Annotated in this window: 54 protein-coding genes (2 of these 54 cut by a window edge); 47 read left to right on the top strand and 7 right to left on the bottom strand. The window is 71.0% G+C overall.

Annotation, left to right across the window (positions count from 1 at the left end):
- The 8 genes from ACZ6BG_RS07750 to mutM all read left to right on the top strand — a co-directional run.
- Positions 1-928: the 3' end of a helicase-related protein gene (locus tag ACZ6BG_RS07750; protein ID WP_468998326.1), read on the top strand. The gene continues 2,339 nt to the left of window position 1, outside the view; only the last 928 of its 3,267 coding nucleotides appear in the window; its start codon lies off the left edge, out of view; it ends in the stop codon at positions 926-928.
- Between the two features lie 101 nt (positions 929-1,029).
- Positions 1,030-1,623 (top strand): 16S rRNA (guanine(966)-N(2))-methyltransferase RsmD, encoded by a 594-nt coding sequence (rsmD, locus tag ACZ6BG_RS07745; RefSeq protein WP_468451974.1) that lies wholly within the window; start codon positions 1,030-1,032, stop codon positions 1,621-1,623.
- 26 nt (positions 1,624-1,649) lie between these two features.
- A complete protein-coding gene (coaD, locus tag ACZ6BG_RS07740; protein WP_193560590.1) occupies positions 1,650-2,129 on the top strand; it encodes a pantetheine-phosphate adenylyltransferase in 480 nt (159 codons plus the stop codon).
- Between the two features lie 60 nt (positions 2,130-2,189).
- A complete protein-coding gene (locus ACZ6BG_RS07735; RefSeq protein WP_468998322.1) occupies positions 2,190-3,356 on the top strand; it encodes an ATP synthase subunit B family protein in 1,167 nt (388 codons plus the stop codon).
- A gap of 150 nt (positions 3,357-3,506) precedes the next feature.
- Positions 3,507-4,196: a YceD family protein gene (locus ACZ6BG_RS07730; protein WP_468451970.1), complete on the top strand. Its 690-nt coding sequence runs from the start codon at positions 3,507-3,509 to the stop codon at positions 4,194-4,196.
- A 2-nt stretch (positions 4,197-4,198) separates the two neighbouring features.
- A complete protein-coding gene (rpmF, locus tag ACZ6BG_RS07725; RefSeq protein ID WP_030361955.1) occupies positions 4,199-4,372 on the top strand; it encodes a 50S ribosomal protein L32 in 174 nt (57 codons plus the stop codon).
- 7 nt (positions 4,373-4,379) lie between these two features.
- On the top strand, positions 4,380-5,204 hold the full coding sequence (gene rnc / locus ACZ6BG_RS07720; protein WP_468451968.1) for a ribonuclease III: 825 nt from the start codon (positions 4,380-4,382) through the stop codon (positions 5,202-5,204).
- Positions 5,205-5,299: 95 nt separating this feature from the next.
- Entirely contained in the window at positions 5,300-6,181 is an 882-nt protein-coding gene (mutM, locus tag ACZ6BG_RS07715; RefSeq protein WP_468998314.1) for a bifunctional DNA-formamidopyrimidine glycosylase/DNA-(apurinic or apyrimidinic site) lyase, read from the top strand.
- A 4-nt stretch (positions 6,182-6,185) separates the two neighbouring features.
- On the opposite strand, the gene ACZ6BG_RS07710 is transcribed toward mutM, so the two are convergent.
- A complete protein-coding gene (locus ACZ6BG_RS07710) occupies positions 6,186-6,596 on the bottom strand; it encodes a winged helix-turn-helix transcriptional regulator (protein WP_468998311.1) in 411 nt (136 codons plus the stop codon).
- Positions 6,597-6,738: 142 nt separating this feature from the next.
- Here ACZ6BG_RS07710 and ACZ6BG_RS07705 point away from each other — a divergent pair, with 142 nt between their 5' ends.
- Positions 6,739-7,329, top strand: a complete 591-nt coding sequence (locus ACZ6BG_RS07705) for a flavodoxin family protein (RefSeq protein WP_468998309.1) — start codon at positions 6,739-6,741, stop codon at positions 7,327-7,329.
- A gap of 163 nt (positions 7,330-7,492) precedes the next feature.
- Here the strand turns inward: ACZ6BG_RS07705 and ACZ6BG_RS07700 are convergent, their stop codons facing one another.
- On the bottom strand, positions 7,493-8,356 hold the full coding sequence (locus tag ACZ6BG_RS07700) for a CAP domain-containing protein (RefSeq protein WP_468998305.1): 864 nt from the start codon (positions 8,354-8,356) through the stop codon (positions 7,493-7,495).
- A 527-nt stretch (positions 8,357-8,883) separates the two neighbouring features.
- On the opposite strand from ACZ6BG_RS07700, the gene ACZ6BG_RS07695 reads away from it, so the two are divergent.
- The 4 genes from ACZ6BG_RS07695 to ACZ6BG_RS07680 all read left to right on the top strand — a co-directional run bounded on the left by ACZ6BG_RS07695 (position 8,884) and on the right by ACZ6BG_RS07680 (position 15,501).
- Complete coding sequence (locus ACZ6BG_RS07695; protein WP_030361961.1) at positions 8,884-9,165, top strand: acylphosphatase; 282 nt, start codon at positions 8,884-8,886, stop codon at positions 9,163-9,165.
- A gap of 373 nt (positions 9,166-9,538) precedes the next feature.
- Entirely contained in the window at positions 9,539-9,742 is a 204-nt protein-coding gene (locus ACZ6BG_RS07690) for a hypothetical protein (RefSeq protein ID WP_190119874.1), read from the top strand.
- Positions 9,743-10,086: 344 nt separating this feature from the next.
- A complete protein-coding gene (locus tag ACZ6BG_RS07685; protein WP_468998297.1) occupies positions 10,087-13,842 on the top strand; it encodes an AAA family ATPase in 3,756 nt (1,251 codons plus the stop codon).
- 231 nt (positions 13,843-14,073) lie between these two features.
- Positions 14,074-15,501 (top strand): sugar porter family MFS transporter, encoded by a 1,428-nt coding sequence (locus ACZ6BG_RS07680; RefSeq protein WP_468998295.1) that lies wholly within the window; start codon positions 14,074-14,076, stop codon positions 15,499-15,501.
- A gap of 54 nt (positions 15,502-15,555) precedes the next feature.
- Here ACZ6BG_RS07680 and ACZ6BG_RS07675 read toward each other — a convergent pair whose 3' ends face one another.
- Together ACZ6BG_RS07675 and ACZ6BG_RS07670 are read right to left on the bottom strand one after the other, a co-directional pair.
- Positions 15,556-16,533 (bottom strand): LLM class flavin-dependent oxidoreductase, encoded by a 978-nt coding sequence (locus tag ACZ6BG_RS07675; RefSeq protein ID WP_468998293.1) that lies wholly within the window; start codon positions 16,531-16,533, stop codon positions 15,556-15,558.
- A 90-nt stretch (positions 16,534-16,623) separates the two neighbouring features.
- On the bottom strand, positions 16,624-18,084 hold the full coding sequence (locus ACZ6BG_RS07670; RefSeq protein WP_468998291.1) for a cytosine permease: 1,461 nt from the start codon (positions 18,082-18,084) through the stop codon (positions 16,624-16,626).
- Positions 18,085-18,299: 215 nt separating this feature from the next.
- On the opposite strand from ACZ6BG_RS07670, the gene ftsY reads away from it, so the two are divergent.
- Complete coding sequence (gene ftsY / locus ACZ6BG_RS07665) at positions 18,300-19,520, top strand: signal recognition particle-docking protein FtsY (RefSeq protein ID WP_468998289.1); 1,221 nt, start codon at positions 18,300-18,302, stop codon at positions 19,518-19,520.
- Between the two features lie 214 nt (positions 19,521-19,734).
- Here ftsY and ACZ6BG_RS07660 read toward each other — a convergent pair whose 3' ends face one another.
- Positions 19,735-20,430 carry a bifunctional DNA primase/polymerase gene (locus ACZ6BG_RS07660; RefSeq protein ID WP_469000124.1) on the bottom strand — a complete coding sequence of 232 codons (696 nt, stop codon included), beginning with the start codon at positions 20,428-20,430 and terminating at the stop codon, positions 19,735-19,737.
- 639 nt (positions 20,431-21,069) lie between these two features.
- Here ACZ6BG_RS07660 and nsdA point away from each other — a divergent pair.
- From nsdA to ACZ6BG_RS07625, 7 genes are all read left to right on the top strand, one after another.
- A complete protein-coding gene (gene nsdA, locus ACZ6BG_RS07655; RefSeq protein ID WP_468998287.1) occupies positions 21,070-22,545 on the top strand; it encodes a transcriptional repressor NsdA in 1,476 nt (491 codons plus the stop codon).
- Positions 22,546-22,875: 330 nt separating this feature from the next.
- Positions 22,876-24,240 (top strand): ammonium transporter, encoded by a 1,365-nt coding sequence (locus ACZ6BG_RS07650; RefSeq protein WP_468998285.1) that lies wholly within the window; start codon positions 22,876-22,878, stop codon positions 24,238-24,240.
- A complete protein-coding gene (locus ACZ6BG_RS07645; RefSeq protein ID WP_030361971.1) occupies positions 24,237-24,575 on the top strand; it encodes a P-II family nitrogen regulator in 339 nt (112 codons plus the stop codon). Before ACZ6BG_RS07650 ends, ACZ6BG_RS07645 begins: the two co-directional genes overlap by 4 nt.
- A gap of 57 nt (positions 24,576-24,632) precedes the next feature.
- Complete coding sequence (locus tag ACZ6BG_RS07640; RefSeq protein ID WP_469000122.1) at positions 24,633-27,206, top strand: [protein-PII] uridylyltransferase; 2,574 nt, start codon at positions 24,633-24,635, stop codon at positions 27,204-27,206.
- 208 nt (positions 27,207-27,414) lie between these two features.
- Positions 27,415-28,980 (top strand): signal recognition particle protein, encoded by a 1,566-nt coding sequence (gene ffh, locus ACZ6BG_RS07635; protein ID WP_468998281.1) that lies wholly within the window; start codon positions 27,415-27,417, stop codon positions 28,978-28,980.
- 164 nt (positions 28,981-29,144) lie between these two features.
- Entirely contained in the window at positions 29,145-31,076 is a 1,932-nt protein-coding gene (ftsH, locus tag ACZ6BG_RS07630) for an ATP-dependent zinc metalloprotease FtsH (protein WP_468998278.1), read from the top strand.
- A gap of 35 nt (positions 31,077-31,111) precedes the next feature.
- Positions 31,112-31,354, top strand: a complete 243-nt coding sequence (locus ACZ6BG_RS07625) for a hypothetical protein (RefSeq protein ID WP_468998274.1) — start codon at positions 31,112-31,114, stop codon at positions 31,352-31,354.
- 165 nt (positions 31,355-31,519) lie between these two features.
- Here ACZ6BG_RS07625 and ACZ6BG_RS07620 read toward each other — a convergent pair whose 3' ends face one another.
- Complete coding sequence (locus tag ACZ6BG_RS07620) at positions 31,520-32,380, bottom strand: class I SAM-dependent methyltransferase (protein WP_468998271.1); 861 nt, start codon at positions 32,378-32,380, stop codon at positions 31,520-31,522.
- Positions 32,381-32,594: 214 nt separating this feature from the next.
- Here ACZ6BG_RS07620 and proS point away from each other — a divergent pair, with 214 nt between their 5' ends.
- The 18 genes from proS to ACZ6BG_RS07530 all read left to right on the top strand — a co-directional run bounded on the left by proS (position 32,595) and on the right by ACZ6BG_RS07530 (position 47,949).
- The gene (proS, locus tag ACZ6BG_RS07615) at positions 32,595-34,010 is read left to right on the top strand and encodes a proline--tRNA ligase (RefSeq protein ID WP_468998269.1); all 1,416 of its coding nucleotides are present in this window, start codon (positions 32,595-32,597) and stop codon (positions 34,008-34,010) included.
- A 259-nt stretch (positions 34,011-34,269) separates the two neighbouring features.
- The gene (locus ACZ6BG_RS07610; protein ID WP_030361977.1) at positions 34,270-34,872 is read left to right on the top strand and encodes a hypothetical protein; all 603 of its coding nucleotides are present in this window, start codon (positions 34,270-34,272) and stop codon (positions 34,870-34,872) included.
- Positions 34,873-35,081: 209 nt separating this feature from the next.
- Positions 35,082-35,516 (top strand): 30S ribosomal protein S16, encoded by a 435-nt coding sequence (rpsP, locus tag ACZ6BG_RS07605; protein WP_030361978.1) that lies wholly within the window; start codon positions 35,082-35,084, stop codon positions 35,514-35,516.
- 2 nt (positions 35,517-35,518) lie between these two features.
- Complete coding sequence (locus ACZ6BG_RS07600) at positions 35,519-35,758, top strand: RNA-binding protein (RefSeq protein ID WP_030361979.1); 240 nt, start codon at positions 35,519-35,521, stop codon at positions 35,756-35,758.
- Positions 35,759-35,844: 86 nt separating this feature from the next.
- Positions 35,845-36,408 (top strand): ribosome maturation factor RimM, encoded by a 564-nt coding sequence (rimM, locus tag ACZ6BG_RS07595; protein ID WP_468998264.1) that lies wholly within the window; start codon positions 35,845-35,847, stop codon positions 36,406-36,408.
- Positions 36,408-37,229, top strand: a complete 822-nt coding sequence (gene trmD / locus ACZ6BG_RS07590) for a tRNA (guanosine(37)-N1)-methyltransferase TrmD (RefSeq protein WP_468998262.1) — start codon at positions 36,408-36,410, stop codon at positions 37,227-37,229. Before rimM ends, trmD begins: the two co-directional genes overlap by 1 nt.
- A gap of 131 nt (positions 37,230-37,360) precedes the next feature.
- Positions 37,361-37,711, top strand: coding sequence for a 50S ribosomal protein L19 (gene rplS, locus ACZ6BG_RS07585; protein ID WP_016638799.1), 351 nt, complete (start codon positions 37,361-37,363; stop codon positions 37,709-37,711).
- Between the two features lie 69 nt (positions 37,712-37,780).
- Complete coding sequence (gene lepB / locus ACZ6BG_RS07580) at positions 37,781-38,503, top strand: signal peptidase I (RefSeq protein ID WP_468998260.1); 723 nt, start codon at positions 37,781-37,783, stop codon at positions 38,501-38,503.
- Complete coding sequence (lepB, locus tag ACZ6BG_RS07575; protein ID WP_468998258.1) at positions 38,496-39,578, top strand: signal peptidase I; 1,083 nt, start codon at positions 38,496-38,498, stop codon at positions 39,576-39,578. Before lepB (ACZ6BG_RS07580) ends, lepB (ACZ6BG_RS07575) begins: the two co-directional genes overlap by 8 nt.
- Complete coding sequence (gene lepB / locus ACZ6BG_RS07570) at positions 39,562-40,470, top strand: signal peptidase I (RefSeq protein ID WP_468998255.1); 909 nt, start codon at positions 39,562-39,564, stop codon at positions 40,468-40,470. The genes lepB (ACZ6BG_RS07575) and lepB (ACZ6BG_RS07570) overlap by 17 nt, the downstream gene beginning before the upstream one ends.
- 124 nt (positions 40,471-40,594) lie before the next feature.
- The gene (gene lepB, locus ACZ6BG_RS07565; protein WP_468998252.1) at positions 40,595-41,377 is read left to right on the top strand and encodes a signal peptidase I; all 783 of its coding nucleotides are present in this window, start codon (positions 40,595-40,597) and stop codon (positions 41,375-41,377) included.
- 13 nt (positions 41,378-41,390) lie between these two features.
- A complete protein-coding gene (locus ACZ6BG_RS07560; RefSeq protein WP_469000120.1) occupies positions 41,391-41,909 on the top strand; it encodes an NUDIX hydrolase in 519 nt (172 codons plus the stop codon).
- Between the two features lie 55 nt (positions 41,910-41,964).
- Positions 41,965-42,273, top strand: coding sequence for a DUF2469 domain-containing protein (locus ACZ6BG_RS07555; protein ID WP_003965949.1), 309 nt, complete (start codon positions 41,965-41,967; stop codon positions 42,271-42,273).
- An 85-nt stretch (positions 42,274-42,358) separates the two neighbouring features.
- Entirely contained in the window at positions 42,359-42,751 is a 393-nt protein-coding gene (locus tag ACZ6BG_RS07550; RefSeq protein WP_469000118.1) for a YraN family protein, read from the top strand.
- Entirely contained in the window at positions 42,751-44,376 is a 1,626-nt protein-coding gene (locus ACZ6BG_RS07545; protein ID WP_468998251.1) for a YifB family Mg chelatase-like AAA ATPase, read from the top strand. The genes ACZ6BG_RS07550 and ACZ6BG_RS07545 overlap by 1 nt, the downstream gene beginning before the upstream one ends.
- Positions 44,377-44,693: 317 nt before the next feature.
- Positions 44,694-46,079, top strand: a complete 1,386-nt coding sequence (gene dprA / locus ACZ6BG_RS07540) for a DNA-processing protein DprA (RefSeq protein ID WP_468998248.1) — start codon at positions 44,694-44,696, stop codon at positions 46,077-46,079.
- A gap of 300 nt (positions 46,080-46,379) precedes the next feature.
- Complete coding sequence (whiG, locus tag ACZ6BG_RS07535; RefSeq protein WP_468451920.1) at positions 46,380-47,219, top strand: RNA polymerase sigma factor WhiG; 840 nt, start codon at positions 46,380-46,382, stop codon at positions 47,217-47,219.
- Between the two features lie 172 nt (positions 47,220-47,391).
- Positions 47,392-47,949, top strand: a complete 558-nt coding sequence (locus ACZ6BG_RS07530) for a TetR/AcrR family transcriptional regulator (RefSeq protein ID WP_385710627.1) — start codon at positions 47,392-47,394, stop codon at positions 47,947-47,949.
- A gap of 66 nt (positions 47,950-48,015) precedes the next feature.
- Here the strand turns inward: ACZ6BG_RS07530 and ACZ6BG_RS07525 are convergent, their stop codons facing one another.
- Entirely contained in the window at positions 48,016-48,366 is a 351-nt protein-coding gene (locus ACZ6BG_RS07525) for a peptidoglycan DD-metalloendopeptidase family protein (protein ID WP_468998244.1), read from the bottom strand.
- Positions 48,367-48,916: 550 nt separating this feature from the next.
- On the opposite strand from ACZ6BG_RS07525, the gene rpsB reads away from it, so the two are divergent.
- The 8 genes from rpsB to ACZ6BG_RS07485 form a co-directional block, all read left to right on the top strand.
- Positions 48,917-49,834 (top strand): 30S ribosomal protein S2, encoded by a 918-nt coding sequence (gene rpsB / locus ACZ6BG_RS07520; RefSeq protein ID WP_385710511.1) that lies wholly within the window; start codon positions 48,917-48,919, stop codon positions 49,832-49,834.
- Between the two features lie 154 nt (positions 49,835-49,988).
- Complete coding sequence (tsf, locus tag ACZ6BG_RS07515; RefSeq protein WP_468998239.1) at positions 49,989-50,825, top strand: translation elongation factor Ts; 837 nt, start codon at positions 49,989-49,991, stop codon at positions 50,823-50,825.
- Between the two features lie 228 nt (positions 50,826-51,053).
- Complete coding sequence (gene pyrH / locus ACZ6BG_RS07510; RefSeq protein WP_468451912.1) at positions 51,054-51,812, top strand: UMP kinase; 759 nt, start codon at positions 51,054-51,056, stop codon at positions 51,810-51,812.
- Between the two features lie 145 nt (positions 51,813-51,957).
- Positions 51,958-52,515, top strand: coding sequence for a ribosome recycling factor (gene frr / locus ACZ6BG_RS07505; protein WP_030361995.1), 558 nt, complete (start codon positions 51,958-51,960; stop codon positions 52,513-52,515).
- 47 nt (positions 52,516-52,562) lie between these two features.
- On the top strand, positions 52,563-53,699 hold the full coding sequence (locus tag ACZ6BG_RS07500; protein WP_468998236.1) for a phosphatidate cytidylyltransferase: 1,137 nt from the start codon (positions 52,563-52,565) through the stop codon (positions 53,697-53,699).
- A gap of 104 nt (positions 53,700-53,803) precedes the next feature.
- Positions 53,804-54,910, top strand: coding sequence for a dual-specificity RNA methyltransferase RlmN (gene rlmN / locus ACZ6BG_RS07495; RefSeq protein ID WP_468451908.1), 1,107 nt, complete (start codon positions 53,804-53,806; stop codon positions 54,908-54,910).
- A 258-nt stretch (positions 54,911-55,168) separates the two neighbouring features.
- A complete protein-coding gene (locus ACZ6BG_RS07490; RefSeq protein ID WP_468998234.1) occupies positions 55,169-56,251 on the top strand; it encodes a thiamine ABC transporter substrate-binding protein in 1,083 nt (360 codons plus the stop codon).
- Positions 56,227-57,671, top strand: partial view of an ABC transporter permease gene (locus ACZ6BG_RS07485; RefSeq protein WP_468998232.1) — the 5' portion only. Its footprint extends 301 nt past the window's final position; only the first 1,445 of its 1,746 coding nucleotides appear in the window; its start codon is at positions 56,227-56,229; the stop codon falls past the right edge of the window. The genes ACZ6BG_RS07490 and ACZ6BG_RS07485 overlap by 25 nt, the downstream gene beginning before the upstream one ends.

The raw sequence follows: 57,671 nt of genomic DNA, 5'->3' as shown, positions 1-57,671 counted from the left end.
CATTCCGCGCACGGTCGCGATGACGGTCTTCGGCGACCTGGAGACCTCCGTCCTGGACCAGCTGCCCGCGGGCCGCTCACCGATCTCCACCCACGTCGTCCCGTCCCAGGACAAGCCACACTTCCTCGCCCGCGCGTGGGAGCGCGTGCGCGAGGAAGTGGAGAACGGCCACCAGGCGTACGTGGTCTGTCCCCGCATCGGCGACCTGGACGATGAGGGCCCGGACGAGCCCAAGAAGGGCAAGCAGGGCAACAAGCAGGGCAAGACGGCCAAGAAGGAGTCCAAGGAGTCCCCGGCGGACGACGCCGAGAAGCGCCCCCCGCTCGCCGTTCTCGACGTCGCCGAGGAACTGGCCCACGGCCCCCTGCGCGGCCTCGGGGTCGAGGTCCTGCACGGTCGCATGCAGCCCGACGACAAGGACGCCGTGATGCGCCGCTTCGCCGCGGGCGAGACCCACGTCCTGGTCGCCACGACGGTGATCGAGGTCGGGGTGAACGTCCCGAACGCCACCGCCATGGTGATCATGGACGCCGACCGCTTCGGCGTCTCGCAGCTGCACCAGCTCCGCGGCCGCGTCGGCCGAGGCTCCGCGCCCGGCCTGTGCCTCCTGGTCACCGACATGCCGGAGGCGAGCCCCGCCCGCGCCCGCCTCAACGCCGTGGCGGCCACCCTCGACGGCTTCGAGCTCTCCCGCGTCGACCTGGAGCAGCGCCGCGAGGGCGATGTGCTCGGCCAGGCCCAGTCCGGCGTCCGCTCCTCGCTGCGCATGCTCGCCGTCATCGACGACGAGGAGATCATCGCCGCGGCCCGCGAGGAGGCGACCGCCGTGGTCTCCCGCGACCCCGACCTGGAGCACCTGCCCGAGCTGCGCACCGCCCTGGACGCGCTCCTGGACGCGGAACGCGAGCAGTACTTGGACAAGGGCTGACAAGGCCTGACAAGGGCTGACGCGCCCGCACGGCATATCGTGAGGGCAGGCCCCACCCCAAGGACAAGCCCCCACTCCCAGCCGAAGGACGCAGAGACCCAATGACCCGCGTGATCGCCGGCGTGGCCGGCGGACGCCGCCTCGCCGTCCCGCCGGGGAACGGCACCCGGCCCACATCGGACCGCGCCCGCGAGGGCCTGTTCTCCACCTGGCAGGCCTTCCAGGGCACCCTCGACGGCGCCCGCGTCCTCGACCTGTACGCGGGCTCCGGCGCCGTCGGCCTGGAGGCCCTGTCCCGCGGTGCCGCGCACGCGCTGCTCGTCGAGGCCGACGCCCGCGCCGCGCGCACCATCCGCGAGAACATCAAGGCGCTGGGCCTGCCGGGAGCCGAGGCCAGGGCGGGCAAGGCCGCCCAGGTCATCCGTGAGTCAACCCCTGCCACCCCCTATGACCTGGTGTTTCTCGACCCCCCTTACGCCGTCGGAGACGACGATCTTCGGGAGATCCTGCTCACACTCCGCTCGGGAGGCTGGCTCACGGACGACGCGCTCGTCACCGTTGAACGCAGTACGAGGGGCGGAGAATTCGGCTGGCCGGACGGCTTCGAGGCACTGAGGTCCCGTCGCTACGGCGAGGGAACGTTTTGGTACGGTCGCGCCGCCTCTTCGTACCAAGAGCCAGAGATCGCGCCATGACCCGACCGGAGAGCGAGGGACTTCCGTTGCGCCGCGCCGTCTGTCCGGGGTCGTTCGACCCCATCACCAATGGACACCTCGACATCATCGCCCGCGCCTCCAAGCTGTATGACGTCGTGCACGTCGCGGTGATGATCAACAAGTCCAAGAAGGGCCTGTTCGAGATCGACGAGCGGATCGAGCTGATCCGCCAGGTCACCGCCGAGTTCGGCAACGTGGAAGTCGAGTCGTTCCAGGGCCTGTTGGTCGACTTCTGCAAGGAACGCGACATTCCGGCCATCGTCAAGGGCCTGCGCGCGGTCAGCGACTTCGACTACGAACTCCAGATGGCCCAGATGAACAACGGCCTCACCGGCGTCGAGACCCTGTTCGTGCCCACCAACCCCGCCTACAGCTTCCTGTCCTCCTCGCTGGTCAAGGAGGTCGCGTCCTGGGGTGGCGACATCGCGCACCTCGTTCCCCCGGTCGTGCTCGAAGGCCTCAACAAGCGCCTCGCCAAGGGCTGATCAGGGGCTACAGTCGTCCCGTCCGTCTCCCAACCAGCTGTAGAGAGTGGCGAGCCCGCGGTGGACGTGCAGAAGAAGATCGACCAGATCGTCGAGACGGTCGGCAGCGCCAAGTCCATGCCGATGTCCGCCTCGTGCGTGGTCAACCGCGCCGAGCTCCTGGCGCTGCTCGAAGAGGTGCGCCAGGCCCTGCCCGGCTCCCTCGCCCAGGCCCAGGAGCTGATCGGCGGCCGGGAGCAACTGGTCGAGCAGGCCCGCCAGGAGGCCGAGCGGATCATCGAGGGCGCGCACGCCGAGCGAGGTTCGCTGATCTCCGACACGGAGGTCGCGCGCCGCTCCCGGGCGGAGGCCGACCGCATCCTCGACGAGGCCCGGCAGGAGGCCACCGAGGTCCGCCAGGAAGCGGACGACTACGTGGACAGCAAGCTCGCCAACTTCGAGGTCGTCCTCACCAAGACCCTCGGCTCCGTCGGCCGCGGCCGCGAGAAGCTCCTCGGCACCGGCCCCGGCGTCGACGAGCAGGGCTACGAGGACGAGGACGCCCCCGAGCGCAGCCACGACCCGGAGACCCTGCGCCGCAACGCCGACGTGTACGTGGACGTGAAGCTCGGCGCCTTCGAGGCGGTCCTCGCCAAGACCCTGGAGGCCGTCGGCCGCGGCCGCCAGACCCTGCACGGCCGCGCCCCCGCCGACGAGCTGAGCGAGCTGGGCGAGGCCACGGCCAAGAAGCACAGCTCCGACGCGGACTATCTGGCGGACCTGGCCGAGACCCCCGACCGCCCCGCGCGCCAGTCCGCCCCGCAGGCCCCGCCCGTCACCCCGCCGATCCCGGCACAGCAGCCGTACGCCCCCGCGCCGCCCCAGCACGAGCCGGACCCGTACGCGTACCAGCAGGACCCGTACGGACAGCCCGCCCAGGACCAGTACGCGCAGGCCGCCCAGGACCCCTACGCCCAGGGCGGGGACCAGTACGGAGGCCAGGCGCCGTACGGGGGACAGGATCCGTACGCGTACCAGCAGGGGTACGGCCAGCAGGATCCGTACGCGTACCAGCAGGACCCCTACGCGTACCAGCGGCAGGGCTACGACCCGAACCAGCAGCAGGCCCCGCAGCCGCAGGGCTACGGCCAGCAGAGCCCCGCGCCCGCCGTGCTCGACGAGACCAGCCTCTTCGACACCACCATGATCAGCGCGGAGCAGCTGCGCCAGTACGAGCAGGGGCGCTAGGCGGGACCGGGCGCGGGCACCGGGGCCGGGCACCGGCCGATTGGGCCGAGAGCGAAAGGTCCAGTATCCTTGCTCTTCGGTCGCGTGTATGTCCGCGGTCCGAGCTGCCCGCTCACACCGCGTTCTCGCGGCCTCGGCGCGGTGGCCTCCTTGCCACACTCCCAGGATTCGAAAGCAGGAAAAGCCCTGAGCACGCGCCTCGACCACCGAAACCCGCTTGTGTTCGACACACACGAGCTGGGTCGGCGTCCGGGTGCCATGCAGAGGGTGACCCGCACCATCGACGCCCCCGGTTCGCCGGCTCCGTTCGGCGTCGAAGGGGTCATCGGAGTGCCGGACGGCGCCCCGGTCGAGCTGGACATCCGCCTGGAGTCGGTCATGGAAGGGGTGCTTGTCACAGGCACCGCCCGTGCATCGGCCAAGGGGGAGTGCGTAAGGTGTCTGGAGCCGGTCGAGCTCGCGCTCGAAGCGGACTTCCAGGAGATGTTCTCGTACCCTGACGCCGACGACCGGGGCCGCACCGCGGAACCGGCCGACGACGCCGAGGACGACGAGGACAGGCTTCTTCTCGAGGACGGCATGTTCGACCTCGAGCCCGTGCTGCGGGACGCGGTGGTGCTCGCACTGCCGATGCAGCCGGTGTGCCAGGACGACTGTGAGGGACTGTGCTCCGAATGCGGAGTGCGGCTCGCGGACGACCCGGACCACCACCATGACGCCGTCGACATCCGTTGGGCGGCTTTGCAAGGACTCGCTGGCACCATCCAGGACGGCGAGAAGGACGAGATGAGCGGCGACGCGCCTCGAACGGCGCACGTCGACGAGAAGCAGGAGAAGTAGCCGTGGCTGTTCCGAAGCGGAAGATGTCGCGCAGCAACACGCGCCACCGCCGGTCGCAGTGGAAGGCTGCGGTCCCCACCCTGGTTTCGTGTGAGCGTTGCCAGGAGCCCAAGCTGCAGCACATCGCGTGCCCCGCTTGTGGCACCTACAACAAGCGCCAGGTCCTCGAGGTCTGAGCGGCTGGTGAGAGGCGCTGTGTCTAGCCCAAAGAAGGCGGATGACGCCAAGATGCAGGCAGACAGCAACAACGCAGCCTCGTCCCACACGCTTCTGGAAGGGCGGCTCGGGTATCAGCTCGAGTCCGCCCTTCTGGTGCGTGCGCTCACCCACCGTTCGTACGCGTACGAGAACGGCGGTCTGCCCACCAACGAGCGCCTGGAGTTCCTCGGGGACTCCGTGCTCGGCCTGGTGGTCACGGACACGCTGTATCGCACCCACCCCGACCTGCCCGAAGGCCAGTTGGCCAAACTGCGGGCCGCGGTGGTCAACTCGCGTGCGCTGGCGGAGGTGGGCCGCGGGCTCGAACTCGGCTCCTTCATCCGGCTCGGCCGGGGCGAAGAGGGCACGGGGGGCCGGGACAAGGCGTCCATCCTCGCCGACACCCTGGAAGCGGTGATCGGCGCGGTCTATCTGGACCGGGGTCTGGAAGCGGCGAGCGAGCTGGTGCACCGGCTCTTCGACCCGCTGATCGAGAAGTCCTCGAACCTCGGCGCGGGCCTGGACTGGAAGACCAGCCTCCAGGAGCTCACCGCGACGGAGAACCTCGGCGTGCCCGAGTACCTCGTCTCGGAGAGCGGCCCGGACCACGAGAAGACCTTTACTGCTGCCGCCCGCGTCGGAGGCGTCTCGTACGGCACCGGCACCGGCCGCAGCAAAAAGGAAGCGGAGCAGCAGGCCGCGGAGTCCGCCTGGCGCGCCATTCGCGCGGCGGCGGACGAGCGGGCCAAGGCGGCGGAAGCCGATGCCACGCCGCCGGATTCGCCGTTCGGCGAAGCTGAATCCGCTTGAGCCGTACGGCAACTGTCCTCAGGGGCCGGACGGGCTGAACCCAGCCCGTCCGGCCCTTGAGGTACCCCCACCCCGCACCCGTCCGGAGGACCCCCGTGCCCGAACTGCCCGAGGTCGAGGTCGTACGGCGCGGTCTTGAGCGCTGGGTCGCCGGGCGGACCGTCGCCGACGTGGAGGTCCTGCACCCGCGCGCCGTCCGGCGGCACCTCGCGGGCGCCGAGGACTTCGCACTCGGCCTCAAGGGCCACCGCTTCGGCGCCCCCATGCGGCGCGGCAAGTACCTGTGGCTGCCGCTCGCGGACAGCGGCAGCTCCGTCCTCGCGCACCTGGGCATGAGCGGCCAGCTCCTGGTCAAGACCGAACAGGCCCCGGACGAGAAGCACTTGCGGATCCGGATGCGCTTCACGGACGAGATCGGCGGCGCCGCACCGGAGGCGGCCGGCACCGAGCTGCGCTTCGTCGACCAGCGGACCTTCGGCGGGCTCTCCCTGCACGAGAACACCCCGGACGGCCTGCCCGACGTCATCGCGCACATCGCCCGTGACCCGCTCGACCCGCTCTTCGACGACGAGGCCTTCCACCAGGGCCTGCGCCGCAGCCGCAGCACCATCAAGCGCGCGCTGCTCAACCAGTCCCTGATCAGCGGCGTCGGCAACATCTACGCCGACGAGGCGCTCTGGCGCACCCGGCTGCACTACGAACGCCCGACGGCCACCTTCACCCGGCCCCGCACCGCCGAACTCCTCGGCCACGTACGGGACGTGATGAACGAGGCCCTCGCCGTCGGCGGCACCAGCTTCGACAGCCTCTACGTCAACGTGAACGGCGAGTCGGGCTACTTCGACCGCTCCCTGGACGCGTACGGCCGCGAGGACGAGCCCTGCCGACGCTGCGGGACGCCCGTGCGGCGGCGGCCCTGGATGAACAGGTCCAGCTACTTCTGCCCGCGCTGCCAGCGCCCGCCGAGGCTTTCGTAACGACTCAGCGCCCGGTCTGGCTGTCGTAGCGCCGCTGGGCCGCCAGCACGTCGTCCTGGTTGCCCTCCACGAAGCGGATCAGGGTCAGCAGGCGCTCGGCGATCTGCTCGCCCAGCGGGGTGAGGCGGTAGTCCACGCGCGGCGGGTTCGTCGGCTGCGCGTCACGGTGCACCAGGCCGTCGCGCTCCAGCGCGTGCAGCGTCTGCGACAGCATCTTCTCGCTCACGCCGTCGACGCGGCGGCGCAGCTCGTTGAACCGGAACGTCCCGTCGTGCAGCGCGCCCAGCGTGAGCGCGCCCCAGCGACCCGTGACGTGCTCCAGCGTGGTCCGCGACGGGCAGGCGCGGGCGAACACGTTGTAGGCAAGGCCCGCGTCGGCGTCGGCGGCGCTCTCGGGGCGTGCGAGGGAGTCCATACCCACAGCGTACTCTCCCGCAGCGCTCACTGATGGGTTGCGCTAACTAGAAGTTAGTGCTTTCCTTTCGTTTGTCGGCCGGTCGGCCTTGTGCCCGGTGCCGCCGTCTCCCCACCCCGTCCCCATCGAGGAGTACTCCGTCATGTCCAGCCCCGTTGTCGCCATCGCCTACCACTCCGGATTCGGCCACACCGCCGTCGTCGCGGAGGCCGTCCGCGCCGGTGCCGAGGACGCCGGTGCCACCACGCAGCTGATCAAGGTCGACGAGATCACCGAGGCCCAGTGGGAGCTCCTGGACGCGGCGGACGCCATCGTCTTCGGCTCGCCCACCTACATGGGCACCGCGTCGGGCGCCTTCCACGTCTTCGCGGAGGCCTCGTCGAAGCGCTGGTTCACCCGCGCCTGGCAGGACAAGCTCGCCGCGGGCTTCACCAACTCCGCGTCCAAGAGCGGCGACAAGCTGCACACCCTGCAGTACTTCCAGACGCTCGCCGCCCAGCAGGGCATGCACTGGGTGAACCTCGGCCTGCTCCCCGGCTGGAACTCCACCGAGGGCTCCGAGAACGACCTCAACCGCCTCGGCTTCTTCGCCGGCGCCGCCGCCCAGACCAACTCCGACGAGGGCCCGGAGGCCGTCCACAAGGCGGACATCGCCACGGCCGAGCACCTCGGCCGCCGGGTCACCGAGACCGCGCGCGTCGTCGCCGCGGGCCGCGCGGCCGTGGCGGCCTGACGCCGGGAGCGCCGAGGTCGGCGGGGCGTCGAGGGGGCCAGGGCCCCGGCGGAGCTGTGGCCCGGCAGCAGGACCGCGGGCTCATGGACCGAGCTGTGTGCTCAGAGGCCGAGCCGTGCGCTCTCAGGGGCCGAGCCGTGCGCTCGGGGCCCGAGCCGTCTGCTCAGAAGCCGAAGTCCTGCGTCCACCACGGCCCGCCCGGACCGAAGTGCGCGCCGACGCCCAGGGTCTTGTAGTCGCAGTTGAGGATGTTGGCCCGGTGGCCGGGGCTGTTCATCCAGGCGTCCATGACGGACTGGGCGTTGGCCTGGCCGCGGGCGATGTTCTCGCCGCCCAGGTCCTGGATGCCGGCCTTCTCGGCGCGGTCCCACGGGGTCGCGCCGTCCGGGTCGGTGTGCGCGAAGAAGCCCCGTTCGGCCATGTCGGCGCTGAAGTTCCCGGCCAGCGTGGCGAGGCCGGAGTCGGCGGTCACCGGGCGGCAGCCCACGTTGGCCCGCTCCTGGTTGACCAGGGCGAGCACCTCGGCCTCGGCCGCGGTCTCGTCGGCCGACGGCTTCGCGGGCGCGGGCGGGCCCTTCGGCTTCTCCGGCGTCGTACGGCTCGGGGACGGGGTCGGGTCCTGGGTGCCCGCGCCGGAACCCTTGCCGGGGTCCTTGCGGTCCTTGTCGGTCCCCTTGTCCTTCTCGGCCTTGTCTCTCCCGTCGCCCTTGTCGCCGGTGTCGTCCCGCGGCTTGGACGGGGTGGCCGATGGCTTCCCTGACGGCTTCTTCGACGGCTCGGCGCTCGACTCCGACGGGGTCGGGGCCGAGGTGTCGGAGCCGGGGCCCGGGGTGGTCCGGCCGCCCTCGGCGGCGCCGTCGGCACCGCCCTGGGGGTCGAGTCCGGAGGGGGAACCGGTGGTCCGGACCGCGCCGGGGGTGTCGCCACCGCCCAGCGAGTAGGTGTCGCCGCCGGGCACCAGACCGGACGCCACCGCGACGGCGCCCATCGCGACGGCGGCGGAGACGCCGAGCAGTCCGGTGCGCACGGGCGTGGAGGCGCGACGCCTGCGCCGGTGCGACGTCCCGCGCCCGCGACCCTCCCCGCCGGGAAGGGCGCTCGCGGCTGTCTCGGCGGCGGTCGAGGCGCCGAAGAGATAGGCGTCGGAGGAGGACGCGTCGAATCCCCCGGATCCCGCGTATCCCCCGTATTCCGCGCGCCCCCGGTAAAAGCCGTACGCGCCGGAAGGGTTCTCATAAGAGCCGGAACCGGCGGCACCCGAAGCGTCCGCGGAACCCGTGAGGCCGGCGGATCGATCGGAATGATCGGGAAGTTCGGGGTGATCGGAATAGGGGGAATGATCGGCGCGGCCGGTGGCGGCGCGGCCGGCGGCGGAGCGTCGGTGGCGTCCCATCTCCTGGCCTTTCGTCCTGACTCCCGGCGCTTGCCCCGGGCGTCGTTCTGACCGTCGACGTGACTCACCCATACGGGTGAGGCTCGTCGAGTCGCGACTGTACGCGATGGCGCAAGGGGGCGAAGTGCTCACTGAGCAATTGGCCGGTTAGCGTGCACCTTATGAACGAAGAAGTCCGGCTCACCGCCTGGGTGCGCGGCCGTGTACAGGGAGTGGGTTTCCGCTGGTTCACGCGGGCCAAGGCGCTGGAGATCGGAGCCGTGAGTGGCTTTGCTCTCAATCTCGACGACGGCCGCGTGCAAGTGGTCGCCGAGGGTTCACGCGAGCGTTGCCAACGGCTCCTCGACTGGCTGCGCGCGGGCGACACTCCCGGCCGCGTCGACGGTGTGACTGAGATCTGGGACACGCCCCGGGGCGGCTACGAGTCGTTCGCCATTCGCTGACGCGGGTCCGGCCGACGGGGCTCCGGCGGGTGTGGCCGGGGCACCTGCCTGAGGCAGGAAAGACCTGGTGATTGCCAAGAAGGGCTTGCCGTGGCAGGCTCCGCGGGTAAGGATGATCTCGACGCCCCCAGGGCCCCGCCGCAGAGGCAGCGCCGTAGTTCCACGGCCGCGCGCCCCCGGGTTGCCCGTCAATACGGGGCGTGATCGTGTTGACCGTCAAACTTTTTGGTGAGACTCTGGAAGCCCCGCGCACCTTAGCTGTTTGGCATGTGAGAACGGCAGCAAGAACAGAAGAGTGCCAGGCACCGCGGGTGCGATTCCCTCACGACCCACACCGATTCGGTCGGTCACTCAGTGTGGAGGACCACTCATCATGGCAAAGGCGCTTCTCGGTTACGTCGGCGGCAGCGACCCGCGACTCCTCGCCGAGATGCGACGGCTCCAGCAGCGCGTCCAGGACCTGGAATCCGAGCTCGTCAGGATCCAGGCGGAGAACGACACGCTGGCGGCTGCCGCTTCTCACGACGCGCTCCTCGAGAGTCTCGACGTACCCCAGGCGGAGCCTGCGCTCACCTGACCCACGCCACCTCGAGCCCACGGCAACGGACTTTCCTGCCACGCGTGGTCAGGTCGCCCGTCATAAGCCGCTGAACAAGAGAGATCTGCCTGATCGAATAGATCCAGGAGATCCGCGATAGATCCGAGAGATCTGCAAGGGACGCTTCGGCGTCCCTTCTTTCTTTGTCGCTCCCGCCCCCGGGCTCTTTGCCTGCTCCGGCTCTTTGCCTGCTCCCGCTGCCCGGGCCTTGCCCGTCGCCATGCCCCCGTGGGGCCTTACACCTGATGTGCCCTGCACCTTCCGCCGTGAAACTGCTCGCACGTTCCTCGGTGAACTCATCGAGAAAGGTAGAGTCACGCGGCGTGCACCTCAAGGCCATGACACTGCGCGGTTTCAAGTCCTTCGCGTCGGCGACGACGCTGAAATTCGAACCGGGCATCACCTGCGTCGTCGGACCGAACGGATCCGGCAAGTCCAACGTTGTGGACGCGCTGAGCTGGGTCATGGGCGAACAGGGCGCCAAATCGCTGCGCGGCGGCAAGATGGAGGACGTCATCTTCGCCGGGACCACCGGCAGGCCGCCACTCGGCCGCGCCGAGGTGTCCCTCACCATCGACAACTCCGACGGCGCCCTGCCGATCGAGTACGCCGAGGTCACCATCACGCGGATCATGTTCCGCAACGGCGGCAGCGAGTACCAGATCAACGGCGACACCTGCCGTCTGCTCGACATCCAGGAACTGCTCTCCGACTCCGGCATCGGCCGCGAGATGCACGTCATCGTCGGCCAGGGCCAGCTCGACTCCGTCCTGCACGCCGACCCCATGGGCCGCCGCGCCTTCATCGAGGAGGCCGCCGGCGTCCTCAAGCACCGCAAGCGCAAGGAGAAGGCGCTGCGGAAGCTGGACGCGATGCAGGCCAACCTCGCGCGCGTACAGGACCTCACCGACGAACTGCGGCGCCAGCTCAAGCCCCTGGGGCGGCAGGCCGCCGTCGCACGGCGCGCCGCCGTCATCCAGGCCGACCTGCGCGACGCCCGGCTGCGGCTGCTCGCCGACGACCTGGTGGGCATGCGACAGGCCCTGAACGCGGAGGTCGCCGACGAGGCCGCGCTGAAGGCCCGCAAGGACGCCGCCGAGGCCGAGCTGAAGACCGCGCTCCAGCGCGAGGCGGTCCTGGAGGACGAGGTGCGGCGGCTCAGCCCGCGGCTGCGGCGGGCCCAGCAGACCTGGTACGAACTGTCGCAGCTGGCCGAGCGGGTGCGCGGCACGATCTCGCTCGCCGACGCCCGGATCACCAGCGCGCGCTCGGCGCCCGCCGAGGAGCGGCGCGGACGCGAGCCCGAGGACATGGAGCGCGAGGCCGCCCGCATCCGCGAACAGGAGGCGGAGCTCGAAGCCGCCCTCGAGGCCGCGCAGTACGCCCTCGACGACACCGTCACCCACCGCGCCGGCCTGGAGCGCGAACTGGCCGCCGAGGAGCGGCGCCTGAAGGACGTGGCGCGGGCCATCGCCGACCGGCGCGAAGGGCTCGCGCGGCTCGGCGGCCAGGTCAACGCGGCCCGGTCGCGGGCGGCGTCCGCGCAGGCCGAGATCGACCGGCTCGCGCTCGCCCGCGACGAGGCACGGGAGCGGGCGGTCGCCGCGCAGGAGGAGTACGAACAGCTCAAGGCCGAGGTCGACGGCCTGGACGCGGGCGACGTCGAGCTGGGGGAGCGGCACGAGGAGGCCCGCCGCGCCCTCGCCGACGCCGAGGCCCAGGCGACCGCGGCCCGCGAGGCGGTCACCGCGGCCGAGCGGAAGCGGGCCGCCGTCGCCGCCCGGCACGACGCCCTCGCCCTCGGCCTGCGCCGCAAGGACGGCTCGGGCGCGCTGCTCGCCGCCCAGGACCGCCTCACCGGGCTCCTCGGCCCCGCCGCCGAACTCCTGAGCGTGGCACCGGGCTTCGAGGTGCCGGTGGCGGCGGCCTTCGGCGCGGCGGCGGACGCCATCGCCGTGTCGACGCCCGCATCGGCTGCAGAAGCGATCCGCCTGCTGCGCAAGCAGGACGCGGGGCGGGCGGCGCTGTTGCTGGCGGGGGCGCCTGACGGGGGTGGGGATGCCGCGGCAGGGGGCGCGGCCGCGCGTGCGGGAGGCGAGGGGCCCGGTGGCGGGACGGCCGACGGGGCGGCGGGCTCTGTCTTCGGCGGTTCGGCTGTCGGCGCCTCGTCGGAGGCCGTGGACGGTACCCCCGGTGCACGCGCCGCGCGCGGGTCCTTCGGTGCCGGTCGGACGGACGGTGCCCCCGGCGACGTACCACCGCAGTCGTCGCCCGGCGGACCCCCGCGTGCCGCCGAACTCGTGCGCGGACCCGCGGAGTTGATGCCGGCCGTGCGGTGGCTGCTGCGTGATGTCGTCGTGGTCGGGACGCTGGAGGACGCCGAGGACCTGGTGTACGCGCACCCGGAGCTGACGGCGGTCACCGCCGAGGGGGATGTGCTCGGGGCGCACTTCGCGCAGGGCGGGTCCGCGGGTGCGCCGAGCCTCCTCGAGGTGCAGGCGTCCGTCGACGAGGCCGCGGCCGAGCTCGCCGAACTGGACGTGCGGTGCGAGGAGTTGGCCGGGGCGCAGCAGGGGGCCGGGGAGCGGCGCGCCAAGTGCGCCGCGCTCGTCGAGGAGTTGGGGGAGCGGCGGCGCGCCGCCGACCGGGAGAAGTCGGCCGTCGCGCAGCGGCTCGGGTCCCTCGCCGGACAGGCGCGCGGTGCCGCCGGTGAGGCGGAGCGGTCGGCCGCCGCGGCCACCAAGGCCCAGGAGGCCCTGGAGCGGGCCACGGCCGAGGTCGAGGAGCTGGCCGAGCGGCTCGCCGTCGCCGAGGAGGCGCCGGCCGACGAGGAGCCCGACACCGCCGTGCGCGACCGGCTCGCCGCCGATGGTGCCAACGCCCGCCAGACGGAGATGGAGGCCCGGCTCCAGGTGCGCACGCACGAGGAGCGGGTCAAGGGCCTCGCCGGGCGTGCCGACGGCCTCGACCGCGCCGCCCGCGCCGAACGCGAGGCACGCGCGCGTGCCGAGCAGCGCAGGGCGCGGCTGCGCCACGAGGCCGCCGTCGCCGGGGCCGTCGCCTCCGGTGCCCGCCAGCTGCTCGCCCACGTCGAGGTCTCCCTGGTCCGCGCGGAGCAGGAGCGGGCCGCCGCCGAGCGCGCCAAGGAGGTGCGGGAGCGGGACCTTGTCGCCGAGCGGAATCAGGGGCGCGAGCTGAAGGACGAGCTGGACAAGCTGACGGACTCGGTGCACCGGGGCGAGGTGCTCGGCGCGGAGAAGCGGCTGCGGATCGAGCAGCTGGAGACCAAGGCGCTGGAGGAGCTGGGTGTGGAACCCGCGGGGCTCGTCTCCGAGTACGGGCCCGACCAGCTCGTGCCGCCCTCGCCCGCCGCCGAGGGCGAGGAGCTGCCCGAGGACCCGGAGCACCCGCGCAACAAGCCGGTGCGCTACGTCCGTGCCGAGCAGGAGAAGCGCCTCAGGTCAGCCGAACGGGCGTACCAGCAGCTCGGAAAGGTCAACCCGCTGGCCCTTGAGGAGTTCGCGGCCCTGGAGGAACGCCACAAGTTCCTCAGTGAGCAGCTGGAGGACCTCAAGAAGACCCGCGCCGACCTCCTCCAGGTGGTGAAGGAGGTCGACGAGCGCGTCGAGCAGGTCTTCACCGAGGCATACCGGGACACCGCGCGGGAGTTCGAGGGGGTCTTCAGCAGGCTCTTCCCGGGCGGCGAGGGACGGCTGATCCTGACCGATCCCGACAACATGCTCACCACCGGTGTCGACGTCGAGGCCCGGCCGCCCGGCAAGAAGGTCAAGCGGCTCTCGCTGCTCTCCGGCGGCGAGCGGTCCCTGACCGCCGTGGCGCTGCTCGTGTCGATCTTCAAGGCGCGGCCCAGCCCGTTCTACGTGATGGACGAGGTCGAGGCGGCCCTGGACGACACCAACCTGCAGCGGCTCATCCGGATCATGCAGGAGCTGCAGGAGGCCTCGCAGCTCATCGTGATCACGCACCAGAAGCGGACGATGGAGGTCGCGGACGCGCTGTACGGCGTGTCCATGCAGGGCGACGGCGTCTCCAAGGTGATCAGCCAGCGACTCCGCTAGCCGCCGCCCGGTTCACTCCACCGGCCCACCCCGTGTTCAGAACTTGAACACGGGGTGTCGTCTTCTGTGACTCAGATTCACTGTTAACGAACTATTGACTTCGCAACTTGAAGGAATAGTCTCTGCAACGTTGCTTTTACCTTCAGGTGGTGGGCGGCGTGAAGTTGTGCGCCACTTGAAGGGCTCTCACCCCCACCCCCGGCAACGCAGCCGGTGGCCCGAGGAGTACACGTGACCAGCACAGCGCAGCCGCCGCAGTCAGGGGCCAGGGACGCCCACCCGGACCATCTGGGCCATGTCATCTTCATCACGGCGGCAGCCGCGATGGGCGGATTCCTCTTCGGCTACGACAGTTCCGTGATCAACGGCGCGACCGTCGCGATCCAGGACCGGTTCGACGTCAACGCGGACATGCTGGGCTGGATCATCGCCACCGCCCTGCTCGGCTGTGCCGTCGGTGCCGCCGTCGCGGGTCGCATCGCCGACCGCATCGGCCGCATCCGCTGTATGCAGATCGCCTCGGTGCTCTTCGCGGCCAGCGCCATCGGCTCCGCGCTGCCGTTCGCCGCGTGGGACCTCACCGTGTGGCGCTTCATCGGCGGCATCGGCATCGGCATGGCCTCCGTGATCGGCCCGGCCTACATCGCCGAGGTCGCGCCGCCCGCCTACCGCGGCCGCCTGGCCTCGTTCCAGCAGGCCGCCATCGTCGTCGGCATCGCCGTCTCCCAGCTCGTCAACTGGGGCATCCTGAACATGGCGGACGGCGACCAGCGCGGCAAGCTGGCCGGCCTCGAGGCCTGGCAGTGGATGCTCGGCGTCATGGTCGTCCCGGCCGTCCTCTACGGCCTGCTGTCCTTCGTGATCCCCGAGTCGCCGCGCTTCCTGCTCTCCGTCGGCCGCCAGGACGAGGCCAAGAAGGTGCTCGCCGAGGTCGAGGGCACCTCGGTGGACGTGGACGCGCGCGCCGCCGAGATCGAGCTGGCCATGCACCGCGAGGACAAGTCGACGTTCAAGGACCTGCTCGGCGGCAAGTTCGGCTTCCTGCCGATCGTCTGGATCGGCATCTTCCTGTCGATCTTCCAGCAGCTCGTCGGCATCAACGTGATCTTCTACTACTCGAACCAGCTCTGGCAGTCGATCGGCCACGACCCGAGCAGCTCGTTCCTGTACTCCTTCGAGACGTCGATCGTGAACATCGTCGGCACGGTCATCGCGATGATCTTCGTCGACCGGATCGGCCGCAAGCCGCTCGCCCTCATCGGCTCGGCCGGCATGGCCATCGCCCTGTTCACCATGGCCTGGGCGTTCTCCTACCGGACCGGCTCCGGCGACGACGTCTCGCTGCCGCAGGGTCAGGGCCTGACCGCGATCATCGCCGCCAACGCCTTCGTGCTCTTCTTCGCGCTGTCCTGGGGCGTGGTGGTCTGGGTGCTGCTCGGCGAGATCTTCCCGAACAAGATCCGCGCCGCGGCGCTCGGTGTGGCGGCCTCCGCGCAGTGGCTCGCCAACTTCGCGATCACCAAGACCTTCCCGAGCATGTCGGAGTGGAGCCTGACCGGCTCGTACATCATCTACGGCGCGTTCGCCGCGCTCTCGATCCCCTTCGTCGCGAAGTTCGTGAAGGAGACGAAGGGCAAGACCCTGGAGGAGATGGGCTAAACCCCGCTGCCCCGCTCCTCTTGAGGAAGCTGCCCCGGCCCGAGGACCGCAAGGTCAGTCCTTGAGCCGGGGCAGTACGTCTTCGCCGAGCAGACGCAGGCTCCGCCACCCCTCGCCCACCGGCATCCCGCCGACGAGCGGATGCAGGACGAGATTCGCCCCGGACTCCGCGAGCGCCACGCACGCGTCGGGCGTGAGCACCCGGTACACGCCCTCGGCGCGCAGGTCGTCGACCGTCGTCGCCGCCGAGCGCACCGCCGAGCGGATGTCGTCGGACTGCCAGGAGGCATAGGTGCGGGCCTCGTGCAGGAAGTGCTCGCCGTACGCGGCCCAGGTGCGGTCGGGGTCCTCGCTGAGGTGCAGCAGCGGGGTCTCGGCCGCGGGCATCATCGTCCAGCCCTCGGTGCCGTACTCGGCGCGCTTCTCGTCGTAGTACGCCTCCAGCTCCGGCAGATGCGCGCTCGGGAAGAACGGCAGGCCGAACCGGGCGGCGCGGCGGGCCGCCGCCCGCGACGAGCCGCCGACCAGGAGCAGCGGGTGCGGCCGGCTGTGCGGGCGCGGGGTGACGCGCACGGTGCGGCCGCGATGGCTGAACTCCTCGCCGGTCCACGCCTTGAGCAGGGTCTCCAGAAGCTCGTCCTGGAGCTTGCCACGCCGGGCCCACTCGACGCCGAAGGCCGCGTACTCCTCGGGCCGGTAGCCGATCCCCGCGACCGTGACGAGACGGCCGCCGCTCAACAGGTCGAGCACGGCGATGTCCTCGGCGAGGCGCAGCGGATCGTGCAGCGGCCCGATGACCGCCGAGACGGTCACCGCGATGCGCCGCGTCGCCCCGAACACCGCGCCCGCGAAGGCGAACGGCGACGGCAGCCAGTTGTTGGCGACGCCGTGGTGCTCCTCGGTCTGGATCGTGGAGACGCCGCGGTCGTCGGCGTACGCGGACATCTCCAGGGCGGCGCGGTAGCGGGCGCTGAGCGTGTCGGGGGTGGCCGCGGGATCGACGAGGTTGAAACGTACGACTGTGACGGGCATGCGGAACGTCCCCCTTCACCGGGTGCGGCGAAGGGGGACGGTAGCTGACGCTGCGTCAGATGGCCAGGGGCGGGCGGGGGTTCAGGGTGCTCATGCCTTGGCGGCGGCCTTGGTCGGCTCGGTCGCCTTGGCCGTGGTGGCCGGCTCGGGGAGCGGCTGGCGCGGCAGCAGGGCGTAGAGCGCGGCCGCGACCAGGATCGTGACGAGCCAGCCGAGGCCGTTGCGCCCGATCCAGGACGTGGCGAGCGGGCCGCTGAACCAGTCGACCTTGGTGAAGAGCAGGCCCACGACGAGCGCGACGCCCCAGGCGGTCATGGCCTGCCAGGCGAAGCCTGCCTTGTACCAGTACGCACTGGTGCGCTTGGTGTCCATCAGCGCTTCGCCGTCGTACGTCTTCCTGCGCAGCATGTCGATGCCGAACACGCCGATCCAGGCGGAGAAGGCGACCGCGAGCAGCGTCAGGAAGGAGATGAAGGAGCCCATGAAGCTGGTGGCGACGTTCATCAGGAGGTAGCCGAAGATCAGGCTGATGATGGCGTTCACGCTGACCGCCCACGCGCGCGGGACCTTGATGCCGAGTGTCATGGCGGTGAAGCCCGCCGAGTACATCGACATCGAGTTGATCAGCAGCATGCCGATCAGGGCCATGATCAGATACGGCACCGCGATCCACGTCGGCAGCAGGTCCCCGAGGAAGGCCACCGGGTCCTGCGCCGAGGACAGCTTCGGCTGCGAGACGGCCATGACCGCGCCCATCAGGACCATCGGGACCACGACGATGGCCGCGCCGCCGACGGCGTGCCCGACCAGCGGCCTGTTCGAGGCCGTGCGCGGCAGATAGCGGGTGAAGTCCGGGCCCGTGGGCACCCAGCTGATGCCGCCCGCGGCGATCGTGCCGATACCCGCGATCATCATCGCCGTGGAGCCCGCGGGCTTGTCGAAGACCTGGCCCCAGTCGGTGTCCGTGAGGAGATAGACGAGCACCAGGACGCTGAACGCGCCGAAGAGGTACGTCGACCAGGTGCTGCACACGTGCAGGACCTTGCGGCCGAGGCCGGAGATGAGGAACGTGGCGGCGACGAAGGCGAGCAGAGTGATGACCTTCAGGGCGGTGTTCGCCCGCACGCCGAAGCAGATGTCGAGCACGGTGAGGATCGCGTACGCACCCGTGACCGCGTTGATCGTCTCCCAGCCCCAGCGCGCGACCCAGATCAGTGCGCCGGGGAAGAGGTTGCCGCGCTGGCCGAAGACCGCGCGCGAGAGCGTCATGCCCGGGGAGCCGCCGCGCTTGCCCGCGATGGAGACGAGGCCCACCAGGCCGTAGCTCAGGACGGGGGAGACCAGGGCGACGACCAGGACCTGCCAGAAGTTCAGGCCGTTCGAGACGATCAGGCCCGCGCCCATCGTCAGGAGCAGAACGCTGATGTTGGCGGCGACCCAGGTGGGGAACAACTCGCGGGTCCTGCCGTGGCGCTCGGAGTCCGGGACGGGCTCAAGGCCTCGGGTCTCCAGGGCGCCTTCGTGTTCGGCCGTTTCGGCGGTGGTGCTCATGAGGGGTGGTTCCGTGCCTCTCGCTCGGCTTGCGTCGACGTCGTCGCCGGCCGGTGGGGGTGAGCTGGGTGAATCAGCAGATGGGACTCTACGCGCGTTGACGCAGCCTCTTCCATCGTACTTTAGTCCGAGTAATGGCGGCTAGTGGCCTATGTCCATTGGAGGAAAGCACTAGGGACCTGCCCGAAGGGCCCATGACTGATACTGGGTGAGTTATGGAAATCGTCATCCTTGCTGTAGTCATCGCCGTGGTCGTGGTCGGTGCGATCGGCGGGCTCGTCGTCGGCAGCCGCAAGAAGAAGCAGCTGCCCCAGGCGAAGGCCCCCTCCGCGACGCCCACCATCACCACCCCTCCGGCCGAGCCGCACGTCGGCGACGAGGCCGAGACGCCGCGCGACGAAGCGCGCCGCACGATCGAGGAGGTGGACCTGCCGGTCGCCGAGCCCTCGGCGTCCGCACCCGTCACGACGGAGGAGCCCGCGGCCCCGCCGGCTCCCGAGATCGAGACCCCCGAGCCCACCGCGGGCCGCCTGGTGCGCCTGCGCACGCGCCTCTCGCGCTCCCAGAACGCACTCGGCAAGGGCCTGCTCACGCTCCTCTCGCGCGAGCACCTGGACGAGGACACCTGGGAGGAGATCGAGGACACCCTCCTGACCGCCGACGTCGGCGTCGCCCCCACCCAGGAGTTGGTCGAGCGGCTGCGCGAGCGCGTCCGGGTCCTCGGCACGCGCACCCCCGAGGACCTGCGCGCCCTGCTCCGCGAGGAACTCCTCACCCTGGTCGGCACGGACTTCGACCGCACCGTGAAGACCGAGTCCGGCCTGGAGACCCCGGCCATCGTGATGGTCGTCGGCGTCAACGGCACCGGCAAGACCACCACCACCGGCAAGCTCGCCCGCGTCCTGGTCGCCGACGGCCGCTCGGTCGTCCTCGGCGCCGCCGACACCTTCCGTGCCGCCGCCGCCGACCAGCTCCAGACCTGGGGCGAGCGCGTCGGCGCCCGCACGGTCCGCGGACCCGAGGGCGGCGACCCGGCGTCGATCGCCTTCGACGCGGTCAAGGAGGGCATCGCCGAGGGCGCCGACGTCGTGCTCATCGACACCGCGGGCCGACTGCACACCAAGACCGGCCTGATGGACGAGCTGGGCAAGGTCAAGCGCGTCGTCGAGAAGCACGCGCCGCTGGACGAGGTGCTGCTCGTCCTCGACGCCACCACCGGCCAGAACGGCCTGGTGCAGGCCCGCGTCTTCGCCGAGGTCGTCGACATCACCGGCATCGTCCTCACCAAGCTCGACGGCACCGCCAAGGGCGGCATCGTGGTCGCGGTCCAGCGCGAGCTGGGCGTGCCCGTGAAGCTCATCGGCCTCGGCGAGGGCGCGGACGACCTGGCGCCGTTCGAGCCGGAGGCGTTCGTCGACGCGCTGATCGGAGACTGAGGCGGCGGGCGTCGTGGTGCGCTTGGGCGTGGTGCGCTCAGGTCTGGCGCGCTTACGTGCGCGGCGCTTACGTGTGGTGCGCCTACGTGTGGTGCGCCTACGTGTAGTGCGCTCTGTCAGCGAAGAAGTGCCCCGCCCCCGGGTGCAGCCGGGAGTGGGGCACTTCGTCATGTGGTCGCCGCGTGCGGTGCGTGGTCGCCGCGCGGAGCGAGCGTCACGCGGGCGACCGGTGGGCGACGTACGCCAGCGTGCCGAGGAGGAGCCGGGCGTGCGGCGGACCCGTGACCGACTCGGGGTCGGGGGAGCGCAGCCAGCGGACCGGCCCGAGGCCCGCGCGGTCGGACGGCGGGGCGGTGATGTGCGCGCCGGGGCCCAGACCGTGCAGGTCGAGCCCGGTGTCGTCCCAGCCCATGCGGTAGAGCAGCTGCGGCAGTTCGGCGGCGGCGCCTGGGGCCACGAAGAAGTGCGTGCGGCCGTCCGGAGTGGCCGTCACGGGGCCGAGCGGCAGGCCCATCCGCTCCAGGCGCACCAGGGCGCGGCGCCCCGCCGACTCGGCCACCTCGATCACGTCGAACGCGCGGCCCACGGGCAGCATCACCGCCGCGCCGGGGAACTGCGACCAGGCCTCGGTCACCTCGTCGAGGGTGGCCCCCGCGGCGATCTCCGGGGCGAAGTCCAGCGGGTGGGCGCCGGGGGCGGCGCAGTCGGCGCGGCCGCAGGAGCAGCGGCCGTCCTGGGCGCGCGCGCCGGGCACCACGGCCCAGCCCCACAGGCCCGTGTACTCGGCGACGGCCGTGCACTCCTCGGAGGCCGAGCGACAGCGCCGACGGGACCCGGAGCGCGGCTCCCTCGTCTCCTTGGCGGCGCGCGGCTCTTTTGCAGCGCGCGTCTCCTTGGCCGCGCGCGGCACACGCGCCTCCGCGCCCGCTTCCGCCGCGCCTCTCGCGCCCGTCTCGCCTGTCTGCTCGGTCCCCCGGACGTCCTTCGTTCCCCGAACACCGAACCGGGGCTCTTTGGTCCCCCGGATGCCGCCGATCGTGAAGCCCATGCCCCCTCCAACGGGTCGCGTGTGCGGTGGTTACGTGTGCGCGGTGGTGACGTGACGGATCCCGACCGTGACTCGCCGTGCCTGGACGCGTTGTGCACGTCTCAAGCCGACTCTCGCCGACTTTCGCCGCGTTCCGCCGTCAGCTGGTGCCCGCGCTCAGAGGCATTACAGGTGGTGCACTCCGTTGCCCGCGCCCCTGCGTGCTCCGCTCCGCCCACTTTGGGTTGTCCGGTGTCAAGTGAATCGCGTGCGGCGGGCAGGTAGTTCATTCGAAGGGGTGGCGAATGGTGGCGTTTCCGCGTTCGCCCTCGCCGGAGCGGTGATCGTAGGATTACTTTCGGTGCATGGCTCAGGGGCTTGCGCACTTGTGGGTATGCCGGAGGCAAGTCGGTTTCCCGTTCGAAGGGTGACATTCTCCGGACGGGCCGCCGCAACACGCGGCATTCTGTTAGGGCTTGACGTGGACCTCGGACAAGTGGCTTGAGGGATGGGGGCGTTCCAGTGGGCGGCAATGGCGGTAGCGGTGCGAACGCTGAGAAGCGCCCCAACGAGATGCTCGGTTCCTGGTTCGTGCGCAGCGGCTGGTCGAAGGGCGAGCTGGCCCGCCAGGTGAACCGCAGAGCACGCCAGTTGGGCGCGCACCACATCTCCACGGACACCTCACGGGTGCGCCGCTGGCTGGACGGCGAGAACCCCCGCGAGCCCATCCCGCGCATCCTCTCCGAGCTGTTCTCCGAGCGCTTCGGCTGCGTCGTCGCCGTCGAGGACCTCGGCCTGCGCGCCGCCCACCAGTCCCCGTCCGTGTCCGGCATCGACCTGCCCTGGACCGGCCCCCAGACCGTCGCGCTGATCAGCGAGTTCAGCCGCAGCGACCTGATGCTGGCGCGGCGCGGCTTCCTCGGCACCTCGCTCGCCCTGTCCGCCGGACCCGCCCTGATCGAGCCCATGCAGCGCTGGCTCGTGCCCGGCCCCTCCGCCCCGGTGGCCGAGCCCGAGCCGCAGCTCACCTCGCGCCGCCCCGGCCGCCTCTCCCGGCCCGAGCTGGACCTGCTCGAGTCCACCACGGTGATGTTCCGCCAGTGGGACGCCCAGTGCGGCGGCGGCCTGCGCCGAAAAGCCGTCGTCGGTCAGCTGCACGAGGTGACCGACCTGCTCCAGGAGCCCCAGCCCGAGGACACCTCCAAGCGCCTGTTCAAGGTCGCCGGTGAACTGGCCGAACTGGCGGGCTGGATGAGCTACGACGTAGGGCTCCAGCCCACCGCCCAGAAGTACTTCGTGCTCGCCCTGCACGCCGCCAAGGAAGCCGGCGAGAAGTCCCTCGGGTCGTACATCCTCTCCAGCATGAGCCGCCAGATGATCCACCTCGGCCGGCCCGACGACGCCCTCGAACTGATCCACCTCGCGCAGTACGGCAGCCGCGACTGCGCGAGCCCGCGCACCCAGTCGATGCTGTATGCGATGGAGGCCCGCGCCTACGCCGGAATGGGCCAGCCAGGGCGCTGCAAACGGGCGGTCCGGATGGCCGAGGACACCTTCGCCGACGCGGACGACTGGGACGAGCCCGAGCCCGACTGGATCCGCTTCTTCTCCGAGGCCGAGCTCAACGGCGAGAACGCCCACTCCTTCCGCGACCTGGCCTACGTGGCCGGGCGCAGCCCCACGTACGCCTCGCTGGCCGAGCCCGTCATGGCCCGCGCCGTCGAGCTCTTCGGCAGCGACCCCGAGCACCAGCGGTCGTACGCACTGAACCTGATCGGCATGGCCACCGTCCACCTGCTCCAGAAGGAGCCCGAGCAGAGCACGGTGCTCGCGGGCGAGGCCCTGGCCATCGCCAAGAAGGTGCGCTCCGAGCGGGTCAACACCCGGCTGCGCAAGACCGTCGACAACGCCCTCAGGGACTTCGGGGACGTGGCGGACGTGGTCCGGCTCACCGACCAGCTCGCCGTCGACATGCCGGAATCCGCGGAGGCCGTCTGACATGCCCGCGCACCCGGCCGCCTGACCGGCGAGCCCCGCACACTCCGGCCGCGGCCGGCCCATCCCGACAGCCCGACTCGGCTCCCCCATGCCAGGTCATCTGGATAGGCCGCCGCGGCCGGTTCCGTGAGGGTAGGACCGCCCCGCCCCGCGCGCCCCGCTGTTCATCCACGCGTAACACGCACGACCTCTTCGTCACTGGCGCGAAACATCGAGCGGCACTGACCGAAACCGCGCTGCGCCAACCTCATGCGGCATAACCGGCCCACCGTCCTCGCACCGCAGAGGGTGAAGCCCGCACGGGCCGTATCCGACGACGAGGAGACGCCGATGCCCCCAGGCATCACGCTTGCCGCAGACGCCCCGCAGCTGTCTGCCGCCAACACCGGGTTCATGTTGATCTGCTCCGCCCTGGTGATGCTCATGACGCCGGGGCTCGCCTTCTTCTACGGAGGCATGGTCCGCGTCAAGAGCACCCTGAACATGCTGATGATGAGCTTCATCAGCCTCGGGATCGTCACCGTCCTGTGGGTGCTCTACGGCTTCTCCGTCGCCTTCGGCACCGACCACGGCAGCCTCTTCGGCTGGAACGGCGACTACGTGGGCCTCGGCGGGATCGGCCTCAACGAGCTGTGGGACGGGTACACCATCCCGGTCTACGTCTTCGCCGTGTTCCAGCTGATGTTCGCCGTCATCACGCCCGCCCTGATCAGCGGCGCGCTCGCGGACCGCGTGAAGTTCACCGCGTGGGCGCTGTTCGTGGCCCTGTGGGCGACGATCGTGTACTTCCCGGTCGCGCACTGGGTGTGGGGCACCGGCGGCTGGGCCTTCGAGCTGGGCGTCATCGACTTCGCCGGCGGTACGGCCGTGCACATCAACGCCGGTGCCGCCGCCCTCGGCGTGATCCTCGTCATCGGCAAGCGCGTCGGCTTCAAGAAGGACCCGATGCGCCCGCACAGCCTGCCCCTGGTGATGCTCGGCGCCGGTCTCCTCTGGTTCGGGTGGTTCGGGTTCAACGCCGGGTCCTGGCTCGGCAACGACGACGGCGTCGGCGCGCTGATGTTCATCAACACACAGATCGCCACGGCCGCCGCCATGCTCGCCTGGCTCGCCTACGAGAAGATCCGCCACGGCGCGTTCACCACCCTCGGCGCCGCCTCCGGCGCGGTCGCGGGACTCGTCGCCATCACCCCCTCCGGCGGCTCCTGCTCGCCGCTCGGCGCGATCGCCATCGGCGCCGTCGCCGGTCTGCTGTGCGCCCTGGCCGTCGGCCTGAAGTTCAAGTTCGGCTACGACGACTCCCTCGACGTCGTCGGCGTCCACCTGGTCGGCGGCATCGCGGGATCGCTCCTCGTCGGTCTCTTCGCCACCGGCGGCGGCCAGTCCAAGGCGCAGGGTCTCTTCTACGGTGGTGGCCTCGAACAGCTCGGCAAGCAGGCCGCCGGTGTCGGCGCCGTCCTCGGCTACTCCCTCGTCGCCTCCGCCGTCCTCGCCTTCCTGATCGACAAGACGATCGGCATGCGGGTCGACGAGGACGAGGAGGTCGGCGGCATCGACCAGGTCCAGCACGCCGAGACCGCGTACGACTTCAGCGGCGCGGGCGGCGGCTCCGCGCCCCGCACGACCGCCGTGCCGGGCCCGGTCCAGGGGGCCGCGCAGCCGGCGGCCCAGAAGAACAAGAAGGTGGACGCATGAAGCTCATCACCGCGGTCGTCAAGCCGCACCGCCTCGACGAGATCAAGGAGGCCCTGCAGGCCTTCGGGGTCCAGGGCCTGACCGTCACCGAGGCCAGCGGCTACGGACGGCAGCGCGGCCACACCGAGGTCTACCGCGGCGCCGAGTACACCGTCGACCTCGTACCGAAGATCCGCATCGAGGTCCTCGTCGAGGACGAGGACGCCGAACAGCTCGTCGAGGTCGTCGTCAAGGCGGCCCGCACCGGCAAGATCGGCGACGGCAAGGTGTGGAGCGTCCCCGTCGACACGGCGGTCCGGGTGCGGACCGGCGAGCGCGGACCCGACGCGCTGTGACGCGCACGGCGTGCGCGCTGTAGTCCCACAGAGAACAGGAGCCGCTGGGTGACGAGCGTGGAAGTACCGAAGGAATCAGCAGACTCAGCAGACACGGAAGACTCCGGACCCAGCGGCTATGCGGCGGCCCGGCTGCGCCTCCTCCAAGAGGAGGCGCGGTCCGGGCCGCCGCGCCGTTCCGCCCTCGCCGAGCTGACCGACGGATGGCTGAACGGGCTCTTCGCCGCGGGCGCCGCCGACACCGGACCCGGCGCGTCGCGAGGCATCGCCCTGGTCGCCGTCGGCGGCTACGGCCGCGGCGAACTGTCGCCGCGCAGCGACCTCGACCTGCTGCTCCTCCACGACGGCACCGCGGACCCGGGCGCGGTCGCCGCCCTCGCCGACCGCATCTGGTACCCCGTCTGGGACCTCGGCCTCGCCCTCGACCACTCCGTGCGCACCCCCGCCGAGGCCCGCAAGACGGCGGCCGACGACCTGAAGGTCCACCTCGGCCTGCTCGACGCCCGGCACGTCGCCGGTGACCTGGGGCTCACCACCGGGATGCGCAGCGCCGTCCTCGCCGACTGGCGCAACCAGGCCCCCAAACGGCTGCCCGAGCTGCGTGAACTGTGCGCGGACCGGGCCGCGCGCCACGGCGAGCTCAGCCATCTCCTCGAACCCGACCTGAAGGAGGCGCGCGGCGGACTCCGCGACGCCACCGCGCTGCGGGCCGTCGCTGCCTCCTGGCTCGCGGACGCGCCCCGCGAGGGCCTCGCCGAGGCCCGCCGCACCCTGCTCGACGTACGCGACGTCCTGCACCTGACGACCGGCCGCGCCACCGACCGGCTCGCCCTCCAGGAACAGGACCAGGTCGCCGCCGAACTCGGCCTGCTCGACGCCGACACCCTGCTGCGGCAGGTCTACGAGGCGGCGCGCACCGTCGCCTACGCCAGTGACGTGACCTGGCGCGAGGTCGGGCGCGTGCTGCGGTCCCGGAAGGCGAGGCCGCGGCTGCGCGGACTCCTCGGCGGCGGGAAGGGGGCCGCGGCCGAGCGGTCGCCGCTGGCCGAGGGCGTCGTGGAGCAGGACGGCGAGGTCGTGCTCGCGCGCGCCGCCCGGCCGGAGCGGGACCCCGTGCTGCTGCTGCGGGCCGCCGCGGCCGCCGCGCAGGCCGGGCTGCCCCTGTCCCTGCACGCCGTGCGCCGGATCGCGGCCGCCGCCCGGCCGCTGCCGACGCCCTGGCCCGCCGAGGCCCGCGAGCAACTGGTGACGCTGCTCGGTGCCGGGCGGCCGACCGTCCAGGTCTGGGAGGCGCTGGAGGCCGAGGGCCTGATCACCCGGCTGCTGCCCGACTGGGAGCGGGTCTGGTGCCGCCCCCAGCGCAACGCCGTCCACACCTGGACCGTCGACCGGCACCTCGTCGAGACCGCCGTCCGCGCCGCCGACCTCACCCGCCGCGTCGGACGGCCCGACCTGCTGCTCGTCGCCGCCCTGCTGCACGACATCGGCAAGGGCTGGCCCGGCGACCACTCCGTCGCCGGGGAGATCATCGCCCGCGACGTGGCCGCCCGGATCGGCTTCGACCGCGCCGACGTCGCCGTACTCGCCTGTCTCGTACGCCACCACCTCCTCCTCATCGAGACCGCGACCCGGCGCGACCTCGACGACCCCGCGACCGTGCGGTCCGTCGCCGAGGCCGTCGGCTCGCCCGGCACCCTGGAGCTGCTGCACGCCCTCACGGAGGCGGACGCGCTCGCCACCGGGCCCGCGGCATGGTCGTCGTGGCGCGGCTCGCTGGTCGCGGACCTGGTGAAACGGGTCGCGGCGGTGCTCGCGGGGGACGAGGTCGAGGACCCGTACGCGGCCGGGGACGGCGCGCTCGCCACGGCGGAGGAGGAACGGCTCGCGGTGGAGGCGGTGCGGACGGGGGCGCCGGTGGTGGCGTTGCGGGCGGACGCGGGCGGGGGTGCTTTGGGGGAGGCGGGGGCCTCGGGGGCTTCGGTGGGCCGCGAGGGGGCCGCCGGTTCTGCTGGTTCCGCCGGTTCTGCTGGTTCCGTCGGTTCCGGCGCGGAGCAGGCCGAGCCGCTCGGTGTGGAGCTGTTGGTCGCCGTGCCCGAGCAGGGCGGGGTGCTGCCCGCCGTCGCCGGGGTGCTCGCCATGCACCGGCTGACCGTGCGCACCGCGGAGCTGCGGGCGGTCGGGCTGCCCGAGGAGATGCCCGGCTCGGTGCTGATGCTCCAGTGGCGGGTGGCGGCCGAGTACGGCTCGCTGCCCCAGGCCGCGCGGCTGCGGGCCGACCTGGTGCGGGCGCTCGACGGGTCCCTCGACATCGCGGCCCGGCTCGCCGAGCGGGACGCCGCGTATCCACGACGCCGGGGCACGGTGGCGCCGCCGCCCCGGGTCACCGTGGCGTCGGCGGGGTCGCGGCGGGCGACGGTGATCGAGGTGCGCGCCCAGGACGCTCCGGGGTTGCTGCACCGGATCGGGCGGGCGCTCGAGGCGGCAGAGGTGCGGGTGCGCAGTGCGCATGTGTCGACGCTGGGGTCCAACGCGGTGGACGCCTTCTATGTGACGGGGGCGGACGGGGCACCACTGGCGGGGGAGCGGGCCGCGGGAGTGGCGCGGGGGGTGGAGGAGGTGTTGCGGGGGTAGGGGGACGGTCGCTCGCGGGTGCCCGTCGTACGAGGTGCACGGGTGCCGTCGTACGAGGCGTGTGAGTGCTGTCGGACCGGGCCCGTGGGCCTCGCCCGGGGCCCGGCCGAGGTCAGGTGGGGACGGAGGGCACCCGCCCCGGCGAGAGGCAGATACCCTGGAGGGCGACTCGCCCGCCCGCCCCCGATCCCGAGGATTCGCGACCGCCGTGTTCGACACTCTTTCCGATCGCCTCGCAGCGACATTCAAGAACCTCCGCGGCAAAGGCAGGCTCTCCGAGGCTGACATCGACGCCACGGCGCGCGAGATCCGTATCGCCCTGCTCGAAGCGGACGTCGCCCTGCCGGTGGTCCGCGCCTTCATCAAGCAGGTCAAGGAGCGGGCGACCGGCGTCGAGGTCTCCGCGGCGCTCAACCCTGCCCAGCAGGTCATCAAGATCGTCAACGAGGAGCTCATCGGCATCCTCGGCGGCGAGACCCGGCGCCTGCGCTTCGCCAAGCAGCCGCCCACGGTCATCATGCTCGCGGGCCTCCAGGGCGCCGGTAAGACCACGCTGGCCGGAAAGCTCGGCCGCTGGCTGAAGGCCCAGGGCCACTCCCCGCTGCTCGTGGCCTGCGACCTCCAGCGCCCGAACGCCGTGAACCAGCTGTCGGTCGTCGCCGAGCGCGCGGGCGTCGGGGTCTACGCCCCGCAGCCGGGCAACGGCGTGGGCGACCCGGTGCAGGTCGCCAAGGACTCGATCGAGTACGCGCGTACGAAGCAGTTCGACGTGGTCGTCGTCGACACCGCGGGACGCCTCGGCATCGACCAGGAGCTGATGCAGCAGGCCGCGGACATCCGCGACGCCGTCAGCCCCGACGAGGTCCTGTTCGTCGTCGACGCGATGATCGGTCAGGACGCCGTCAACACGGCGGAGGCCTTCCGGGACGGCGTCGGCTTCGACGGTGTCGTGCTCTCGAAGCTCGACGGCGACGCCCGCGGTGGTGCCGCGCTCTCGATCGCGCACGTCACCGGCCGCCAGATCATGTTCGCCTCCAACGGCGAGAAGCTGGACGACTTCGACGCGTTCCACCCGGACCGCATGGCGTCCCGCATCCTCGGCATGGGCGACATGCTCACGCTCATCGAGAAGGCCGAGCAGACCTTCTCGCAGCAAGAGGCCGAGAAGATGGCCTCCAAGCTGGCGAGCAGCAAGGGCGGCAAGGACTTCACGCTCGACGACTTCCTGGCCCAGATGGAGCAGGTCAGGAAGATGGGCAGCATCAGCAAGCTGCTCGGGATGCTGCCGGGCATGGGGCAGATCAAGGACCAGATCAACAACCTCGACGAGCGCGACGTCGACCGCACCGCGGCCATCATCAAGTCGATGACCCCCGGTGAGCGGCAGGAGCCGACGATCATCAACGGCTCGCGGCGGGCCCGTATCGCCAAGGGTTCCGGTGTCGAGGTCAGCGCCGTGAAGAACCTGGTCGAGCGGTTCTTCGAGGCCCGCAAGATGATGTCCCGCATGGCGCAGGGCGGCGGTATGCCGGGGATGCCCGGGATGCCGGGCATGGGCGGCGGTCCCGGCAAGCAGAAGAAGAAGCAGAAGCAGGCCAAGGGCAAGCAGCGCTCCGGCAACCCGATGAAGCGCAAGCAGCAGGAGGACGAGGCCGCCGCGCGGCGCGCCGCGGCCGAGGAAGCCGCCGCGAGTGGGGCGTTCGGGCTCCCGGCCGCCGGCCAGGGCGGCAAGGACTTCGAGCTGCCGGACGAGTTCAAGAAGTTCATGGGCTAGTTCATGAGCTGACGGACGGCACGCCCGTCTCGTACGTCGTACGTCGCCTGGGGCGCCGCACCGATCGGTGCGGCGCCCCAGGCGTGTGCGGAGTGGGCTGACGGCGGGCACCGGGAGTCCTTGCCGCGGGTGCCGGTGGGCATTTTGTGTCGTAGCGTCCGCATATGAGTAACCCCGTGCCGCCGCGTCAGAAGCCCGAGCAGCCGTGGCGCTCCGAGGGTGCTCCGGAACCCGCGCCCACGCCGCCGCCGAAGCGGAAGCTGCCCGGCGGCTGGGGCGGGCTGATCCTCGCGGCCCTGATCGTCTACCTCGTCGCCAACCTCGTTCTCTCCTTCTTCGGCGACGGCGACGAGCCGACCATCTCGTACACGGAGTTCAGCAAGCAGGTCGACTCCGGAAACGTCTCGAAGATCTACTCCAAGGGCGACGCGATCCAGGGGCAGCTCAAGAAGGAGCAGAAGGATCCGGACGGGGGTGACGAATACACCAAGTTCAAGACGCAGCGGCCCGAATTCGCGGACGACAAGCTGTGGGGCGATCTGACGAAGAACAAGGTCACGGTCACCGCCGAGCCGGTGGTGCAGCAGCGCAGCTTCCTGTCCAACCTGCTGATCTCGCTCGCCCCGATGCTGCTGCTCGTGGTGCTGTGGATCTTCATCGCGCGGCGGATGGCGTCCGGGATGGGCGGCGCGGGCGGCATGCTCGGGCGCAAGCAGCCGCCGAAGCCCGTCGAGCTGGAGCCGGGCAAGAAGCGGACCACCTTCGAGGACGTCGCGGGCATCGACGAGGTCGAGGGCGAGCTGAACGACGTCGTCGACTTCCTGAAGAACCCCGACGCCTACCGGAAGATGGGTGCGCGGATGCCCGGCGGTGTGCTGCTCGCCGGGCCGCCCGGGACCGGCAAGACCCTGCTGGCGCGGGCCGTCGCCGGTGAGGCCGGGGTGCCGTTCTTCTCGGCGTCCGCGTCGGAGTTCATCGAGATGATCGTGGGGGTGGGGGCCTCGCGGGTGCGTGAGCTGTTCGCCGAGGCCCGCAAGGTCGCGCCGGCCATCATCTTCATCGACGAGATCGACACCATCGGGCGGGCCCGCGGCGGCGGCAGTGGCATGGGCGGGCACGACGAGCGCGAACAGACGCTCAACCAGATCCTCACCGAGATGGATGGTTTCTCCGGCTCCGAGGGCGTCATCGTCATCGCCGCCACCAACCGCGCCGACATCCTCGACCCGGCCCTGACCCGTCCCGGCCGCTTCGACCGCGTCGTCAACGTGTCACCGCCCGACCGCGGCGGCCGCGAGGCCATCCTCGGCATCCACACCCGGGCGATCCCCCTCGCCGAGGACGTGGACCTGGCCCAGATCGCCCGCACGACCCCGGGCATGACGGGCGCGGACCTGGCCAACCTCGCGAACGAGGCCGCCTTGCTCGCCGTGAAGCGGGGGCAGGAACTGGTCACGCAGTCCGACCTCTCCGAAGCCCTGGAGAAGGTGCAACTGGGCGCCGAGCGGCCGCTGGTGATGCCCGACGAGGAGCGCCGCCGGACCGCGTACCACGAGAGCGGGCACGCCCTGCTCGGGATGCTGCAGCCGGGCGCCGACCCCGTCCGCAAGATCACCATCGTGCCGCGCGGACGCGCCCTCGGCGTCACCCTGTCGACCCCGGACGCCGACAAGTACGCGTACACGGAGGAGTATCTGCGCGGCCGGATCATCGGCGCCCTGGGCGGCATGGCAGCCGAACACGTCGTCTACGGAGTCATCACCACCGGCGCCGAGAACGACCTGGAGCAGGTCACCAACATCGCCCGCGGCATGGTCGCCCGCTGGGGCATGAGCGAGCGCGTGGGCCGCCTCTCGGCTCTCCCGAACGACGCCCAGCAGGCCTACGGCCTGGCCGCAGCCCCGGGAACCCTCGACACCATCGACGGCGAGATGCGCCGCATCGTCGACGAGTGCTACGAGAGCGCCTGCCGCCAACTCCGCGACCACCGCGGCCAACTGGACGCCCTGGCCGCGTCCCTCCTGGAGAACGAGACCCTGGAGGAGGCCGACGCCTACAGGGTGGCCGGTATTACACGGCTCACCAAGGAAACGTGAGGCACGCGCGCCACCGGGCTGGCCAACGTGCCGCCATGGACAGCAGCGACGTCAGGGAAGCCGCCGCCGGACTGCTGCATACGCACGACATCACCCAGGGCCTCGCCATCGCGTGGCTGCCGCCCCGGGCGCTGTGCGAGCGCGTGCTGGCCCGGCTCTTCCCGGACGCCCCGGACGGCGACCCTGCCGCCGTGCTGCTCTGGTGCACGGGGCGCGGCGACCTCGACGGGCGTGAGCGTCGGACGGTCTGGACGTGGCAGGCGGCGCTCAAGGAGTGAGGCGCGTCGGCGCCGGGTCGTGTGCGGGGTCTGCGTAGAGGACGGTTCTCGGCGCCCCGTCCCCTGTAATGCGTGCTCAGCCGTGCGTACGAAGCAGTGGTTGTTCGTCAGCAGTGCGTACGTAGCAGTGACTGTTCATCAGCAGTGCGTACGTAGCAGTGGCTGTTAAGGCGTGCGCGCGATCAAGTAGCGGAATACGTTCGGCATCCATACCGTGCCGTCGCGGCGCTGATGCGGATGCAGTGCCTCGGTCAGTTCCTTGTCGACCTGTACCTCGTCCGTCGCGCCTACCGCCGCGTCGAACAGGCCGGTGGACAGCAGGCCGCGGACGGCGCTGTCCATGTCCGCGTAGCCGAAGGGGCATGCCACGCGGCCCGAGCCGTCCGGCTTGAGGCCCGCGCGGTGCGCCACCTCCTCCAGGTCGTCCCGGCACGCCGGGCGCCAGCTGTGCGCGCTGCGCAGCGGGTCGGCGAGCTTCGTGGCCACCCGGAGCACGGAGGACGTGGTGCAGCGCTCCGGAGGGCCCCAGCCCGCGAGGACCACGGCGGCGCCTCGCTCGGCGAGCGGGGACGCCGACTCCAGGAGTGCCGAAAGGCCCTCGGAGTCGCCGGCCACGCAGCCGATCGGCTGGAACGCGGTCACCAGGGTGTACGGCGGGACGTCCGGGGACGCGGCGTCCTCGGGGGAGCCCTCCACCAAGCGGGTCCCGGCCCCTGGGCGTGCGCCCGCGGACGCGTCCGGCGCGAGGCGTTCGCGGGCGAGCGCCAGGCGTTCGGGCGCCGACGGTTCCACGCCGGTCACCGAGGCGCCCCGCGAGGCCGCCATCAGCAGGGCGAGCCCGGACCCGCAGCCCAGGTCGAGAAGGCGCGTGCCGCGGCCCACTTCCAGTCGTTCGTACACCGCTTCATAGAGCGGGACCAGCATCCTCTCCTGGATCTCCGCCCAGTCACGCGCGCGTGCGCACCGGTCCGCACGTGGGGTCGCACCCGCGCGCGGGCGGTGGGAGTGCACGAGCGTAGGTGTCATCGAAAGCGCCCCAATCCGCCGAGAGTTGTCGTGCCGATTTCTGCGATTCGTCCGCCCCCACGACGTGCGTTCACGCTCCCCCCGTATGCCAGGGAACTCCGCATCCGTCGTGGCGTCCAGGGGTTGTGGGGCAATGCTTGTGTGCCACCGTCGTGCGCCCCCTGAGACCGTAAATTTCCGGCCCTTCAGACGGCTCGGACGTACCATGCGCGCCATGGCAAAGGCACCCGTACTCACGCCCCGCGCGGACGACTTCCCCCGCTGGTACCAGGAGCTGATCACCAAGGCCGAGCTGGCCGACAACGGGCCGGTGCGCGGCACCATGGTGATCCGACCGTACGGCTACGGGCTGTGGGAGCGGATGCAGCACGACATGGACGTGCGCATCAAGGAGACGGGTACCCAGAACGCGTACTTTCCCCTCCTGATCCCGCAGTCGTACCTCACGCGCGAGGCGGAGCACGTCGAGGGCTTCGCTCCGGAGCTGGCTGTCGTCACGCACGGCGGCGGCAAGGAGCTGGAGGAGCCGGTCGTCATCCGGCCCACTTCGGAGACCATCGTCAACGAGTACTTCTCCAAGTGGGTGCAGAGCTACCGCGATCTGCCGCTACTCATCAACCAGTGGGCCAACGTGGTCCGCTGGGAGCTGCGGCCGCGCCTGTTCCTGCGCACCTCGGAGTTCCTGTGGCAGGAGGGCCACACGGCCCACGCGACGTACGAGGAGGCCCGCGACTTCGCCGCCCGTATCCACCGGCACGTCTACGGAGCGTTCCTGCGGGACCTCCTCGCGATGGACTTCGTGCTCGGCCGCAAGACGGCCGACGAGCGCTTCGCGGGCGCCATCAACACGCTCACGCTCGAAGGCATGATGGGCGACGGCAAGGCCCTCCAGCTCGGCACCAGCCACGAACTCGGCCAGAACTTCGCCAGGGCCTTCGGCACCCGGTACCTGTCGAAGGACGGCGAGCAGGAACTGGTCTGGCAGACCTCCTGGGGCTCCACGACCCGCATGATCGGCGCTCTGGTGATGATGCACGGCGACGACAACGGCCTGCGTCTGCCGCCGCGCCTCGCGCCCGTCCAGGCCGTCGTCCTCGCCGTGAAGGACGACGACGCCGTGCTCGCCAAGGCGCGCGAGATCGGTGAGCGGCTGACGGCGGCGGGCGTGCGCGTCCAGGTCGACGACCGCACGGAGACCCCCTTCGGGCGGCGCGCCGTGGACTGGGAGCTCAAGGGCGTGCCGGTGCGCGTCGAGATCGGGCCGCGCGACCTGGAGAACGGCACCGCGATGCTCGTACGCCGGATCGCGGGCGGCAAGCAGCCCGTGGCCCTCGACGCCCTCACGACGCTCCTGCCCACCGTCCTCGAAGAGGACCAGGAGCTGCTGCTCACCCAGGCCCGCGCCCGCCGGGAATCCCGTACGAGCGAGGTGGCCGACGCCGGCGAGGCCGTCGAGGCCGCCGCGGCGGGCGGCTGGGCGCGCCTGCCGTGGGCGGCGCTCGGCCCGGCGGGCGAGGCGCGGCTGGCCGAGCACGGTGTGACCGTACGGTGTCTGGTCACGGAGGACGGGGCGGTGCCGGACGCCGATGACGCACCCGGTAACGTCGCCGTCGTGGCACGCGCGTATTGAGACCCCGGATTCCGGCTGGGGTGCCTTCAGGAGGCGTCGGCCGGTCCTCTTCGCAACAGGGGCCCCGGCGCACGGAGTTGACCTACGCGCCGGGGCGTACGCGCCACTACGTACCGCCTTGTTGTGAGCTGCGAGGCTTCTCCGCAGATCAGCGCACCCGCCCTCGTCCGGACGCATCAACGGCAACTGACGGGTAAGTGCAAATTATTTGAGATGCCCCGGAATGGAACCCGGAGGCACCCCGGCTCGTTGTCACGACGTGAGCACGACACCACCTGTTCTCGCCGCAGAGCTGGCACAGGCGTGGGCCGACATTCAGCGGCACCACTCCGAGCTGCCGGACCTAGCCGCGCCCGAATCCCTGATCGGAGAGTCGTCGTCCGCCTGTGGCGCCGAGCTCTCCTTCGAACGACTGCTCCACGAGGCAGTCCACGGCATCGCCGCGGCCCGCGGCGTACGCGACACCTCACGCGCGGGCCGCTACCACAACCGCAGATTCCTCTCGATCGCCGAGGAGTTGGGCCTGGACCACCCGGAGGAGCCGCATCCGAGCAGCGGCTTCTCCCTGGTCACGCTCAACCCCGAGGCCAAGAAGCGCTATCGCCCGACCATCGAGCGGCTGCAACGCGCCCTGCGCGCGCACACGGTCGCCACCACGGCCGACACCTCACGCACCTTCCGCGGCCCGGCCGCCCGGCACGGGTCCTCCGGAGGCGGCGTGCGCGTGAAGGCCGTCTGCGACTGCGGGCGCAACGTCCGCGTCGTGCCGTCCGTCCTCGCCCAGGCGCCGATCATGTGCGGCGGCTGCGGCAAGCCCTTCCGGATCCCGGAAGTGGTGGGCGTCGGCGCGGGAGCGGGGTGAGCCGGGTCCACCCGCGATGAGCTGGTGCGGGGCGGTCGGCCGGATTCGGCCGCCCCGGTGGCATGTGGCACAATGGCTAGCTGTACTCGACAGTCGCACAGGACCCCTCTCTCCTCCGGCTGACGCGTCCATCGGGCACCTCGAGTACCGCAACCCCACGCGGCATCCCGTTGTGCCCAACCACGTCAAGACCAGGAGACACCACTCCCGTGGCAGTCAAGATCAAGCTGAAGCGTCTGGGCAAGATCCGTTCGCCTCACTACCGCATCGTCGTCGCCGACTCCCGTACCCGCCGTGACGGCCGGGCCATCGAGGAGATCGGTCTGTACCACCCGGTGCAGAACCCCTCGCGCATCGAGGTCAACTCGGAGCGCGCGCAGTACTGGCTGTCCGTCGGCGCCCAGCCGACCGAGCCGGTTCTCGCGATCCTGAAGCTCACCGGTGACTGGCAGAAGCACAAGGGCCTGCCGGCCCCCGCTCCGCTGCTGCAGCCGGAGCCCAAGGCCGACCACCGCGCCCTCTTCGAGGCCGTGGCCAAGGACGCCGACGGCGAGCCCAAGGGTGACGCCATCACCCAGAAGAAGAAGGCCGAGAAGAAGGACGAGGCCCCGGCCGAGTCCGCGGCCGAGTCGACCGAGGCCTGAGCATGCTCGAGGAGGCTCTCGAGCACCTCGTGAAGGGCATCGTCGACAACCCCGACGACGTGCAGGTCGCCTCGCGCAACCTGCGCCGCGGACGCGTCCTGGAAGTCCGGGTCCACCCGGACGACCTGGGCAAGGTGATCGGCCGCAACGGCCGCACCGCACGCGCTCTGCGTACCGTCGTGGGCGCCATCGGCGGCCGCGGTGTCCGCGTCGACCTCGTCGACGTGGACCAGGTTCACTGAACCACACGTAGCACCGGCTCGGGCCGGGGAGGGCTCCAGGGCCGTCCCCGGCCCGCAGTCGTATTCAGCAAGGGAGAGACAGCACAGTGCAGCTCGTAGTCGCGCGGATCGGCCGCGCCCACGGCATCAAGGGCGAGGTCACCGTCGAGGTGCGCACCGACGAGCCGGAGCTGAGGCTCGGCCCCGGCGCCGTGCTCGCCACCGACCCCGCCGGAGTGGGGCCGCTGACCATCGAGACCGGCCGGGTGCACAGCGGCAGGCTGCTGCTCCGCTTCGCGGGCGTACGCGACCGCTCGGGCGCCGAGGCGCTGCGCAACACCCTGCTGATCGCCGAGGTCGACCCGGAGGAGCTCCCGGAGGACCCGGAGGAGTTCTACGACCACCAGCTGATGGACCTCGACGTGGTCACCAAGGACGGCGTCGAGATCGGCCGGATCACGGAGATCTCCCACCTGCCCTCGCAGGACCTGTTCATCGTGGAGCGGCCCGACGGCAGCGAGGTGATGATCCCGTTCGTCGAGCAGATCGTCACCGAGATCGACCTGGAGGAGCAGCGGGCCGTCATCGACCCGCCGCCCGGCCTGATCGACGACCGCGCGGAGGTCGCGTCCGCGCGTGACGCCGAGGCGGCCCCGGAGGACCAGGCGTAATGCGGCTCGACGTCGTCACGATCTTTCCCGAGTACCTGGAACCCCTGAACGTCTCCCTCGTCGGCAAGGCCCGCGCGCGCGGGCAGCTCGACGTCAACGTGCACGACCTCAGGGAGTGGACGTACGACCGGCACAACACGGTCGACGACACGCCCTACGGCGGCGGCCCGGGCATGGTCATGAAGACCGACCCCTGGGGTGCCGCCCTCGACGACGTGCTCGCCGAGGGGTACGAGGCGGGGGCGCACGGGCCCGTCCTCGTCGTCCCCACGCCCAGCGGGCGCCCCTTCACCCAGGAACTCGCCGTCGAGCTCTCCGGGCGGCCCTGGCTGGTCTTCACGCCCGCGCGCTACGAGGGCATCGACCGCCGCGTCATCGACGAGTACGCGACCCGGATGCCCGTCTACGAGGTCTCCATCGGCGACTACGTCCTCGCGGGCGGAGAGGCCGCCGTACTGGTCGTCACGGAGGCCGTGGCCCGGCTCCTGCCCGGTGTCCTCGGCAACGCCGAGTCCCACCGCGACGACTCCTTCGCGCCCGGAGCCATGGCCAACCTCCTCGAAGGCCCGGTCTACACCAAGCCCCCGGAGTGGCGCGGTCACGGCATCCCGGACGTCCTGCTCAGCGGCCACCACGGCAAGATCGCCCGCTGGCGGCGGGACGAGGCGCTGCGGCGCACCACCCGCAACAGGCCCGATCTCATCGAGCGTTGCGACCCCGCGGCCTTCGACAAGAAGGACCGCGAGATGCTCTCGATCCTGGGGTGGCGCCCGGGGCCCGACGGCCGATTTGGGCGAGACCCCGAGGCCGTGGAAGAATAGGCCGCTGCTGTACGTCCAGCCTGCGCCCCTGCCACAGGGGGAACGACGCCGGCCCGACGTGATCAGCTACCGAAACCTCATCACCACGTACCGCTGATGACCTGTGGCATCAGCGAAGAAAGCAGACGATCATGTCTCACCTGCTCGACTCCGTCGACTCCGCGTCGCTGCGCAGCGACATCCCGGCCTTCCGCCCGGGTGACACCGTCAACGTCCACGTCCGCGTCATCGAGGGCAACCGCTCCCGTGTGCAGCAGTTCAAGGGCGTAGTCATCCGCCGCCAGGGCGCCGGTGTCCGCGAGACCTTCACGGTCCGCAAGGTCTCGTTCTCCGTGGGCGTCGAGCGCACCTTCCCGGTGCACACCCCGATCGTCGAGAAGATCGAGCTCGTCACGAAGGGCGACGTCCGTCGCGCCAAGCTGTACTACCTGCGTGACCTGCGCGGCAAGGCCGCGAAGATCAAGGAGAAGCGCGAGAACTGATCTCGCGCCCGGCCCCCGGGCCGAGCTCCCACGCGGGTCCACAGCCGGGCCGGATAGCATCTGGCCCCGATGGACACCGAAGCACAGCACACGGAGCGCGACCGTTCCTCCCCCTCCTCCGAGTCCGACACCGCATCCGCGGACGCACCGGACTCCGAGGGCACGGAGGAGCGGTCGCGTTCCGTTTTCGCGTCCGTCATGGACTGGCTCCCGGGCGGCAGGCTCACCCTGACCGCCCTCCTCACCCTGGGCGCCCTGCTCGTCCTCAGCACCTTCGTGGTGCAGCCGTTCGCGATCCCCAGCGGCTCCATGCAGCCCGCGTTCCAGCCCGGTGACCGCGTACTCGTCAACAAGTTGGCGTACCGTTTCGGTTCCGGCCCCCAGCGCGGAGACGCCGTCGTCTTCGACGGCAGCGGCTACTTCGGAGACTCCGACTACGTCAAGCGGGTCGCGGGAGTCGGCGGGGACCGCGTGGTCTGCTGCGACAACCGGGGGAGGATCAAGGTGAACGGCGAGCCCGTCAACGAGCCCTACCTCTTCCCCGGGGACGCCCCCTCCAAGGTGCCCTTCGACGTCGTCGTGCCCGACGGCACCCTCTTCCTGCTCGGCGACCACCGCGGCGACTCCAGCGACTCCCGCGACCACCTGGGCTCTCCCGGCGGCGGCATGATCCCCGTCGACGCGGTCATCGGCAGGGCCGACTGGATCGTCTGGCCGCTCAGCCGCTGGACCTCCCTGAAGCGTCCCGACGCCTACGCGCGCGTGCCGGCACCAGGCGGCGCGCATGGGTAACCGCGGCCGCGCGAAGGCCACCCACGCGGCCGACACCCGGCTGCCCACCGGCACCCGCCCGACCAGCGGCCCCGTGCTACCCGGCCGGGCCGAGCGCCGCAAGCTCGCGAAGAAGGTCAAGCGCCGCAGGCGCCGCTCCGCGATCAAGGAGATACCGCTCCTCATAGTCGTCGCCCTGCTGATAGCCCTCGTCCTGAAGACCTTCCTGGTGCAGGCCTTCGTGATCCCCTCGGGCTCCATGGAGCAGACGATCCGCATCGGCGACCGCGTCCTGGTCGACAAGCTCACCCCGTGGTTCGGCGGCAAGCCCTCGCGCGGGGACGTCGTCGTCTTCAAGGACCCCGGCAACTGGCTGGAGGAGGAGCGCGGCAAGAAGAAGGACGACCCCGTCGTCATCAAGCAGATCAAACAGGGCCTGACCTTCATCGGACTGCTCCCGTCCGACGGCGAGCGCGACCTGATCAAGCGCGTCGTCGGCGTCGGCGGCGACACCGTGCAGTGCTGTGACAAGAACGACAAGGTCACCGTCAACGGCGTGGCGATCAACGAGCCGTACCTCTTCCCCGGGGACAAGCCCTCCCTCTTCGAGTTCAAGGTGAAGGTGCCGAAGGGGCGGCTGTTCATGATGGGCGACCACCGGTCGGACTCCGCCGACTCCCGCTTCCACCGGAACGAAAAGTTCAGCGGCACCGTCTCGGAGGATGAGGTCGTGGGCCGCGCGCTCGTCATCGCCTGGCCGTTCGGTCACTGGCGTGAGCTGGACGAACCCGATGCGTACGCGTCCGTGCCCGACGCGCCCGCCGGGTCGGCCACGGCCACAGGAGCGTCGCATAGGGTGGCTCCCGGCGATCGCAACGGAATTACCGGCCTCCCGACCCCTGCGGAACTCCCGCTCGTTATGGGAGTGGTGGGCCTGCATCGCGTACGGGGCAGGCGGCGGTACGGACTGAGGAGTGGATGTGGGGGATGTGGCGGTCGGCGCACGATCCGGACACGAGGGGCCCGAGGAGCAGCCTGGGCACTCCGCAGGGCCGGTACCCGCACCCGCGGGGGACGGGATGAGCACCGGCCCTGACACCGCGCCCCCCGGCTCCGCGGCTCCCGGCGAGACCGGCGCCCCCGGCCCTGAGGGCACGGAGCCGCCCAGGCCGGCGAAGGGCAAGAAGCCCAAGTCCTTCTGGAAGGAGCTGCCGCTCCTCATCGGCATCGCGCTGATCCTCGCCCTGGTCATCAAGACCTTCCTGGTCCAGGCGTTCTCGATCCCCTCGGACTCCATGCAGAACACGCTGCAGCAGGGCGACCGGGTGCTCGTCGACAAGCTGACGCCGTGGTTCGGCTCCGAGCCCGAGCGCGGCGAGGTCGTGGTCTTCAAGGACCCGGGCCACTGGCTGGACGGCGAGCCCACCCCCGACCCGAACGCGGTGCAGAAGGTCCTCGGCTGGATCGGCCTGATGCCGTCCGCCGACGAGAAGGACCTGATCAAGCGCGTCATCGCGGTCGGCGGCGACACCGTCGAGTGCAAGGGCACCGGACCGGTGAAGGTCAACGGCAAGGCGCTGAACGAGAAGAACTACGTCTTCGAGGGCAACACCCCCTGCACGGTCGACGACCAGGGCGGCCAGTTCAAGGTCACGGTCCCCAAGGGCAAAATCTGGGTCATGGGCGACCACCGGCAGAACTCCCTGGACTCCCGCTACCACCAGAACCAGCCCGGCGGCGGCGCCGTCCCCGTCGACAACGTCGTGGGCCGCGCCTTCGTGATCGCCTGGCCCCCCACCCGCTGGGGAACGCTGCCGGTCCCGGACACCTTCGACCAGCCCGGCATCAGCCAGGCGCTGAGCGCGGCCCCGGCCGCCCTCGGCCTCGCGGGCGCCGTGCCGCTCGTGCTCTGGCGCCGTCGGCGGGTGGCCGCGCGCCTGGATTCCGGGCGCGCCACCAGGGTTTCTGGCGGGGGTACCGCCGGGTAGTCTGCCGTCCCAGATCACCGATCTTCCACGGCCCTCGTCCACCGCAGCACGTCGTTGTCGTACGTCGCTCGCATAGGCGGTACGAAGGGCCGCGGGGTCGTCTCCGAGCCGGGGGAGCACTGGGATGAGCACGACACGTCGTACGGATGAGGGCCACGGACGGCTCGGCAGCACGCTGTCGGGAGTCGCCGTGGCCCTCGGCTGTGTCCTCTTCCTGGGCGGCTTCGTCTGGGGCGCCTTCGTCTATCAGCCCTACACGGTCCCCACCGGCTCGATGACCCCGACCATCGGCGCGGGCGACCGCGTCCTCGCGGAGCGCATCGACGGCGACGACGTCCGCCGCGGTGACGTCGTCGTCTTCCGGCAGCAGGCGTGGGGCGACCTGCCCATGGTCAAGCGGGTCGTCGGCGTCGGCGGCGACCGGATCGCCTGCTGCACGGACGGCAAGCTGACGGTCAACGGCAAGCAGATCGACGAACCGTATCTCCCCAAGGGAATGGGCGCCGCGGCGACCGGAATCCCCGCGACCACCGTGCCCAAGGGCCATCTGTTCCTGCTCGGCGACGAGCGCAGTGGCTCGATGGACTCCAGCGTGCACCTGGAGGACGCCGACAAGGGCTCCGTGCCGCGCAGCGCGGTCAAGGCCCGTGTGGACGCCGTGGCCTGGCCTCTGGACGGCATGCTCGACCGCGCCACCGGCTTCGACGGCCTGCCGGGCGGCGGCACGTCCGAGCCGGGGCCGCTGCGGCTGATCCTCGCCTCGGTGGTGGTGGGTGCGGTGCTGGTTCTCGGCGGGGCGGCGTACGGGCCGATCGCCAAGCGGGCGGGGCGGGGTGGCCGTGAGCGGGGCGGGTCCGGTGGCTCTGGTGGGTCCGGTGGGACGGCGGAGGCCGCTGGTGTCGGCTGAGGACGTGGAGGACGTGACGGGGCCGGTCGGCGCCGAGGCGGTGGCGGGGCGCCCGCTGCGCAAGGTGGCGCGGGTCGTGCTCCTGGACCCCGAGGACCGGATCCTGCTGCTGCACGGGTACGAGCCGGGCGACAGGGCCGACGACTGGTGGTTCACGCCGGGCGGCGGCCTGGAGGGCGACGAGACGCGCGCGGAGGCCGCGCTGCGCGAGCTGGCCGAGGAGACCGGAATCACAGACGTCGAACTCGGCCCCGTGCTGTGGCGGCGGGTGTGCTCCTTCCCCTTCGCGGGACGGCGCTGGGACCAGGACGAGTGGTACTACCTGGCGCGAACCGCGCAGACGGTGACGCGCGCGGAGGGCCTGACCGAGTTGGAGCGGCGCAGTGTCGCCGGAGCGCGCTGGTGGACGTGCCAGGAACTGGCCCGGGCCCATGAGACGGTGTATCCGACCAGGCTCGCCGAGTTGCTGCGCAAGCTGCTCGACGAGGGTCCTCCGAGCACGCCCGAGACCCTTGGCACGGAAATCGTGTAGGGCTTCCCGGGGCTGGCGCACAATAGGGGGACGCACGGCTGAAGGGGAACATGCCATGAGCGCCGAGGACCTCGAGAAGTACGAGACCGAGATGGAGCTGAAGCTCTACCGGGAGTACCGAGACGTCGTCGGACTGTTCAAATACGTGATCGAGACCGAGCGGCGCTTCTACCTCACGAACGACTACGAGATGCAGGTGCACTCGGTCCAGGGTGAGGTGTTCTTCGAGGTGTCGATGGCGGACGCCTGGGTGTGGGACATGTACCGGCCGGCTCGGTTCGTCAAGCAGGTCCGTGTACTCACGTTCAAGGACGTGAATATCGAGGAGCTCAACAAGAGCGACCTCGAACTGCCGGGCGGCTGAGCGCCCGCCTCCGACACGACCGGGTGACGGAGTTGTCCACAACCCGTCGGTAACGCACCAAGATCCAATAGTGCGGGCCCGCCGCGTGACCGTGGGTGTCGGAGGTGGTGCCGACATGAACGCACGAGGCGCACTCGGCAAGTACGGCGAAGAGCTGGCCGCGCGGCGGCTGGCCGAGGCCGGGATGACGGTCCTTGACCGCAATTGGCGCGGCGGCAGGACGGGCGAGATCGACATTGTCGCCCGCGACGGCGACGCCCTGGTCGTCTGCGAGGTGAAGACCCGCAGAGAGGCTTCCTTCCAGCACCCGATGGCGGCGGTGACGCCCGCCAAGGCCCGGCGATTGCGCGGCCTGGCCGAGCGCTGGCTGCAGGAACACGGCGGGGCGCCACCGGGCGGTGTCCGCATCGACCTGGTGGGCGTCGTCGTGCCGGAGCGCGGTGCCCCCGTGGTCGAGCACGCGCGGGGGGTGGCCTGATGGGATTCGCACGCACCTGCTCGGTGGCCCTCGTCGGCGTCGAGGGCGTCGTCGTCGAGGTGCAGGCCGACCTGGAGCCGGGCGTCGCGGCGTTCACGCTGGTGGGCCTTCCCGACAAGAGCCTCACGGAGAGCCGGGACCGGGTCAGGGCGGCAGTCGTCAACTCCGGGGGTGAGTGGCCGCAGAAGAAGCTCACGGTCGGCCTGAGCCCGGCGTCCGTGCCGAAGGGCGGCAGCGGCTTCGACCTGGCCGTCGCCTGCGCTGTCCTCGGCGCCTCGGAGCGTATCGACCCCCGCGTCCTCGCCGACATCGTGATGATCGGCGAGCTGGGGCTCGACGGCCGGGTGCGCCCGGTGCGCGGGGTGCTCCCTGCGGTCCTCGCGGCGGCGGAAGCGGGCTATGAGCAAGTGGTCGTGCCGGAGTGCACGGCGTCGGAGGCCGCACTGGTGCCCGGGGTGTCCGTCCTCGGAGTGCGCAGCCTGCGGCAACTGATCGCGGTCCTCACCGACGAGCCCGTCCCGGAGGAGGACCCCGCCGACTCGGGGCGCCCGGACCCGCTGATGGCCGGCCTGAGCCTGCCCGGCGAGGGTCTGGGCACCGGAGTGAGCGGCGTCGGCACCTCGGAGCACGACCGGCGGCACGACCTCGCGGACGTGGTCGGGCAGTTGTCGGCGCGGACGGCGATCGAGGTGGCCGCGGCCGGTGGCCACCACACGTTCCTGCAAGGGCCGCCGGGCGCGGGCAAGACCATGCTCGCCGAGCGGATGCCGACGATCATGCCTCGGCTGTCCAGGGCCGAGTCCCTGGAGGTGACCGCTGTCCACTCGATCGCGGGCATGCTGCCGCCCGGCAGGCCGTTGGTGGACATCCCGCCGTTCTGCGCGCCCCACCACTCCGCGACCATGCAGTCGCTCGTGGGCGGAGGCAAGGGGCTCGCCCGCCCCGGAGCGGTCTCGCTCGCCCATCGCGGAGTGCTGTTCCTGGACGAGGCCCCCGAGTTCAGCGGCCACGCCCTGGACGCGCTCCGCCAACCCCTGGAGTCCGGGTACGTCGTGATCGCACGCAGCGCCGGCGTGGTGCGGCTGCCCTCGCGGTTCCTCATGCTCCTCGCGGCCAACCCCTGCCCGTGCGGCCGCTTCAGCCTGACCGGCGACAACTGCGACTGCTCCCCGAGCAGCATCCGGCGCTACCAGGCCAGGCTCTCCGGCCCCCTCCTCGACCGGGTCGACCTACGCGTCGACGTTGAGCCCGTCACCCGCTCCGAACTGACCGCGCAGGGGGCGCGAGGCGAGTCCACCCAGGTCGTGGCCGACCGCGTGCGCGCCGCCCGGGAGCGCACGGCCGCCCGCCTCAAGGGCACACCCTGGCGCACCAACGCCGACGTCCCCGGCCACGAACTGCGCAGTCGATGGCACGCGGTCCCCGGCGCCATGGCCGACGCCGAACGCGGCCTGGAGCGCGGCTTCCTCACCGCCCGCGGCCTCGACCGCGTCCTACGGGTCGCCTGGACCGTGGCCGACCTCGCGGGCCACGACCGCCCCGACGCGGGCGATGTGGCGCTGGCGCTGCAACTGCGGACGGGGGTGCCACGGGGGGTACCGATGGTGGTTGGGGCACGGCCGTGAGGGGGCAGGTGGGGCTGGGGGCGCCGGGCGGCGCATCCCTGGAACACCCCGGGGAGAGGTCTCCGGTCGGCTCGGGCCGGGCGGGGCCGGGTTTGCCGGGCGGGAGACCGCCGGTGCCAGCGGACTCGGCACCTCCGGGTTCTGCGGGCGAGAGTCCTCCAGCCGGCTCGGGCGAGGTGCTGCCGAACGTGCCGGGCGGGAGATCCCCTGCGCTCCCGGACACGGCCCCGCTGGGTCGTCCGGGAGAGAGGCCCCCGGACGACCCGGACATGGCCCACCCGGGTTCGCCGAGGGAGGGTTTCCCGGGCCGTCCGGACATGGCCCACCCGGGTTCGCCGAGGGAGAGTTCCCCCGCCTGTCCGGACAAGGCCGACGTGTGCTCGCGGGGCGGAGGGTCCTCAGCCCGTCCGGACAAGGCTCACCCGGGTTCACCGAGCAAGTCACCCCCGGCCCTCCCCGACGACGAGCGTCTGGCCCGGGCCGCCCTGACCCGGGTGCTGGAGCCCGGGGACGCCGTGGGTGGGCGGTGGCTGCGGGAGTGGGGAGCCGTCGCGGTGCTGCGGTGCCTGGTCGAGGGGGCTGACGCCCTTGCGGGGATCGATCGCATGGATGGGGGCGACGGGAGCGGGGGCGGCGGAATCGAGGGCGGAGCCGTTCTCGAAGGCCTGGAGGATGTGGGGCGCACGGCGAGGCTGCCGGGGGTTACTGCCAAGCGGTGGGAGGGGTTGAGGGCTCGGGCCCGGCGGGTGCGGGCGGTGCGGGATCTGGAGACCGCCGCCGGGGCCGGGGCGCGGTTCGTGATGCCGGGGGACGCCGAGTGGCCCGCTCAGCTGGACGACCTGGGGGACGCGCGGCCGGTCGGGCTGTGGGTGCGGGGGCGGCCGTCCCTGCGGATCTGGGCGCTGCGGTCGGTGGCGGTCGTGGGGGCGCGCGCCTGTACGGAGTACGGGGCGCACATGGCGGCAGGTCTCGGCGCGGGGCTGGCCGAGCGCGGATGGGTGGTGGTGTCCGGTGGTGCGTACGGCGTGGACGGCGCCGCGCACCGGGGTGCTCTCGGCGCGGGCGGCGCCACCGTGGCGGTCCTCGCGTGCGGGGTCGACCGGCCCTATCCCCGGGGGCACGCGCAGTTGATCGGGCGGATCGCGGAACAGGGGCTCGTCGTGGGGGAGTTGCCGCCCGGCGACCACCCGACGCCGAGCAGATTCATCCTCAGGAACAGGGTGATCGCGGCACTCACCCGGGGCACGGTCGTCGTGGAGGCCGCCTACCGCAGCGGCGCGCTGGTCACGGCACGCTGCGCGCGGGACCTCGGGAGACACACCATGGGCGTGCCGGGGCCGGTCACCAGCGGTCTGTCGGCGGGGGTGCACGAACTCCTGCGCGGGGACGCGGTCCTTGTCGGGGATGCCGCCGAAGTCGTGGAGCTGGTCGGGGACATGGGTGACCTCGCGCCCAGGCGGCGCGGGCCGGTGGTGCCGCGCGATCTGCTCGACCCCGGGGCTGCCCGGGTCCTTGCCGCGCTGCCCGCGCGGGGGAGCGCCGGGGCCCGGGACATCGCGCGAGAAGCGGGCACCAGTGCGGATGACGCGGTCGTCCGGCTGTACGAACTTCGCTCGCTCGGGTTCGTCGAACGGCACGGGGATGGCTGGCAGTTGACACGCCAGGCGTTTCTCTCGGTCTTTCCGGAAGGGGGTGATGTGTGACGGTGCGTGTTGCGCCGGACGGATGAACCCCCGACGACCTTGGGAAATCGCGCAGTTGGCGGGTCGGTTCGGTTACGGAGTGCGACGGAGGTGATCCCTCAGGGAGTCAAGCGGAACGTATCTGCGTACGTGCGATCCCATACTCTTCGCTCACTGCGACACTTCAGTCACGCTACGCTCACGACGAATCCGGTGCAGACAGGCAATCAGACGGACAACCTCATTCACTTCACGCAAAACCACAACCTCACACAATCCGGCAACTTTTCCAGTTCACGGCAGAACGGCTCAAGGCGACGCATGCCCCAGCACACGTCAGGGTCCGACCGGGCGGCAGTTCCCCCAGCCGCCCGAAGCGGCGAGCGGGAGCGGCCACCCGCTCCCACGTCGCTGGACGAGCTGTGGCGGTCGTACAAGACGACGGGCGACGGGCGGCTGCGCGAGCAGCTGATCCTGCACTACTCACCGCTCGTGAAGTACGTCGCGGGCCGCGTGAGCGTCGGCCTGCCGCCCAACGTCGAGCAGGCGGACTTCGTGTCGTCGGGGGTCTTCGGGCTCATCGACGCGATCGAGAAGTTCGACATCGACCGGGCGATCAAGTTCGAGACGTACGCGATCACGCGGATCCGGGGCGCGATGATCGACGAGCTGCGGGCGCTCGACTGGATCCCCCGTTCCGTGCGGCAGAAGGCGCGCAACGTGGAGCGGGCCTACGCCACCCTGGAGGCACGGCTGCGGCGCACCCCGTCCGAGGGCGAGGTCGCCGCCGAGATGGGCATCCAGGTGGAGGAACTGCACGCGGTCTTCAGCCAGTTGTCCCTGGCGAACGTCGTCGCCCTGGAGGAGCTGCTGCACGTCGGCGGCGAGGGCGACCGGCTGAGCCTGATGGACACGCTGGAGGACACCGCCGCCGACAACCCCGTCGAGGTCGCCGAGGACCGCGAGCTGCGACGGCTCCTGGCGCGGGCGATCAACACGCTGCCCGAGCGGGAGAAGACCGTCGTGACGCTGTACTACTACGAAGGGCTCACGCTCGCCGAGATCGGCAATGTGCTCGGTGTGACGGAGAGCAGGGTCAGCCAGATCCACACGAAGTCGGTGCTCCAGCTGCGGGCGAAGCTGGCCAGTTTCGGTCGGTGAGGGCGGTGGTGGGCGCGCTGAATCGTCCCTGCCCGCGCCCTGCCTGGGCCTTGTCCGCGCCTTCCTCGCGCCCCCGCGCCGTCGCTGCCAGGAGGAATGGCTGCCTGGCGGGCTCCCGTGGCGGGCGTCGCGTCCGTAAAGTGGGGGCGTGCCAAGGATTCGAGCGGCCTCTGTGGCCGAGCACCGGTCGATGCAGCGAGGCGCCCTGCTGGACGCCGCGCGATCCCTGCTGTCCGAAGGCGGTACGGAGGCGCTGACGTTCCCGGCGCTCGCCGAGCGCACGGGCCTCGCGCGCTCGTCCGTCTACGAGTACTTCCGCTCGCGCGCCGCCGTCGTCGAAGAGCTCTGCGAGGTCGACTTCCCCGTGTGGGCGGCGGAGGTCTCGGCGGCCATGGAGGCGGCCGACTCGCCCGAGGCGCAGGTCGAGGCGTATGTGCGGCGGCAGCTCGCGCTGGTCGGGGACCGGCGGCACCGGGCCGTGGTGGCGATCTCGGCGAGTGAGCTGGACGCCGGGGCGCGGGAGAAGATCCGGGCCGCGCACGGTGGGCTTGTGGCGATGATCGTGGAGGCGTTGGCCGCGCTGGGGCATCAGGAGCCGAGGATGGCCGCGATGCTCCTGCAGGGGATCGTGGACGCCGCGGTGCGGCGGATCGAGCTGGGGGTGGCCGAGGAGCCCGGTGCCATTACGGAGGCTGCTGTGGCCATGGCTCTGCGGGGCGTTCGGGGCTGATTCTTCTGGCCGGGGGCCTTGGGCTGGGCGAAGGGCGACTGCCCACAGCTGCTACGCCGCCAGCCGTTACGCCGCCAGTGGGAGCAGGCGGGACGGGGCCAGGCCCAGTAGCCAGGGAGGAAGCAGGCTCAGGGGGTTCAGATAGGTGTCCGCTCTGAGCAGGCCCCAGTGGACGCAGGGTGTGGGGCAGTGGAAGCGGGACGCGGGCTCGACCGTGCCCAAGGGCTCGCCCGGGGTCACCCTGTCGCCCTTCTTCACCGTGGCCCGCACCGGTTCGTAGGTCGTGCGCAGGGGCGGGCTGCCCGTCCCCGACAGCTCCACGGAGATCACCCCGCGGCCGCCCACCCGGCCCGCGAAGGACACCCGGCCGGGGGCCACCGCGCGGACCGGTGAGCCCGGCGCCGCGGCCAGGTCCACGCCCCGGTGCCCCGCCCCGTACTCCGTCGCCGGCGGCTCCCACCCCCGTACCACCAATGGGCGAACCCCCACCGGCCAGGCGCGACCCACGGCCGGAACCCGGCCCTGAGCCGCCCCCGGCGGCGGCTCGGGCCCCGACGGAAGGGCCGCGGCCCGGCGCTCCGGCGGCGCCGGCCCCGCCCCGGCCGCCCCCACGGACGAGCAGGCCAGCACAACCAGCACCGTCGCCCACACCGCTGCACTCGTCACGCCCCGCAGTCGAGGCAGTCGTTCACACGTCATACGAGAACGGTCCCGTCCCGGACGGATTCGCAGGGATCATGGCCGGGAACTGTGGACTACCAGCCGGTTGTGGACAGCGGCGTCACCCGCGGCCTCGCGGGTCCCGTACACTTCATGTGGCGATCCGGGTCACCGGGTCGACTTCGCACGCCCCGACATCAGGCTCTCGCAGCCGACGGTGTCAGCGCCTTTCGGTCCCGTACGCGAGTACGTGGCACGGCGCGCGCCGGGCGTCAGGACATAACCGAGAACACCAAGGAGTACGGCCATGGCCGTCGTCACGATGCGGGAGCTGCTGGAAAGCGGCGTCCACTTCGGTCACCAGACCCGCCGTTGGAACCCGAAGATGAAGCGCTTCATCTTCACGGAGCGCAACGGCATCTACATCATCGACCTTCTCCAGTCGCTGTCGTACATCGACCGCGCCTACGAGTTCGTCAAGGAGACCGTCGCCCACGGCGGCACGGTCATGTTCGTCGGCACGAAGAAGCAGGCGCAGGAGGCCATCGCCGAGCAGGCCACCCGCGTCGGCATGCCCTACGTCAACCAGCGCTGGCTGGGCGGCATGCTCACCAACTTCTCGACCGTCTACAAGCGTCTGCAGCGCCTCAAGGAGCTCGAGCAGATCGACTTCGAGGATGTGGCCGCCTCCGGCCTCACCAAGAAGGAGCTGCTCGTCCTCTCCCGCGAGAAGGCCAAGCTGGAGAAGACCCTCGGCGGTATCCGCGAGATGCAGAAGGTGCCCAGCGCCGTCTGGATCGTGGACACCAAGAAGGAGCACATCGCTGTCGGCGAGGCCCGGAAGCTCAACATCCCGGTCGTCGCGATCCTCGACACGAACTGTGACCCCGACGAGGTCGACTACAAGATCCCGGGCAACGACGACGCGATCCGCTCCGTCACCCTGCTCACCCGCGTGATCGCCGACGCCGTCGCCGAGGGCCTCATCGCCCGCTCCGGCGTCGCCACCGGTGACTCCAAGCCGGGCGAGAAGGCCGCGGGCGAGCCGCTCGCCGAGTGGGAGCGCGACCTGCTCGAGGGCGAGAAGAAGGCCGACGACGCCGAGGCCCCCAAGGCCGACGAGGCGCCGAAGGCCGACGCCGCCGAGGCCGTCGAGGCCCCGAAGGCCGACGAGAAGCCGGCCGAGGCCGTCGAGGCCCCCGCCGCGGAGGCCGAGCAGGCCTGACTTCGGCGCCGGCCGCTCGACCGCGCGGCCACACCGGCCGCGAGCAGCGGCGGCTGCTGAAGCATCGGCTGCTGACGGCGGGGGTCCGTGCCACGAGCGCGGCCCCCGCCGTTCACCCGTAGATCTTCGACTTCGAGAAAGATTTCCGAGAATCATGGCGAACTACACCGCCGCTGACGTCAAGAAGCTCCGTGAGCTCACGGGCGCCGGCATGATGGACTGCAAGAAGGCGCTCGACGAGGCCGACGGCAACGTCGACAAGGCCGTCGAGGCCCTGCGCATCAAGGGCCAGAAGGGCGTCGCCAAGCGCGAGGGCCGCTCCGCCGAGAACGGCGCCGTGGTCTCCCTCATCGCCGACGACAACTCCACCGGCGTCATCGTCGAGCTCAAGTGCGAGACCGACTTCGTCGCCAAGGGTGAGAAGTTCCAGTCCGTGGCCAACGCCCTGGCCGCCCACGTCGCCAAGACCACCCCGGCCGACCTCGAGGCGCTGCTCGCGTCCGAGATCGAGCCCGGCAAGACGGTCCAGGCGTACGTCGACGAGGCCAACGCCAACCTCGGCGAGAAGATCGTCCTGGACCGCTTCGCGCAGTTCAACGACGGCTTCGTCTTCGCGTACATGCACCGCACCATGCCCGACCTGCCCCCGCAGATCGGTGTTCTGGTCGAGCTGGACAAGGCCGACGCCGAGACCGCCAAGGGCATCGCCCAGCACATCGCCGCCTTCGCGCCGAAGTACCTCACCCGTGAGGACGTTCCGGCCGAGGTCGTCGAGACCGAGCGTCGCGTCGCCGAGGAGACCACCCGCGCCGAGGGCAAGCCCGAGGCCGCGCTCCCGAAGATCGTCGAGGGTCGCGTCAACGGCTTCTTCAAGGACGCCACTCTCCTGGGTCAGCCCTACGCCCTCGACAACAAGAAGTCCGTCGAGAAGGTCCTGCAGGAGGCCGGTGTCACCCTGAAGCGCTTCTCGCGCATCAAGGTCGGCATCTGAGTCCGACCCACGATCGGCGGTGGACCCCGCTAAGGTCTACCGCGGTCGCCCGCGTGCGCGGCGGCGTACGCGACGGGAGTGACGCCGTACGCGAAGGCACCGGGAACAACCGGCCTTCGCACGCGACGGACGACCGCAAGATCTGACGAGGAGGCCATTGCCGCAGATGGGATGTACACCACCCCACCGGCAATGGCCTCTTCGTATGTGCACCACAAGGAGAACTCCATGACCAAGGCCGACACCAAGAGTGACGACGGCAAAGTAGCCGGGCGCTTCCTGCTGAAGCTGTCCGGCGAGGCGTTCGCCGGAGGCGGCGGACTCGGCGTCGACCCCGATGTGGTGCACAAGATCGCCCGTGAGATCGCGGCCGTCGTGCGGGACGGCGCGGAGATCGCCATCGTCATCGGCGGTGGCAACTTCTTCCGCGGAGCCGAACTCCAGCAGCGCGGCATGGACCGGGCCCGCTCCGACTACATGGGCATGCTCGGCACGGTCATGAACTGCCTGGCCCTCCAGGACTTCCTGGAGAAGGAAGGCATCGACTGCCGCGTGCAGACCGCCATCACCATGGGGCAGGTCGCCGAGCCGTACATCCCGCTGCGCGCCGTGCGCCACCTGGAGAAGGGCCGCGTCGTCATCTTCGGCGCGGGCATGGGCATGCCGTACTTCTCCACCGACACCACGGCCGCCCAGCGGGCCCTGGAGATCGACGCCGAGGCCCTGCTCATGGGCAAGAACGGCGTCGACGGCGTCTACGACTCCGACCCCAAGACCAACCCGGACGCGGTGAAGTTCGACGCCCTCGGGTACGGCGAGGTCATCACCCGCGACCTGAAGGTCGCCGACGCCACCGCGGTCACGCTGTGCCGGGACAACAAGCTGCCCATCCTGGTCTTCGAACTGCTCGCCGAGGGCAATATCGCGCGGGCCGTCAAGGGTGAGAAGATCGGCACTCTCGTGGGCGACCAGGACTCCCGGGCCTGAGCCACGTCCGTCCCCCGAGGGGATGGACGACCCCTTCGAGGGGATGGACAAAGCCCTGCCGGTCGGACACCGTGCAGGAAAGAGACGCGACGCAGCCGGCCGATCCTTGGAAGCCGGGCCTACTCAAGACACGCAGGAGCAAGTGGTGATCGAAGAGACCCTCCTCGAGGCCGAGGAGAAGATGGAGAAGGCCGTCGTGGTCGCCAAGGAGGACTTCGCCGCGATCCGTACGGGCCGTGCCCACCCGGCGATGTTCAACAAGATCGTGGCCGACTACTACGGCGCGCTGACGCCGATCAACCAGCTGGCCTCGTTCTCGGTGCCCGAGCCGCGCATGGCCGTGGTGACCCCGTTCGACAAGACCGCCCTGCGCAACATCGAGCAGGCGATCCGCGACTCGGACCTGGGCGTCAACCCGAGCAACGACGGCAACATCATCCGAGTGACGTTCCCCGAGCTCACCCAGGACCGTCGCAAGGAGTACATCAAGGTCGCCAAGACCAAGGCCGAGGACTCCAAGATCTCGATCCGTTCGATCCGCCGCAAGGCCAAGGAGGCCTTCGACAAGGCGATCAAGGACGGCGACATCGGCGAGGACGAGGGGCGTCGCGCCGAGAAGGAGCTCGACGACACCACGTCCAAGTACGTCGCCCAGGTGGACGAGCTCCTCAAGCACAAGGAATCCGAGCTGCTCGAGGTCTGATCGAGTCCGACTCGACGTCCGATCTAGGTCTGAGGAATCCGAATTCCGTGAACGACACTTCCTGGGGGGCGCCGCCCAGAGCCGGGTACTGGGGGGCGCCCGACCAGGGACCGGTCCAGGGTGCTGCCCCGGCGGGTCCCGCATACGATGCGCAGGATGCACTGACTCCTTCGGAGACTCAGCCCATGCCCATCGTTCCCGACGTAGCCGCGAGCGGCGGACACCAGGACGACGACCGGGGGGCTGCTCAGCCGAGCGGCCCCCTGTTCCGTGACGGGATGCCGCCCGCGCCCTCAGCGCACCCCGCGCAGAAGCCGCAGGAGCCCATGACCGGCGCAGCACAGCCCGCCCCAGCCCCGCCGAAGAAGAAGAGCGCGGGCCGTGACCTCGGGGCGGCCATAGGTGTCGGCGTGGGTCTCGGCGCGGTCATCGTCGCCTCGCTGTTCATCGTGAAGGCCGTCTTCGTCGGTGTCATAGCGGTCGCCGTGGTCGTCGGCCTCTGGGAGCTGACGTCACGCCTCGAAGAGCGCAAGGGCATCAAGGCGCCGCTCGTACCGCTCGCGGTGGGCGGCGCCGCGATGGTTGTCGCCGGGTACGTCCGCGGGGCCGAGGGCGCCTGGGTGGCGATGGCGCTGACCGCCCTCGCGGTACTCGTCTGGCGTATGACCGAGCCGCCCGAGGGCTATCTGAAGGACGTCACGGCCGGTGTCTTCGCGGCCTTCTACGTCCCGTTCCTCGCGACGTTCGTCGCGCTGATGCTCAAGGCGGACGACGGTCCGCAGCGGGTGCTCACCTTCCTTGTCCTCACGGTGGTCAGCGACACCGGCGCGTACGCGATCGGCTGGCGCTTCGGCAAGCACAAGCTCGCTCCGCGCATCAGCCCCGGCAAGACCCGCGAGGGTCTGCTGGGCGCGGTGACCTTCGCGATGGCGGCGGGCGCGCTGTGCATGCACTTCCTGATCGACGACGGGACCTGGTGGCAGGGCCTGCTCATCGGCCTCGCGGTGGCGGCGAGCGCGACGCTCGGGGACCTTGGCGAGTCCATGATCAAGCGCGACCTCGGCATCAAGGACATGGGCACGCTGCTGCCGGGCCACGGCGGCATCATGGACCGCCTGGACTCGCTGCTGCCGACGGCGCCGGTGGTGTGGCTGCTCCTGGTGGCGTTCGTCGGCACCGGCTGATCCTCGCCGCTCGTCGACGCCGCTGACCTGCGGTTTCGTGCGAAGGGGTCCGTTATCCACAGGGTGCGGGCCTCTCGTCGTATCTCTGGGACAATGGACTCACCATGCCTAAGCCCGGAGAACTCACTTTCGTCGCGCCCCGTGGAGCCAAGAAGCCGCCGCGGCACCTCGCCGACCTCACGCCCGCCGAGCGGAAGGAAGCCGTCGCCGCGACCGGCGAGAAGCCGTTCCGCGCCAAGCAGCTCTCGCAGCACTACTTCGCCCGGTACGCCCACGACCCCGAGCAGTGGACGGACATCCCGGCCGGTGCGCGCGGCAAGCTCCAGGAGGCGCTGCTTCCGGAGCTGATGTCCGTGGTGCGGCACATCAGCTGCGACGACGACACCACCCGCAAGACGCTGTGGCGCCTGTTCGACGGCACGCTGGTGGAGTCGGTGCTCATGCGCTACCCCGACCGGGTCACCATGTGCATCAGCTCGCAGGCGGGCTGCGGGATGAACTGCCCGTTCTGCGCGACGGGCCAGGCCGGTCTCGACCGGAACCTGTCGACCGCCGAGATCGTGCACCAGATCGTCGACGGCATGCGGGCCCTGCGCGACGGCGAGATCCCGGGCGGCCCGGCCCGCCTGTCGAACATCGTCTTCATGGGCATGGGCGAGCCGCTGGCGAACTACAACCGCGTGACCGGCGCGATCCGCCGCCTCACCGACCCCGAGCCGGACGGCGTGGGCCTCTCGCAGCGCGGCATCACGGTGTCCACGGTCGGCCTGGTGCCCGCCATCCACCGGTTCGCGGACGAGGGCTTCAAGTGCCGCCTCGCCATCTCGCTGCACGCGCCAGACGACGAGCTGCGCGACACCCTGGTCCCGGTCAACACGCGCTGGAAGGTGCGCGAGGTCCTGGACGCGGGCTGGGAGTACGCGGCCAAGTCGGGCCGCCGCCTGTCCATCGAGTACGCCCTGATCCGGGACATCAACGACCAGGCATGGCGTGGTGACCGGCTCGGACGGCTGCTCAAGGGCAAGCCGGTGCACGTCAACCTGATTCCGCTGAACCCCACGCCCGGCTCGAAGTGGACGGCGTCGCGGCCCGAGGACGAGAAGGCCTTCGTCGAGGCCATCGCGGCCCATGGAGTGCCGGTCACCGTCCGTGACACCCGCGGCCAGGAGATCGACGGGGCGTGCGGGCAGCTCGCGGCGGCCGAAAGGTAGTCCCGCGCGGCCGAAAGGAGCCCCGCGGCGACCGAGAGGTAGTCTGGCGGGCGTCAGTACATCTTCATATTCCGACAGGGGAGCGCCACAGCGCTGAGAGTGCGGTAATCGGCCGCAGACCCTCTGAACCTCGCCCAGGTCATTCTGGGTAGGAAGTTCGGTCGCTACTCAAGCTGTTGCGCCCTGCCCGGGACACCGATCCGTCGGTCCCGGGCGGGGCCGCGTCTCTTCCTGGTCAACTCCAGGAGGAATGTTTTCGTGAGCACCATCAAGAAGGCCTCGGTCACGGCGGTCGCCGTGGGGCTCGGGCTCGTCGCGGTCACCGCGTGCAGCTCCGACAGCGGCTCCAAGGCGTCGGACTCCAAGTCCGTGACCCTGGTGACGCACGACTCCTTCAACGTCTCCAAGGGCGTCCTGAAGGAGTTCGAGAAGACCTCCGGCTACAAGGTCCGCGTCCTGGAGGACGGCGACGCCGGGCAGGCCGTGAACAAGGCGATCCTGTCCAAGGGCAATCCCCAGGGCGACGTCTTCTTCGGCGTCGACAACACCCTGCTCTCCCGGGCGCTCGACAACGACGTCTTCGAGCCGTACGAAGCCAAGGGCGCGGACCAGATCCTGCCGCAGTACCGGCTCGCCGGGGGCGAGAAGGGCGTCACGCCCATCGACTCCGGCGACATCTGCGTGAACTACGACAAGAAGTACTTCACCGACAAGAAGCTGGCGCCGCCGAAGACGCTCGACGACCTGATCAAGCCCGAGTACAAGAACCTCCTGGTCACCGAGAACGCCTCGACCTCCTCGCCCGGCCTCGGCTTCGTGCTCGGCACGGCCGCGAAGTACGGCGACGACGGCTGGCAGTCGTACTGGAAGAAGCTGAAGGCCAACGGCGTCAAGGTCGTCGACGGCTGGGAGCAGGCCTACAACGAGGAGTTCTCCGGCTCGGCCGGCGGCAAGAAGGCCAAGGGCGACCGGCCGCTCGTCGTGTCGTACGCCTCGTCGCCGCCCGTCGAGGTCCTCTACGCCAAGCCGCAGCCCAAGGTGGCCCCGACGGGTGTCGCCACCGGCACCTGCTTCCGCCAGATCGAGTACGCGGGCCTGCTCAAGGGCGCGAAGAACGAGAAGGGCGGCAAGGCGCTCCTCGACTTCATGATCAGCAAGAAGTTCCAGGCAGATCTGCCGCTCCAGATGTTCGTGAACCCCGCCGTCAAGGACGTGCCCCTGCCGAAGCTGTTCACCCAGCACGGCGTGACGGTCGACAAGCCGCAGACGATGGCCCCCAAGAAGATCGCCGACAACCGTGAGCAGTGGGTCAAGTCGTGGACCTCGCTCGTTCTGAAGTAGCCGAGCCCCGTTCCGGCAAGGTCCGTCGGGGTCTTCCCGGGGGGCGGCGCGGGAGCGCGGCTCGGCTCGGCCTCATGGCCCTGCCCGTCGCGTTCTTCGGCGTCTTCTTCGCCTATCCGGTCGCCGCGATCGTCGCGCGCGGCCTGAAGCCGGACGGGAGCTGGCGGTTCGGGCGGATCACCGAGGTTCTCGGGCAGTCCGACATCCAGCAGGTGCTGTGGTTCACCACCTGGCAGGCGCTCGCGTCGACCGCGCTCACGCTCCTCGTCGCGCTCCCCGGCGCGTATGTCTTCGCGCGCTTCGACTTCCCCGGAAAACAACTGCTCCGAGCCGTCGTCACCGTGCCGTTCGTGCTCCCGACGGTCGTCGTCGGCACGGCCTTCCTCGCGCTGATCGGGCGCGGCGGCCTCTTCGACGAGCTGTTCGGGATGCGCCTGGACACGACGGTGTGGGCGATCCTGCTCGCGCACGTCTTCTTCAACTACGCCGTCGTCGTCCGCACGGTCGGCGGGCTCTGGGCACAGCTCGACCCGCGTCAGGAGGAGGCCGCGCGGATGCTCGGCGCCTCCCGCGCGCGGGCCTGGCGGACGGTGACGCTGCCCGCGCTCGCACCCGCCGTCGCGGCGGCCGCGCTGATGGTCTTCCTGTTCACGTTCACGTCGTTCGGCGTCGTCCAGATCCTCGGCGGACCGGCGTACTCGACCCTCGAAGTCGAGATCTACCGGCAGACCGCGCAGCTCCTGGACCTGCCGACCGCCGCCGTCCTCACGCTCGTGCAGTTCGCGGCGGTCGGCGCGGTCCTCGCCGTGCACGCCTGGACGGTGCGTCGGCGCGAGAGCGCGCTGAAGCTGGTGGACGCCTCGGCGACGGTGCGGCGGCCGCGCGGCGCCGGGCAGTGGAGCCTGCTCGGCTTTGTGCTCCTGACCGTCGCGCTGCTGATCCTGCTGCCGCTCGGCGTCCTGGTGCAGCGGTCGTTCGACGGGCCCGACGGCTACGGATTCCTGTACTACGAGACGCTGCGGTCGGCCGACGGCGGGGCGTTCCTCGTCCCGGCCATCGACGCGATCGGGAACTCACTGCGGTACGCGGTCGTGGCCACGGCCATCGCGGTGGTCATCGGCGGGCTCGCGGCGGCCGCGCTCACCCTCCCCCGGCCTCGAACAGGCTCGGCCGGGGGGACCCCCGGCGCGGGGCGGCTCGTGCGCGGGTTCGACGCGCTCCTGATGCTGCCGCTCGGCGTGTCCGCGGTGACCGTCGGCTTCGGCTTCCTGATCACGCTCGACAAGCCGCCCCTCGACCTGCGGGCGTCCTGGATCCTGGTGCCGCTTGCGCAGGCGCTGGTGGGCGTGCCGTTCGTCGTCCGCACCATGCTGCCCGTCCTGCGCGCGGTGGACGGACGGCTGCGGGAGGCGGCGGCCGT

The sequence above is a fragment of the Streptomyces sp. NPDC041205 genome, assembly GCF_055591765.1.
This window is presented reverse-complemented; position numbering and strand designations above follow the sequence as displayed.

Excerpts from the sequence above, each read along its gene's own strand:
- rsmD (WP_468451974.1), top strand. The coding sequence starts at position 1,030 with ATGACCCGCGTGATCGCCGGCGTGGCCGGCGGACGCCGCCTCGCCGTC.
- ACZ6BG_RS07710 (WP_468998311.1), bottom strand. The coding sequence starts at position 6,596 with ATGGACTCCCTCGCACGCCCCGAGAGCGCCGCCGACGCCGACGCGGGC.
- ACZ6BG_RS07705 (WP_468998309.1), top strand. The coding sequence starts at position 6,739 with ATGTCCAGCCCCGTTGTCGCCATCGCCTACCACTCCGGATTCGGCCAC.
- ACZ6BG_RS07695 (WP_030361961.1), top strand. The coding sequence starts at position 8,884 with ATGAACGAAGAAGTCCGGCTCACCGCCTGGGTGCGCGGCCGTGTACAG.
- ACZ6BG_RS07690 (WP_190119874.1), top strand. The coding sequence starts at position 9,539 with ATGGCAAAGGCGCTTCTCGGTTACGTCGGCGGCAGCGACCCGCGACTC.
- ACZ6BG_RS07675 (WP_468998293.1), bottom strand. The coding sequence starts at position 16,533 with ATGCCCGTCACAGTCGTACGTTTCAACCTCGTCGATCCCGCGGCCACC.
- ACZ6BG_RS07670 (WP_468998291.1), bottom strand. The coding sequence starts at position 18,084 with ATGAGCACCACCGCCGAAACGGCCGAACACGAAGGCGCCCTGGAGACC.
- ftsY (WP_468998289.1), top strand. The coding sequence starts at position 18,300 with ATGGAAATCGTCATCCTTGCTGTAGTCATCGCCGTGGTCGTGGTCGGT.
- ACZ6BG_RS07650 (WP_468998285.1), top strand. The coding sequence starts at position 22,876 with ATGCCCCCAGGCATCACGCTTGCCGCAGACGCCCCGCAGCTGTCTGCC.
- ACZ6BG_RS07645 (WP_030361971.1), top strand. The coding sequence starts at position 24,237 with ATGAAGCTCATCACCGCGGTCGTCAAGCCGCACCGCCTCGACGAGATC.
- ftsH (WP_468998278.1), top strand. The coding sequence starts at position 29,145 with ATGAGTAACCCCGTGCCGCCGCGTCAGAAGCCCGAGCAGCCGTGGCGC.
- ACZ6BG_RS07625 (WP_468998274.1), top strand. The coding sequence starts at position 31,112 with ATGGACAGCAGCGACGTCAGGGAAGCCGCCGCCGGACTGCTGCATACG.
- ACZ6BG_RS07620 (WP_468998271.1), bottom strand. The coding sequence starts at position 32,380 with ATGACACCTACGCTCGTGCACTCCCACCGCCCGCGCGCGGGTGCGACC.
- proS (WP_468998269.1), top strand. The coding sequence starts at position 32,595 with ATGGCAAAGGCACCCGTACTCACGCCCCGCGCGGACGACTTCCCCCGC.
- ACZ6BG_RS07600 (WP_030361979.1), top strand. The coding sequence starts at position 35,519 with ATGCTCGAGGAGGCTCTCGAGCACCTCGTGAAGGGCATCGTCGACAAC.
- trmD (WP_468998262.1), top strand. The coding sequence starts at position 36,408 with ATGCGGCTCGACGTCGTCACGATCTTTCCCGAGTACCTGGAACCCCTG.
- rplS (WP_016638799.1), top strand. The coding sequence starts at position 37,361 with ATGTCTCACCTGCTCGACTCCGTCGACTCCGCGTCGCTGCGCAGCGAC.
- lepB (WP_468998260.1), top strand. The coding sequence starts at position 37,781 with ATGGACACCGAAGCACAGCACACGGAGCGCGACCGTTCCTCCCCCTCC.
- lepB (WP_468998258.1), top strand. The coding sequence starts at position 38,496 with ATGGGTAACCGCGGCCGCGCGAAGGCCACCCACGCGGCCGACACCCGG.
- lepB (WP_468998255.1), top strand. The coding sequence starts at position 39,562 with ATGAGCACCGGCCCTGACACCGCGCCCCCCGGCTCCGCGGCTCCCGGC.
- lepB (WP_468998252.1), top strand. The coding sequence starts at position 40,595 with ATGAGCACGACACGTCGTACGGATGAGGGCCACGGACGGCTCGGCAGC.
- ACZ6BG_RS07555 (WP_003965949.1), top strand. The coding sequence starts at position 41,965 with ATGAGCGCCGAGGACCTCGAGAAGTACGAGACCGAGATGGAGCTGAAG.
- ACZ6BG_RS07545 (WP_468998251.1), top strand. The coding sequence starts at position 42,751 with ATGGGATTCGCACGCACCTGCTCGGTGGCCCTCGTCGGCGTCGAGGGC.
- dprA (WP_468998248.1), top strand. The coding sequence starts at position 44,694 with ATGGCCCACCCGGGTTCGCCGAGGGAGAGTTCCCCCGCCTGTCCGGAC.
- whiG (WP_468451920.1), top strand. The coding sequence starts at position 46,380 with ATGCCCCAGCACACGTCAGGGTCCGACCGGGCGGCAGTTCCCCCAGCC.
- rpsB (WP_385710511.1), top strand. The coding sequence starts at position 48,917 with ATGGCCGTCGTCACGATGCGGGAGCTGCTGGAAAGCGGCGTCCACTTC.
- tsf (WP_468998239.1), top strand. The coding sequence starts at position 49,989 with ATGGCGAACTACACCGCCGCTGACGTCAAGAAGCTCCGTGAGCTCACG.
- pyrH (WP_468451912.1), top strand. The coding sequence starts at position 51,054 with ATGACCAAGGCCGACACCAAGAGTGACGACGGCAAAGTAGCCGGGCGC.
- rlmN (WP_468451908.1), top strand. The coding sequence starts at position 53,804 with ATGCCTAAGCCCGGAGAACTCACTTTCGTCGCGCCCCGTGGAGCCAAG.